Annotated in this window: 47 protein-coding genes, 1 tRNA gene and 1 pseudogene (2 of these 49 running past the window's edge); 22 read left to right on the top strand and 27 right to left on the bottom strand. The window is 38.1% G+C overall.

Going from position 1 to position 57671, the window contains the following annotated elements; translation table 11 throughout:
- Positions 1-3602 carry the 5' portion of a DEAD/DEAH box helicase gene (locus ACLI1A_RS12010; protein WP_411408903.1) on the bottom strand. 70 nt of this gene lie to the left of the window's left edge, so 3602 of the gene's 3672 nt are visible here — the first part of the coding sequence; its start codon is at positions 3600-3602; its stop codon lies beyond the left edge, outside the window.
- Positions 3603-3762: 160 nt separating this feature from the next.
- On the opposite strand from ACLI1A_RS12010, the gene ACLI1A_RS12005 reads away from it, so the two are divergent.
- Positions 3763-8193, top strand: a complete 4431-nt coding sequence (locus tag ACLI1A_RS12005) for an AAA domain-containing protein (RefSeq protein ID WP_411408902.1) — start codon at positions 3763-3765, stop codon at positions 8191-8193.
- Here ACLI1A_RS12005 and ACLI1A_RS12000 read toward each other — a convergent pair.
- Genes ACLI1A_RS12000 through ACLI1A_RS11985 form a run of 4 tightly spaced genes read right to left on the bottom strand, consistent with a single transcriptional unit; the run spans position 8190 to position 11071 of the window.
- A complete protein-coding gene (locus ACLI1A_RS12000) occupies positions 8190-8831 on the bottom strand; it encodes an SEC-C metal-binding domain-containing protein (protein WP_411408900.1) in 642 nt (213 codons plus the stop codon). The genes ACLI1A_RS12005 and ACLI1A_RS12000 overlap by 4 nt on opposite strands.
- Positions 8824-9765, bottom strand: a complete 942-nt coding sequence (locus ACLI1A_RS11995) for a cyclic GMP-AMP synthase DncV-like nucleotidyltransferase (RefSeq protein ID WP_411408899.1) — start codon at positions 9763-9765, stop codon at positions 8824-8826. The genes ACLI1A_RS12000 and ACLI1A_RS11995 overlap by 8 nt, the downstream gene beginning before the upstream one ends.
- 4 nt (positions 9766-9769) lie before the next feature.
- Entirely contained in the window at positions 9770-10792 is a 1023-nt protein-coding gene (locus ACLI1A_RS11990) for a CBASS cGAMP-activated phospholipase (RefSeq protein ID WP_411408897.1), read from the bottom strand.
- Positions 10793-10798: 6 nt separating this feature from the next.
- The gene (locus ACLI1A_RS11985) at positions 10799-11071 is read right to left on the bottom strand and encodes a hypothetical protein (protein WP_411408896.1); all 273 of its coding nucleotides are present in this window, start codon (positions 11069-11071) and stop codon (positions 10799-10801) included.
- Between the two features lie 302 nt (positions 11072-11373).
- On the opposite strand from ACLI1A_RS11985, the gene ACLI1A_RS11980 reads away from it, so the two are divergent.
- Positions 11374-12819 carry an RNA repair transcriptional activator RtcR family protein gene (locus ACLI1A_RS11980; RefSeq protein ID WP_411408894.1) on the top strand — a complete coding sequence of 482 codons (1446 nt, stop codon included), beginning with the start codon at positions 11374-11376 and terminating at the stop codon, positions 12817-12819.
- A gap of 46 nt (positions 12820-12865) precedes the next feature.
- Here ACLI1A_RS11980 and ACLI1A_RS11975 read toward each other — a convergent pair whose 3' ends face one another.
- From ACLI1A_RS11975 to ACLI1A_RS11950, 6 genes are all read right to left on the bottom strand, one after another.
- The gene (locus tag ACLI1A_RS11975) at positions 12866-16324 is read right to left on the bottom strand and encodes a DEAD/DEAH box helicase family protein (protein WP_411408893.1); all 3459 of its coding nucleotides are present in this window, start codon (positions 16322-16324) and stop codon (positions 12866-12868) included.
- Between the two features lie 43 nt (positions 16325-16367).
- Positions 16368-17009, bottom strand: a complete 642-nt coding sequence (locus ACLI1A_RS11970) for a hypothetical protein (protein ID WP_411408892.1) — start codon at positions 17007-17009, stop codon at positions 16368-16370.
- Between the two features lie 22 nt (positions 17010-17031).
- Positions 17032-17586 (bottom strand): hypothetical protein, encoded by a 555-nt coding sequence (locus ACLI1A_RS11965; protein ID WP_411408890.1) that lies wholly within the window; start codon positions 17584-17586, stop codon positions 17032-17034.
- A complete protein-coding gene (locus ACLI1A_RS11960) occupies positions 17576-18703 on the bottom strand; it encodes a restriction endonuclease subunit S (RefSeq protein WP_411408888.1) in 1128 nt (375 codons plus the stop codon). The genes ACLI1A_RS11965 and ACLI1A_RS11960 overlap by 11 nt, the downstream gene beginning before the upstream one ends.
- On the bottom strand, positions 18703-20253 hold the full coding sequence (locus ACLI1A_RS11955) for an N-6 DNA methylase (protein WP_411408912.1): 1551 nt from the start codon (positions 20251-20253) through the stop codon (positions 18703-18705). Before ACLI1A_RS11955 ends, ACLI1A_RS11960 begins: the two co-directional genes overlap by 1 nt.
- 307 nt (positions 20254-20560) lie before the next feature.
- The gene (locus tag ACLI1A_RS11950; protein ID WP_322626057.1) at positions 20561-20965 is read right to left on the bottom strand and encodes a helix-turn-helix transcriptional regulator; all 405 of its coding nucleotides are present in this window, start codon (positions 20963-20965) and stop codon (positions 20561-20563) included.
- A gap of 166 nt (positions 20966-21131) precedes the next feature.
- Here ACLI1A_RS11950 and ACLI1A_RS11945 point away from each other — a divergent pair, with 166 nt between their 5' ends.
- On the top strand, positions 21132-22853 hold the full coding sequence (locus tag ACLI1A_RS11945) for a hypothetical protein (RefSeq protein ID WP_411408886.1): 1722 nt from the start codon (positions 21132-21134) through the stop codon (positions 22851-22853).
- Complete coding sequence (locus ACLI1A_RS11940; protein WP_411408885.1) at positions 22846-23190, top strand: hypothetical protein; 345 nt, start codon at positions 22846-22848, stop codon at positions 23188-23190. Before ACLI1A_RS11945 ends, ACLI1A_RS11940 begins: the two co-directional genes overlap by 8 nt.
- A 641-nt stretch (positions 23191-23831) precedes the next feature.
- On the opposite strand, the gene ACLI1A_RS11935 is transcribed toward ACLI1A_RS11940, so the two are convergent.
- Complete coding sequence (locus ACLI1A_RS11935; RefSeq protein ID WP_411408884.1) at positions 23832-24875, bottom strand: DUF932 domain-containing protein; 1044 nt, start codon at positions 24873-24875, stop codon at positions 23832-23834.
- A 406-nt stretch (positions 24876-25281) separates the two neighbouring features.
- On the opposite strand from ACLI1A_RS11935, the gene mobA reads away from it, so the two are divergent.
- The 10 genes from mobA to ACLI1A_RS11885 all read left to right on the top strand — a co-directional run bounded on the left by mobA (position 25282) and on the right by ACLI1A_RS11885 (position 33803).
- Positions 25282-25713, top strand: coding sequence for a conjugal transfer protein MobA (gene mobA, locus ACLI1A_RS11930; RefSeq protein WP_411408883.1), 432 nt, complete (start codon positions 25282-25284; stop codon positions 25711-25713).
- Between the two features lie 3 nt (positions 25714-25716).
- The gene (gene mobB, locus ACLI1A_RS11925; RefSeq protein WP_411408882.1) at positions 25717-26997 is read left to right on the top strand and encodes a conjugal transfer protein MobB; all 1281 of its coding nucleotides are present in this window, start codon (positions 25717-25719) and stop codon (positions 26995-26997) included.
- A gap of 413 nt (positions 26998-27410) precedes the next feature.
- A complete protein-coding gene (locus tag ACLI1A_RS11920) occupies positions 27411-27968 on the top strand; it encodes a YeeE/YedE family protein (protein WP_411408881.1) in 558 nt (185 codons plus the stop codon).
- Between the two features lie 3 nt (positions 27969-27971).
- Positions 27972-29297, top strand: coding sequence for a hypothetical protein (locus ACLI1A_RS11915; RefSeq protein WP_411408880.1), 1326 nt, complete (start codon positions 27972-27974; stop codon positions 29295-29297).
- Positions 29298-29303: 6 nt separating this feature from the next.
- Complete coding sequence (locus ACLI1A_RS11910; protein ID WP_322626066.1) at positions 29304-29717, top strand: DUF6691 family protein; 414 nt, start codon at positions 29304-29306, stop codon at positions 29715-29717.
- A 34-nt stretch (positions 29718-29751) separates the two neighbouring features.
- A complete protein-coding gene (locus tag ACLI1A_RS11905) occupies positions 29752-30381 on the top strand; it encodes a Crp/Fnr family transcriptional regulator (RefSeq protein ID WP_322626067.1) in 630 nt (209 codons plus the stop codon).
- A gap of 78 nt (positions 30382-30459) precedes the next feature.
- On the top strand, positions 30460-31254 hold the full coding sequence (locus ACLI1A_RS11900; protein ID WP_322626068.1) for a sulfite exporter TauE/SafE family protein: 795 nt from the start codon (positions 30460-30462) through the stop codon (positions 31252-31254).
- A 90-nt stretch (positions 31255-31344) separates the two neighbouring features.
- Entirely contained in the window at positions 31345-32721 is a 1377-nt protein-coding gene (locus ACLI1A_RS11895) for a rhodanese-like domain-containing protein (RefSeq protein ID WP_411408879.1), read from the top strand.
- Between the two features lie 327 nt (positions 32722-33048).
- Entirely contained in the window at positions 33049-33471 is a 423-nt protein-coding gene (locus ACLI1A_RS11890) for a hypothetical protein (protein WP_411408878.1), read from the top strand.
- A 44-nt stretch (positions 33472-33515) separates the two neighbouring features.
- The gene (locus ACLI1A_RS11885) at positions 33516-33803 is read left to right on the top strand and encodes a helix-turn-helix domain-containing protein (RefSeq protein WP_411408876.1); all 288 of its coding nucleotides are present in this window, start codon (positions 33516-33518) and stop codon (positions 33801-33803) included.
- Between the two features lie 50 nt (positions 33804-33853).
- On the opposite strand, the gene ACLI1A_RS11880 is transcribed toward ACLI1A_RS11885, so the two are convergent.
- From ACLI1A_RS11880 to ACLI1A_RS11835, 10 genes and pseudogenes are all read right to left on the bottom strand, one after another.
- A complete protein-coding gene (locus ACLI1A_RS11880) occupies positions 33854-34141 on the bottom strand; it encodes a helix-turn-helix domain-containing protein (protein WP_411408875.1) in 288 nt (95 codons plus the stop codon).
- Between the two features lie 175 nt (positions 34142-34316).
- Positions 34317-35543 carry a tyrosine-type recombinase/integrase gene (locus ACLI1A_RS11875; protein ID WP_411408874.1) on the bottom strand — a complete coding sequence of 409 codons (1227 nt, stop codon included), beginning with the start codon at positions 35541-35543 and terminating at the stop codon, positions 34317-34319.
- 417 nt (positions 35544-35960) lie between these two features.
- Positions 35961-36048: transfer RNA gene (locus ACLI1A_RS11870), tRNA-Ser, on the bottom strand.
- Positions 36049-36198: 150 nt separating this feature from the next.
- Positions 36199-37344: a 3,4-dihydroxy-2-butanone-4-phosphate synthase gene (gene ribB / locus ACLI1A_RS11865; RefSeq protein WP_411408873.1), complete on the bottom strand. Its 1146-nt coding sequence runs from the start codon at positions 37342-37344 to the stop codon at positions 36199-36201.
- 625 nt (positions 37345-37969) lie between these two features.
- Positions 37970-39346, bottom strand: a pseudogene (locus ACLI1A_RS11860) (LptF/LptG family permease); the annotation flags it as partial.
- Positions 39347-39354: 8 nt separating this feature from the next.
- Complete coding sequence (locus tag ACLI1A_RS11855; protein WP_411408872.1) at positions 39355-40026, bottom strand: LolA family protein; 672 nt, start codon at positions 40024-40026, stop codon at positions 39355-39357.
- The gene (locus ACLI1A_RS11850; protein WP_411408871.1) at positions 40010-42589 is read right to left on the bottom strand and encodes a DNA translocase FtsK; all 2580 of its coding nucleotides are present in this window, start codon (positions 42587-42589) and stop codon (positions 40010-40012) included. The genes ACLI1A_RS11855 and ACLI1A_RS11850 overlap by 17 nt, the downstream gene beginning before the upstream one ends.
- A gap of 35 nt (positions 42590-42624) precedes the next feature.
- Positions 42625-42999 (bottom strand): diacylglycerol kinase, encoded by a 375-nt coding sequence (locus ACLI1A_RS11845; RefSeq protein WP_411408870.1) that lies wholly within the window; start codon positions 42997-42999, stop codon positions 42625-42627.
- Between the two features lie 3 nt (positions 43000-43002).
- Positions 43003-43500 (bottom strand): thiol peroxidase, encoded by a 498-nt coding sequence (gene tpx, locus ACLI1A_RS11840; protein WP_411408869.1) that lies wholly within the window; start codon positions 43498-43500, stop codon positions 43003-43005.
- A 113-nt stretch (positions 43501-43613) separates the two neighbouring features.
- Positions 43614-43937 carry a YbaB/EbfC family nucleoid-associated protein gene (locus ACLI1A_RS11835; protein ID WP_411408868.1) on the bottom strand — a complete coding sequence of 108 codons (324 nt, stop codon included), beginning with the start codon at positions 43935-43937 and terminating at the stop codon, positions 43614-43616.
- 145 nt (positions 43938-44082) lie between these two features.
- Here ACLI1A_RS11835 and ACLI1A_RS11830 point away from each other — a divergent pair, with 145 nt between their 5' ends.
- Both ACLI1A_RS11830 and ACLI1A_RS11825 read left to right on the top strand, forming a co-directional pair.
- The gene (locus ACLI1A_RS11830; RefSeq protein ID WP_411408867.1) at positions 44083-46140 is read left to right on the top strand and encodes a S9 family peptidase; all 2058 of its coding nucleotides are present in this window, start codon (positions 44083-44085) and stop codon (positions 46138-46140) included.
- Between the two features lie 79 nt (positions 46141-46219).
- Positions 46220-47260 carry a PLP-dependent cysteine synthase family protein gene (locus tag ACLI1A_RS11825; RefSeq protein ID WP_411408866.1) on the top strand — a complete coding sequence of 347 codons (1041 nt, stop codon included), beginning with the start codon at positions 46220-46222 and terminating at the stop codon, positions 47258-47260.
- A gap of 285 nt (positions 47261-47545) precedes the next feature.
- On the opposite strand, the gene eptA is transcribed toward ACLI1A_RS11825, so the two are convergent.
- The 5 genes from eptA to ACLI1A_RS11800 all read right to left on the bottom strand — a co-directional run bounded on the left by eptA (position 47546) and on the right by ACLI1A_RS11800 (position 52493).
- Entirely contained in the window at positions 47546-49066 is a 1521-nt protein-coding gene (eptA, locus tag ACLI1A_RS11820) for a phosphoethanolamine--lipid A transferase EptA (RefSeq protein WP_411408865.1), read from the bottom strand.
- Entirely contained in the window at positions 49053-49907 is an 855-nt protein-coding gene (locus tag ACLI1A_RS11815; RefSeq protein ID WP_411408864.1) for a phosphatase PAP2 family protein, read from the bottom strand. The genes eptA and ACLI1A_RS11815 overlap by 14 nt, the downstream gene beginning before the upstream one ends.
- Before the next feature lie 341 nt (positions 49908-50248).
- Complete coding sequence (locus ACLI1A_RS11810) at positions 50249-50485, bottom strand: hypothetical protein (RefSeq protein ID WP_411408863.1); 237 nt, start codon at positions 50483-50485, stop codon at positions 50249-50251.
- Positions 50486-50581: 96 nt separating this feature from the next.
- Positions 50582-52144: a contractile injection system tape measure protein gene (locus ACLI1A_RS11805; protein ID WP_411408862.1), complete on the bottom strand. Its 1563-nt coding sequence runs from the start codon at positions 52142-52144 to the stop codon at positions 50582-50584.
- 34 nt (positions 52145-52178) lie between these two features.
- Positions 52179-52493, bottom strand: coding sequence for a hypothetical protein (locus ACLI1A_RS11800; RefSeq protein ID WP_411408861.1), 315 nt, complete (start codon positions 52491-52493; stop codon positions 52179-52181).
- Positions 52494-52935: 442 nt separating this feature from the next.
- Between ACLI1A_RS11800 and ACLI1A_RS11795 the strand changes: the two genes are divergently transcribed.
- The 6 genes in view from ACLI1A_RS11795 to ACLI1A_RS11770 are tightly spaced (at most 31 nt apart) and all read left to right on the top strand, a layout consistent with a single transcriptional unit that may run on beyond the window.
- The gene (locus ACLI1A_RS11795) at positions 52936-53514 is read left to right on the top strand and encodes a DUF4255 domain-containing protein (RefSeq protein WP_411408860.1); all 579 of its coding nucleotides are present in this window, start codon (positions 52936-52938) and stop codon (positions 53512-53514) included.
- A 22-nt stretch (positions 53515-53536) separates the two neighbouring features.
- Positions 53537-55171, top strand: a complete 1635-nt coding sequence (locus ACLI1A_RS11790; RefSeq protein WP_411408859.1) for a phage tail sheath family protein — start codon at positions 53537-53539, stop codon at positions 55169-55171.
- Between the two features lie 31 nt (positions 55172-55202).
- Positions 55203-55634 (top strand): phage tail protein, encoded by a 432-nt coding sequence (locus ACLI1A_RS11785; RefSeq protein ID WP_411408858.1) that lies wholly within the window; start codon positions 55203-55205, stop codon positions 55632-55634.
- Between the two features lie 25 nt (positions 55635-55659).
- Positions 55660-56985 carry a phage tail sheath family protein gene (locus tag ACLI1A_RS11780; protein WP_411408857.1) on the top strand — a complete coding sequence of 442 codons (1326 nt, stop codon included), beginning with the start codon at positions 55660-55662 and terminating at the stop codon, positions 56983-56985.
- A 31-nt stretch (positions 56986-57016) separates the two neighbouring features.
- Positions 57017-57448, top strand: coding sequence for a phage tail protein (locus tag ACLI1A_RS11775; protein WP_411408856.1), 432 nt, complete (start codon positions 57017-57019; stop codon positions 57446-57448).
- A 2-nt stretch (positions 57449-57450) separates the two neighbouring features.
- Positions 57451-57671: the 5' end (the start) of a phage tail protein gene (locus ACLI1A_RS11770; protein ID WP_411408855.1), read on the top strand. The gene runs 244 nt beyond the window's last position; 221 of the gene's 465 nt are visible here — the first part of the coding sequence; its start codon is at positions 57451-57453; the stop codon falls past the right edge of the window.

The raw sequence follows: 57671 nt of genomic DNA, 5'->3' as shown, positions 1-57671 counted from the left end.
AGCAAAATCATTTTTTCTTTAAATGTAATATTTAGTTGATCTTTATTATTACACCACCATTTATAAAATTCTACGGGTTTGTCTTTGTAAGGAACAATTGCCTTTACTTGTATATCATAACCTTTAAAGTCAATTCGCATATTTAGTCCAAGACTATCACGAAAATGTTCAAAGTGGTTTGCTTTAAGTTTTGAAACCAAAATTTCAAATATTTTACCGTCAATTTTGAATTTGTGTTTTTGAAAGATTGTATGAAGACTAACAGGATCTTCAACTAACCACTCGGAAATTTTCATCGTTCTTATTCCTTGCTCGTTATCGATTGTCAATAAATTTGTGCTATTGTAAAATGATTCTGAATTTGGATGAAAAATGTGAATGTTGTTCTTTTCATCTAATTCTGTTGCTTCAGTTCTAATAGGTGTAGAATTATTGTCTAAAAATTCTATGATGTTCAAATTATTTGCTTCGCCACCTTTATGTTTATCCAATAAAATATCAACATCTGATCCAAGGAAAAAATCCTCTATAAAATCCCAACGCTCATCGTTTGAAAAACTACGTAAAAAGAAATGATCAAAAATCTGATTACTCAGATGATGTCTTTCTAAAGTTTTTGATAATAATGTATTATTGTAACTATTATTGTTTGAATCTCTTTCAATTCTCAAGGGATCATTTATACGAATGAAAACCATCGGATTTTCTCCGCCTTTTATTTCAAAAGTTCCAGATTCAAGCATTTCAAGAAAGTATCCAAGTCTCACATAGTTTATAGAATTGGATTCTTTATTTGTTACATATCGATTTACAATGTATTCATCAGTATTTCCAAACAAATTATTTAGTCTTTTTAAAAGTGCTGTAAAACTTGCTAAATATTGGTTGTTGAAAATTCTATACTTGTATCCATCTATTTCTCTGCGTTGTTGTAAAAAAGCATTTGCTTCTATTACACCTGGTTGAATTAGTCTACCTGAATATGACGAAAGTATGAATTTGCTGATTTTTTCCGCTTTCACTTCGTCATTTAAAAATTTATTTAATTCGGTTTCTAATTCTTTTTGATTGAAGAATGAACCTTCAAAATTTGCAAAGATGGTTTGAATGTTTGCAAATAAAGATTGTAATTTTTGATATAAATTGTTGAAAGTATCTAATCTTTCAAATGACATTTTTAGTTGTGGAATTACTTCAATTCCATCATTTCGGAATAAATAACCTGTATAAAAATCTCGTTTTACTATTGGAAAACTTTTATCATTAAAGTTTTGATACCACAATTTATCTAAATCAATTTCTATAATGTTATTTCCATTTTCTAAAGAACTTATATGTGTAAAAGTTTCAGCGTATTTAGCCCTATAAATAGATAAGTGTTGATCGGAAATCCTTGCAAAAACTCGAACAAATAACTTTTTAGGTCTTGCAATAATTACGTTGAATCGAGTTTTTGCCAAATAATCTTTTTCGATCATCATTAATGCTGTTAAGACTTTTTGGTCAAGATCAATTGCATTTTCAAAAATATGCCCAAAATCGTCTACCGACAAAAGCAGATTTCTGCTTTTATTGTTTTTTATGTATGCTTTGTGTATTTTTTTAAGAACTTCTTTTATTTGATATTGTCTTAACGCAGACATGCCGTGAAGTGCTTTTGTAAACCTCTGATCTTGAGTAGAATAATTTAAAGCTGCAAATCCTTTAATTTCTGGTTTTCGTGCAACTCTACCAATTTCTTGAACATAATCAGGTAATAAACCCGAGGGTGCGTGATGATAAACCAACTCGATGTCGGAAATATCTACACCCATACCAAATGCTTTGGTAGAGATCATTATTTTTTTCTGACCACTTTTAAATTGTCTAAATGAAAATTCCTTTTGTTCAGCAGACATTGCTCCGTAATAACCTGTTGCAATCTCAAGATTATCATTGTTGAGTTTGTCGATTATTTGACGAATATGTTTTGTGTAAGGCGTATAAACTAAAGTTTTTAAGTCAACTTCATTTATTTTTTTGATGAAATCAACTGTTTGGGCAAGTTTGTTACTTTCATAATTCGTTGAAAAACGATCGTGATTATTTACAGCAAATGTTATGTCACTTCTTTTAACTTGTCCAATAAAAACGTGTGGATTATGCATTACTAAACTATCAATACTATCAAAAACCATATCGTTAGCACCGCCATAAATAGCTGTTGCAGTAACTGCAACCATTGGAAAACTTAAATTGTGATATTTCCTTACTTTTCTAACGTGATTTCCTAAAAACCAATAATCAACTCGAAAATCTCTTCCCCAAGTTGTAATTAGGTGGGCTTCGTCAATCACGAGTAAACCAAGTTTTCTTGCGCCAATAAAATGTTTAATATCATAAGACATAAAAAGTTCAGGCGACATATACAAAATGTCGATTTCTCCGCTTTGGCAATTTTCTATAACTCTTTCACGATCTATTAAACTTAATTCGCTATTTAAGTAAGCAACTTTATCAAAATTACGATCTGTAATAATAGCATTAACTTGATCTTTCATTAATGCAATTAATGGGGAAATAACAACTGTAATGTCGCCACTTTGAGAAACGTAAAATGCAGGCAATTGAAAAAGAAGAGATTTACCTGCACCGGTAGGAGCAGTTAAAAACAAATCTCTTGTTTTTTCATTTCTTTTTGAATTTTCGTATTCCTTAATAATTGTTTCGACAATTAAGCCTTGTGAAATTTCTGATACTTGATTTCCAATATCAGGATTTCGATAAACTTTTAATCCTCGAAATTCTGCTTTTTCTCCCCAATATTTTAGAAGTAAATCTTTTGTTGACTGATTAACTTGATAATCTTCTTTGATTATTTCTTCTTTTAGAAGATTTAATGAGCCTCCAAAAAGATTTAATACATAGTTTACCTTTTCAACATTTTTTATTATTGAGCTATTGATTGGTTGTTTGGGATAGATCTTTACAATTGCATTCTTTTGGAAATTGTTCTCTAAAATGCAGGAATTTAAAAAGAAATCTAATGCAGTTTGATCCGAACTAATATCAATATTTTCAAAATCGGAATTGTCGGATTCTATAAGTTCAGTTGTTTCTTCAAAAAGATTTATAGTAGTAAAGTCATCGCTCAATGTTTTTACAGCATAAAAGAAGTAATCTTTAATTTGTATTTGTTCAGCTTGATATACTGGTATTTTTTCTGGTCGTGTTTCGATATTTTCATCACTGCTTTCCTCCAAATATTCATTTTTATTTATTGGAAAGAGTTGTCTTAAATTATCTTGAATTATTATTACTCTGTCTTTAAAGAATGAACTGTCAATATAGTTGATTAAGTAACTAAATTGCGGAAAGGATAGTAAATGGAATTGTTTTTCATAATTCAATTTTGTGAAAACGCTTGTAAACCAATTTTTATCAAACAGATCTTCATTTCCATTCAAGTGAAAAGTCTCCACATCTGTTATGTTGTCTAAAAAAGTAGTTTTATCAATTAATTCCGTTTGTCCAAGAAGTACAAATATTTGATTTCTCTTTCCTGTATTTTGTTCAGTCAAGATTTTAATTGTTTTGTTAGAGTAGAATTCTGAAAATTTCATGTTGGCTTTTTTAAATAACTTGTTTTAGAAATTTTATAATTTAAATCAATGTGCAATGTTACATTAGAGAAAAGTTATCATTATGATTACTTATTATATAATCTTTAATGTATATAAATTTATCTTAAATTAGTCAATACTCAATCAATCCTCTTTAATAATGATTAAAAAAATTGTCGGGATAGAGTTTTTAGATGAATTAGAAAGTATTCATAGTAATAAAACTTTTTCATTATCAATAAAATATCCCCAACTAAGAAGCTTATTGGAAAAAGTCTGCAAAAATCTTACATCAACAGTCCCTGTTCAATTTTCAGATTTTTTTTCACGGTTAAGTTATGTTTGTCAGGAATATAAAACCGACAGATCTATCCACGGGTTACGCGTAACCGCAAATAAAGTTTTACATGAAGGTCTTGTCCCTTTAGATGATGATTACAAGTATCATATTTCTCTTTTTGCTGAATTTCTTCGTGTTGTATATAGTATTCATATTCCGGATACTTTTTTGTTGAAAGAAAAGAATGCAAAGCAATTTAGCCCGATTAAAAATGCCCATTTAAGAGAAGCTAAAGTCAGTATTATTGAAAAGAGAATCAATCATTTGGTTTGCCATATTGATATTTTAAGTGTTAAAGAATCTTCTTTTGAGTTTGCTCCAGATAAGCTGGTTACGATCCAAATATTGGAACCCGGCGTGAACGAAGTATTTACCTCTTGTAAAGATCTTTGGGTGGGTGCTGTTTTATATCTTGTGGATATCTCTATTGATGCGAATGAAGTTTTTCATCCTAATATTATCGTTTTGGAACCGGATTATCTACTGGATGTTTCTTCTGTTTCAGAATGTATACAAGATTACGGAGAAACGGAATTATTGTTTTTTAAATCAAAGTTTGAGTCGGTGGCTAATACTAAGCATATACTATTGGGAAACTTTGCAAACCTCGTTGTTGACGAAGTATTTTCTAATCCTTCGGTTCCTGTAGAGTTTGCTAAAACTTTTTTCAAACATTTCAGAACTAGTCCATTTGAGTACACTACATGTAAAGATATTACTGAAGAACATCATTTTCGTACATATTATCAAGATAGCCAACAGCAGTTTCTTAAGATTAAGCAGACAATTGAGAATGAATTTTTGCAATTGAGTATTGATTTGGAAAATATTTCCTTGGAGCCTTCTTTTTTGTCTGAGAAGTTTGGATTACAAGGAAGGATGGATATGCTTGACTGGAAAAAAGGCGAAGGTATTTCTAAAATTATTGAGCTGAAGTCGGGTAGCGCTCCTTTTCCAGATGACGGTATTAGCATCAAGGGTAATCATCAGGCTCAGTTGTTTATGTACTATCTTCTTTATTCGCAAATAGAAAAGCTGAGCGTCGGAAAGATCAATTCTAAAGTGCAGGGGTTTATCTTGTATTCGAAACCCGATCGCGGAAATATGAGGAATATAGGTGCTTTTATGAACGAATTTCAAAAAGTGATCAATCTGAGAAATAAGATTATCACAATTGAGCATCTTCTCGCGAAAGATGATGAGCAATCTACTGCGAATCTCTTAGCACTGATTAATTCTCAAAATATTATTAACAGAGATATTCATCCTAACTTCAGAAATAAGATAGAGCCTCAAATAGATAATTTTCTTAGCCCAATAGTTTCGGCTTCAAATCTTGAAAAGAGTTATTTCATTTCGTTTTTAAACTATGTCTCATACGAGCATTTTCTCAGTAAAGTGGGAGGTGCTGAAAAGGATAGAGAAATTGGCTCAAATGGTCTAGCACGACTTTGGCTGGATAGTTTCGAGGAAAAGAAAGAAAAATTCGAGATTCTATATGATCTAGAAATTGCAATCAATAAAATTAATCAAGAAGAACAAATTATCATATTCAATAGAACGAATGCTGAAAACAGAAATGTGAATTTCAGAGTAGGTGACATTTGCTTGTTGTATCCACGAAACAGTGAATCGGATTTAGTTTCTAATAGTCAGATTTTCAAATGTACTATAAAAGATATTTCCACGAGCTCGGTTACGGTATATTTTCGGTATAAACAACGCAATGAAGTATTTTTTAATTCTTTCGGAAGCCATGCAAAGTGGGCATTGGAGAGTGATTTCATGGAAACTGCTTTTAATTTCATGTATCGCAATCTTTATAGTTTCCTGAAGGAAAGTTCTTCCTTCAAAAATTTAATTTTGACGTTGGAACACCCTGGTAAAGGGGAAGATTATGGGTATAAAAATTCTTTTGTGAATCATGAACAGCAAATGGTTATTAACCAAGCTTTATCGGCAGACCGCTATTTTTTATTGAATGGCCCACCAGGTACAGGAAAAACTTCCATCATTATTAAGAATCTAGTAAAAGAACTTATCAATCTTGGCAAAAGTATTCTTGTAATGGCATATACAAATCGCGCGGTTGATGAGCTTTGTGAGGCAATTAACAATGCTTGTACTAGCACCAGTGACCTCAATTTTATTCGCTTTGGATCAAGGTTATCTGCAAGTTCAGAGTATCATCGCAATCTATTGGATGTGGTAATGGAATCGAGAGAAAAAGACCTTTTGGCCTCAGGGAATAAATTTGATCGCGCTGAAGTATCTCGTATTATCCAAACCAACAATGTTTATGTATCAACTGTGGCATCCATAGGTAGTAAAGAACATATTTTTAGCCTAAAAGGCTTTGATTATATAATAGTTGACGAAGCGTCCCAGATTTTGGAACCTCAATTAATAGGTATTTTAGGAAAAGCCCCAAAGTTTATACTTATTGGTGATCATAAACAATTGCCTGCAATTTCGCTCCAGTCTGCTGAAAGATCTAAGACTAAAAATATATCACTTGAATCTATTGGCCTTTACAACAGAAAAAATTCACTGTTTGAGCGCCTCTATAAATTTTGTGAAAGTAATAAACTTATTGATTCATACGCTACCTTAACTTATCAGGGACGTATGCATAAAGATATTTCCTTATTTCCAAATTATGCGTTTTATAATGGCTTACTCCGTGAAGCTTGTGATGCGCCGGGCATAGATGTAACAGCCAAGACAACATTGCTACGTCAGGTAGAGGATTTAAAATTTTCAGAATCCGGCACCAATAGTGTCAGGAAGTTGCTGAGTCAAAAGAGGCTGGTCTTTTTTAACAATAAGAAGGCTAATGATCTTTATGGAAAAACCAATGTTTATGAAGCCGATTTTGTTGTTTATGTTGTTAAGGAAATCATGGCTTTATACAAAAGCAATAATAAGTCCTTTGATCCGCTTACAACATTGGGGATTATTGCTCCCTTTCGAAATCAGATAGCACTCATTAAGCATAAAATGGAGGAGGAAAATATCCCTGATTATGATAAAATAACGGTCGATTCTGTAGAAAGATTTCAGGGAAGTCAACGGGATATTGTTATTTACTCATTTTCCGTAAATAATCCATTCCAGTTGCGAGGAATGATTAATTTGAATGATGAGGGTGATGTAGATCGTAAATTAAATGTAGCTCTCACACGAGCTCGTGAGCAGATGATATTAGTAGGCAATGATACTATATTGTCGGATAATCTTATTTATCTGAGGTTGATAGAGTATTGTAAATCAAAAGGCGCTTACATCAATACATCTCTGTCTGATATAATATCAGGCTTACCTATTTATTTTCCAGATAAAACTACATCTAATATGGTAGCAGCTTTTTCCGTAATTAGTGACCCTTTTAAAACGATGTTTGAAAATAAAGTGGTGAATGTAATCAAAAATGACAGACGTACTAAATGGCCTAATGAGATATTAGGGTTAAATACTGATTTTACGCGTAACAATCTTATTCAATACGGTACGGCTGATTTTGATAAACAAATTGATTTTAATTATGCCCAAAATTTAGATTTTCTAGATGGTCAGAGTTTATTTGATTACTTTACGCCAAAAGACAATGTTTTATTGTATTGTTATTGGGATATGAGAAAACAATTTATTTCCCTACAACATGTTTTCTTAAATAATAAACCTTTTTTCGCTTCGAGATTTGCGAACACGGAAGGTAGAATAATGTTCATAGATTTTGGTTGCGGTCCTTTGACTGCTTCTCTGGCTTTTAATAATGTCTTTAAGGATGAAGTCAGTCGAAAGGTTCATTATCTAGGCGTTGATATTTCAGAGGCAATGCTGAACAAGGCTCGAGAATTTAGCGAATCAGGGGCATTTAAAGCTATTGATACCTTTGATTTGTGTGAGGGGTTGGAAAAAAATAATCCGGCTTATTATAGAGATGAATTTATATTTCCTCATACTGTTGTGCTGACCTGTGCTAATTCTTTGTCTAATCTGGATCTTGACAATGTAAATGGAGTGGCCGGTTTCCTAAATGATTTTATGAGTCAATATCCTCTGAATAATTATATTCTTGTATACCAGAATCCTGTGAACCGTGACCAGAATCTAAGGAAGTTGCTGGCGAAAACCCCTAAACTTAATAAAGTTTTTATTGCCAGAGAGGAGACGGTGTCTTATGATAGTCCGGATCAGGATTGGTATGCTACTAATGAACATTTTAGCTATGAGCTGATTACGAATTAGCATCTTAGGGATAAGATGATGGAACGCAATCGATCTTGTCCCATACTTTTTATCAACTGGTAGGCTTCTCTGTGGCAGTGTCTGTATTTTTTACCGCTTGCGCAAAAGCATTTTGAGGTGCGTGACGGGGTGTCGTTTTTATAGATATAAATTAGCAGCGAATACATTTTATCTATGTCTCTGGTTTGTAGCATGTCATATAAAGATTCTAAGATGCCTTGCAGACCGTGGGATCGTTCGTGAAGAAAGTAGCCTTCTCTTTCTCTAAAACTTTGGTTGTGTAAATAAGGCACGACCTGGTTTTGGATAAAAGAGGTAAGCGAAATTCCATGTGCACAGTGAATGTATTCTTCTATGGGTGTGCAGATACAGAAATGTCCATCATTATACAGATGCCAATCTATATTATGTGGCAATCTTCCTTGTGTTTCATATACAAGCGGGAAGCTATTAGGATAATCGGGAGAGCATTCTATGCGTATGGCGTAAGTGTCATATGCGGCTCTGTTTTCATCTAACAGGTTGATTGTGCCTTCCAGGAATGGAAGAGCATCTTCCCGACTATGTAAATGTAAGTCGGGAAAATTGCTTATGGTTTCTGCAGCTTCTTCTATAAATCGGATGTATGCGTTATTCATAACCAAAGGGATAGGATGTGGCAGCTCCTGCCGCTGCTGCCGCTGAACTACGTGAATTATTTTCTTCTTTGTCTTCTCCCAGAGGAAATCTATCTCCGAGATGTTTGCGCCACAGTTTGCTGCATTCTTTTTGATTCGTCTCCCGAATTGCTGAGTCTGCATCTGTTATGAATTTTTCGAGCGTTTCTAAAAACTTTTCTTTGTTTGAGTAGTCTTCCAGCAAATCATCATTTGGTACTGCAGGGACTATACATTCAAATTTATTGTTTAGGGCTTTTTTGATTTCTTTGAGAATGTCACGCATCGTGATATCATCCCGTTGATTCAGTACAATTTTTTCTTTTGCATTGGTGGCCAGTATTGTCAATGCCAAACCACTAGGCATTTTAAAACTTTGTTTGTCTGCCCATCCTTTGAGATACTTAATGGTTCGTACCAACCGACCCTCTTTGTCTTTTTTAGATACAAACCAGTCTACTACTGCTTTCGGGTCGCTGTTTTCAAAACCAACACCTTTGACTGCGATTTTGTATTCCTGTCCGTCTATTTTGTAGTAAACCGGATGATCTATTTCATAATCGTTGGCAAAAATGGAGCGTACACATTTTTTACGATTTTCTGGTGCTGTAGCAGTGTAGCCGTCTACGGCTTGTCTTACCCATTCCTTGAGGGTTGATGCGGATACATCGGGTTCCCGAAAGAAGTAGATACCGTCATCGAGGTCACATATATCTTCTGCTGTGCGAATGCCGTTTTTCATTTTATAAGACCCTTGTATATAGAAGTAGGGTACATAATCCGGATGGTTTTCTTTGAACCAAGCTATGATTTTTTTACGAAGCCCTTCTTTCGAATCCTTCATTCTCTCGTTCTTTTTTGAACCTATGGATATATCGCTATGATATTCCTGAAATAAATTGTGACAGTTTGCCATTTTATTATTGTTTTACAAAGTTTAAAATTTCTGTTAATCTGTTTTTTGCTAATTCTTCGCCGATAGACTTCATGCGGTCTATGTGTTTTTGTTTGGAAGAATTGAGTTCAATATTGTCACCTTTCATATCGTGCTGGATACGCAAATGGCTGAATGTATTGCCTATTTTGCCCAATGCTCGCTGTAGAAAGAGTAAGTATTGTTCTGTGATCTGTGCTTGTGTATCCAATACTAAGTCTACCAACTTAGGATTGGGGAATAGCCAGTCGAATACGTTTTTTGGACGCCATGTGCGTTTTATGATTTGTTTTCCCTGACCAGTACCCAACGATAGGAGTGCGATATCTCCAATGGGGATATTTAGCTTGTCGGTTGCTTCAAACACGCCTATCAATGCAGGATTGTTGGCGAATATTCCCCCATCGATCATGTTGATATTGGTTCCTTCCCCAAATTCATTCTTAAATGAAAAGGTATGGGGCGGAAAATATACCGGTGCAGAGGCGCTGGACATTGCTACATGGTATGCCGGAAGTTTATAGTCTCTCCTGTATTCCGGATGATGTTTGGTTTTGAGGACGTTTATAGCACCGTCGTTTCCGTTAAATGCGGGTATGCAGACTTTGTTTTTAAGGTCATTCATAAGCGGATCCTGACCACCATTAGCTTCTGCATAAACTTCTCTTAGCTTTTTTAGCAATTGCTTGTTGCTATAGATAGCATTAAAGAAAGCTCTGCTTTTTCGAGGCAGAAAACGAAAGACAAATTTTGGGAAGATAATTTTTGCATGATCTTCATAGAATTTTGCAAGTTCTTTTGCTGGTATGCCCAACGCAAGGCCTATTGCAAGGATCGCTCCTGTTGAGGTGCCGCAGATAAGATCAAAATGTTCATGCAGCGCCTTGTCGGGTTCTTCCTTTTGTAATTCTTCTTCCAACTCGGCCAAGACTTTGGCAGGGATAAGACCTCTTATCCCGCCTCCGTCAATAGAGAGTATTTTGAATTTTTTGTTCTCTTCTTTGTCCATGCCCTATTATTTAAATGGTTCTCCACACACAGCTGACCAGTCATCCCAGATTGTTGAAACACATCTTTCTAATGATATACCTAGCGCTCGCGTAATCGCTTGCGCATCATTTCTTGCTGTTTCCGCTGATTTGCTCGCGTGATAAAGCGTTGTATTGGGAAAGTAAATAGTTTTACAATTTTTTACCCCAGGAATTCTATCCTTATAACCCAATTCAAACATCTTTTCTTTGAATTCCCGATGTTTGGAGGGAATGTCGTAGGTAATTATTATTGCCATATTCAAATTTTTACTGTTTAAAAATTGAAACCATCTTCAGCGGATAGTTCCAGTTATCATTTGGATTTTTTTACTGTTTCCTTTATAGTTGTTTTGGGATGTTTGTACGCATAACTCTTCGTTACAAATTTTCCGGTTCCTGCATCTCTGTGCACTGATTTTTCTTTGTCATTTATATACCTCCTTTCTTGTTTAACTGATCCATGTAAAGCGAATACTATGCCATGCAAAATTTCATTGATTTTATCTTGCTTTTGTTATTTATTATATCAATATTTGGAATATAATTATCATAAAATGATATGAGAACATTAATTTCGTGGATTGCTACTATGCATGATTTTTCAAGAAATCTAGAAACAAAACAAATTATCGGGGTCAATGAAAACGGGCCTACCTTTAACTTTCATAAAGATTTCTTCAATCATGATAGACACGTTATCTTATCTTCTCAGAAAGGAGATGAGCCTGATGTATATGTTGAACAATTACGGACTGAGCTAAGTAAAAGACATCTTAACCGTCGTATTGAGACTCAGTATCTGGATATTACGGATGTTATCGATATACAGCAAATTAAAAGTAAGGTAGAAGGTTTGTTGATGAGGGCGTATAAGGATGATGAGATTAATATTTTCTTTTCTCCCGGTACTTCCGCTATGCAGATTTCTTGGTATCTGATTCATGAGTCTGGGATGTTTAATACGAGGATGTTTCAGGTGCGTCCCAAAGAGCATTCAAAAACCAGTAAGGCCGAGTTGCTGGATATGACGGTGATAAAATCTACCATTCCAGGTGGGAGTATAATTAAGGAAGAAAGTGTTGTAGATTATAAAGAGGATTATCTTATAACTGATTCGCTGAATCCTATTTATGGAAAAGCTGAGATGATAGCTAAAGCTGACCAGGTAACTACTTTAATTTTTGGTGAGAGTGGCTCTGGCAAGGAGCATTTGGCAAATTATATACATAGGAATTCTGCAAGGAGTGGAAAGCCATTTATTGCCTTAAATTGCTCTGCCTTCACGGATGAACTTCTTGAGTCGCGATTGTTTGGTCACATAAAAGGTTCTTTTACAGGTGCAGTAGCTGATCATAAAGGGTTATTGGAGGAAGCACATGGCGGTACTATTTTCCTAGATGAGATCGGGGATATTTCGCCTTATATGCAGCAATTGTTATTACGGGTTATTCAGGAAAAGAGAATTCTTAGGATAGGAGACACTAAGGAGAAGAAGATTGATGTAAGAATTATAGCAGCCACAAACAGGAATCTGCCACAGAGGTGTGCAAAAGGGCATTTTCGATGGGATTTATTCTATCGCCTTGCCGTAACTGAGCTTACGTTGCCTCCTTTGCGGGATAGAGGGGTAAAAGAGAAAAAGGAACTGATTGATTTTTTCATAGAGTCTAAACGGAAGTTGTTTAAAAGACCTAAAAAATTGCGTCTGGCAAAAGATGTTGAACAATTTATATTAAATTATCCTTTTCCTGGTAATGTTCGTGAAATTGAAAATTTAATTGAAAATTTGTACGTTTTTAATAGTGACGCAGTGTCGATGGAAACACTACCGACAAGATTGCTAAATCCTACTGATGATTTCAAGCTAGATTTAAAAACAGCCGAAAAGCTGCATATTATTAAAGTGTTGAAATTAGCTAAAAACAAGCAACAAGCTGCCAAGTTGTTGGGCTGCGTGATAAACACTTTGGAAAAAAAAATAAAAGATTATGAAATTAAATTATGATGAATATTGTGATTTAGAACTTACAGATTAAGCACAACCACTAGATTCAGACAACCCCAGCATTACTATTCACCTCATTAATGACCCTGATAATTTCAAAAACTTTATCGTCTTCTTGGAAGATACCAAAAATACCCCTGTCATCATTTTCGGTAAAAGGAAATTGGGTTAAAAGTGTTTTATCAAGAACTCCTTTCTTATTGAGGTAGTCGATGATCTTCTGTACAAATGTTATCTGATTGGCGTTAAGGTTTCCGGTTGATATAAAGTCAGCAAATAAACGGTTAGCCACTTCTATATCAAGACCAATAATATTCCTGATAAATTTACCAAGAGGCTGCTCACCATATTCTTTTACAAAACGGTCTTTACTTTCTAAAGCTTCATTAAACAAGAACTGTTCTAACAACTCAAGTTCTGCCGGTGTAATAGGAAGGTTTTTATACAATTTGTCTATAACCAGATTTTCAGTCCTATTTTTACGTATAAAAGCCTCTACGCGGTCTTTGTAGCTTTGTAGGTTAGGGTAATTACCTATAATATCAGGCTCGCTGACCATTGATAGATCCAGCTCATCGGTAAAAGGGGTATAAATAGGTGCCAACTTGTTTTCGTCTTTCAAAAACTGAATCAGTTCGCGTATTTCCTTCCTGATTTCTTCTAGTTGAATACCATCTACGGTAGTCCAAAACTGTTCCTGTTGTAGCTTTTGGATTACCACAATTTTTGCATTAACTGCCGGGATATTTCTTTTTGTAAAGAGAAGATTTGCTATTTCGTTGATTTCAGTAATATGCCTCACCTGTGATTTATGACCGGTTACTAATGCCAGTTGCAGCTTCAAAATTAGCAAATCAAAACGCTTTGCATATTCATCGGTATCATCTTTGTACGCTGCAAGATGCGACAGGTTACTTTGTATATCAAGCTGGTCAACTTTTGTAATATTGTTCCAGCGGTTACGGTCTTTATATTCTTTTATATAACGCCAGTGCTTGCGTACTTCAAACCTGTCTTCACTTAGGTTATTTATAGATTCATAAAGGTCATCGGTATAAAGCACCTGAAGTTCTTCCTGCTCAGGCGTAGGATTTTGAAGTTGCCGGATAACCAGTATGGATTCTAGTTTTGTGTTGAAAATGTTTTGGGAAAGTGACAACGTTACCTTCTGTGTTTCCCCATCAGGGAACTCATTGAAATACTCAAAATTACCACAAAAGTCAAAGACAAGAAAATGTTCCTTATCAACTCCAGGCTCAAAAATATCTGGGCAAAGGCGTGTACCCCGGCCTATCATCTGCCAGTATTTAGAATAGGTTTTTACAGCTTTAAAAAATACCAGATTTAGCACCCGTGGCGCATCTACACCGGTATCCATCATGTCTACCGATACTGCTATTTGTGGTTCCAGTTCGTTGCCAGTCTTAAACTCACAAAACTTCTCTAATAAATCTTGGGCTTTGTCTTCGTAGTTATCAATAACACGTAGGAAATTGCCACCATATTCAGGATAGTTTTTATTGAAACGCTCTTCTATAAATAAAGCATGACGGTGGTTTTTCGCAAAAATGATAGTCTTACCCAGTTTGTCACCTCCGGCTACTTTAAGACCATTGGTCATTAGATAATCCAGTACTTTATCAATAGTGTCGTTATTATAAAGCCAGCTGTTAATCTTATTTTTATCAATATTCAGCACTTCGTTATCAGGGCCTATATGTACCCCGAAAATTTCCTCAAAACGCTCCTTATCTTTTTCAGACAGCTCCTCATACTTTATACCTTCCCGTGGAAATTTCAAGGGCACACTGTACGCTTTTGGCGGCACCAGGTACTTTTCTTCCACAGCTTTATTAAGCTCATAAGCGAAGGTGGGATTATCATCCTCTATATCAAAAAGGGTGTAAGTATTTTTAAGCGAGCTGTCTTTTTTAGGCGTTGCAGTAAGACCGATTAAAATACTATCAAAATAACTGAAGATAGCCTTGTACTTATCGTAAACCGAACGGTGTGCTTCATCTAGGATAATAACATCAAAATGACCTACACCATAAAAACGTTCACTATCGTTAAGGCTGTCTATTTTATTCATTATGGTTGGGTAGGTAGAAAACACCACCCGTGTACCATTGTCTTCTTTTTCTTTGGTAAGGTCTATAGCCGAAAGGTGCGGCAAGTATTCCTTAAACGCGTTTTTAGCTTGTGTAACCAGCGCATTGCGGTCGGCGAGGAAAAGTATACGCTTTGCCCAGTTACATTTGGTAAGCATATCTACCATAGCAGCTGCGGTACGTGTTTTACCACTACCTGTAGCCATAACCAACAATGCTTTACGGTTCCTGCCCCTTAATGTTTTGTTGTGCGTAGTCGCCAGTGTTTCGGCTACGCGCTGGATGGCTAATAACTGATATGGTCTTCCTGCAATACCGGTATTTACACTAAACTCCCGTAAATCCTTACGCGATGTGCGACGCTCTATAAGCAGGTGCAGTTCTTCCTTGGTATAAAAGCCCTGCACTTCGCGTTCGGTATAAAAAGTATCGTCCCAAATATGGGTTTCAAAACCATTGCTGTAAAATATTACCGGGCGTTGCCCTGTCATCTTTTCGAGACAATCGGCATACAGGCTCGCCTGGTGCTTTCCTTTTTTATTGCTGTATATGGTACTCTTGGCTTCCACTACAGCAAGTGGGAGGCCATTGTTGCCCCATAGTACATAGTCGGCATAACCGCGCCCCGACGGGTTGGTACTTACGGGCATACCTGTCACTTCAAACTCTTTATCGCGGCCTTCTTTCAGTTTATCCCAACCGGCTTCGCGAAGTAATAAGTCTATTAATAACTTACGTGTTTCAACTTCTGAGGTTAACTCCGGTATGGCTTGTTCTACAGTAAATGTTTCCTGGCGTTCTTCTTTACGGCGGGCAATTTCTTCCAGGCGTGCTTCGAGTTCCAGGCGCATTGCCTCGTTTTGTTCCAGCAGACGTTGCTGTGTTTTTAGGGCTGCATTGGCTTCTTCACGCTCTTTTTCGAGGGTGTCGGCGAGGGTTTGCAGTTCCTGTAGCTTTTTGTCGGCGGTATCGCCATAAGGGATATACCGTTCGTCAAAAGGCGGTATCTCAGGGTTGGCAGCGCTGTAGTATTTGCTGATAAACGACAAAAACCTGAAGCTATTTTTTAGCGACTGCAAGGCTTCCAATGCCTTTACGGTTTTGCCGTGGGCAGCATTGTTGCCGTTAACCCGAATAATATCCAGCTCTATGAGCATAGAGGGTTTTATAATAGCCTTAAAATCTTCATGATGCAATAGTGCGCCAAGCTTGGTATCATACGGCAGTTGCAGGTCTTCATCATTTTTATAGAGCCAGAACAACGATTTCTCTAACGTACTGCGGCATAACAGCGCAGCATAACGCGGTGCGGTAAAGGTGTGCTTTTCCGCTTCGGTTATCTCGGTAAAGAGGTCTTTAAATTCGGCCTGTAAAAAAGTAAAGTTACTGTTCATGCACTGTGAGGGTTGGCAGCACTAAAGTAGGAAATTTTCATTATTATTTCAAAGCAAATGAAATACCTTCTTCAAGGCTTATTTTTAGCTCATCGCTTTCGCTTACCCATATATACGGATAGCGACCCGCATACGAGTTACTTATATCTATAATACCGTTGTAATAATTGGGAAGCTCCTTGCCGGAAGGATCGAGGAATAAAACCTTAGAGATGTTACCTGAAGAATCTTCTTCATAGCCAATGGCAAGCAACCAATGCGCAAGATTTTTACCCGTTACCCCAAACAGTACCGGCTTATTTTCAGATAGTTCCACTTGTAAAAACTTTATAAGATTTTTACCCCGCGCATCTGATACCGTAGTATTTAATGTACTTGTAAAACTACCTTGCAGTAGCTCTTCGAGTTGATACAAATGAGTGCCTCCCTGAAACAAATTATCGTGCTCCTGCATTTTCTTCAGCATTTTACCAAAACGTGTACTCCGCTTAATCCACCAAAGGTTAGTGGCTTCGTTATAGCTGATAACGTTTAAAATAAGTAGCGCCATAAAGAGGCAGTATGGACCACAGGCACCGTCTACCGAACCTTGTTTCAGGAAAACCTTTTCATGATTATTTAAACTTCCGGCAACAAGGGTGCCGTTTACTATATTAAGCTGAGGAATGATTTTTATGGTATTCATAGGTGGTTAGTTTTTTAAACAATCAATGCCTGCACAATATAGGATGTCCGTACTCTAACCGCCAAAGCATTTCGAGATCGGCGGCGTATTTTGTATAAAAGCCTTCTTCGCGTAGCTCTTTAATAATTTCATGGTTTTCGGGAGCATCAAAATCAAAGAAGCTTACGGCCCAATCTTCCGGTTTAAATCCACGATTCATTAAATTTAAAGAACCTGTTCTTACATTTTTTGCATTGAGTTCCTGAAGTATTCTGCCACGTAAGCCGTAACCGCTTGTTCGGATTTTATAGCCCCCAATGCCATTATAAACAATACGGAAATCATCTTTCCTGATATTACAAATAAAAGATAAATCCTTGCGGGCTTCAATTAGTTTGCGGATAGGAACCTCACCCTTATGCCCATCAGTATCAAGGCAATTACCCAGCTCAGAAAAATCCAGCTTAGTCCATAACCAATAGAGTCCCCTGCTTTTTACAGGTAGCAATTTAGTACCCCGTTCCCGAAATTCCGGCAATGGGTAAAACGACTGCTGTTGTTTTACTTCTATTTTTTGTAATATCTCTTTAAAGTTCATACTCCGCCACCAGTTCTCCTTTAAATGCTTTTTGCAGCAGGCTGTTAAATAGCTCCTCACTTTTTTGCAATGTCTGCTGTGCCAGCTCTTTTTGTTGTTCTATAAGCTGTACACGCTCTGCAAATTGGTTTTGAAGTGTGACTGGTGGTTGAAGAATCAAGATATCCTGAAGTTCTTGCGCATTTATATTAGCCATTCCAACAATATTTTTGCACATATTGGATAGAGTTAATTTAGCCCATTTTGAATTTAGGTGCGCCCAAAGGAAATATGGATTTGCTAATACTTGATTTACTCGTACTCTAATTAAATACCCAGCAATGATATAAGTGTCGTCGTTAGTAATAATACCTGTTTTACCAACTAACTCTTTACTATTTGTTCTATTAAATAATACATCTCCCTTTTTTACGGAATATTTTACAAAGTCTTTCTCAGAAACATTAATCGATTTAACATCAGAAAAATCCATATAGCCACTATAAGTAATATTGTTCATCCTTAAATAAGGCCATTTTCCAGATCCATCTGATTTTGCACTTGTCCCGTATTTAACTTCCTCACAGAGATTTCTCACGGTAGTTTTAGGAAATCCCTTCTCATTCCTTACCGGATCCCCAAACATATCTAAAAACAGACTCTGCGTAAGGGCATCATACTTTTCTATAAGCTGTTTGTTGTACTGGCGCAGTTCATCAGCTTTATCTAATACGGCTGCTATTTTTTGCTGGGTAGCGAGGTCTGGTAGGGGAATTTCAAAGCTAAGAATATCATCTAATTTTATATAATTGGTTGCTGACCCCACCTGTTTTCTACTGATCTGCCTTATCCAATACTTTTTTAAATAATAAAATAAATATTTTACATCAGCTTTAATTTCATGTAGGATATAAGTCCTTTGATAAGCCTCCAATTTCCCTTTGTGATATAAGACCTCACCAACATTCGCACCATTCCCAGGCAAGATAATAACCTCATCGTCAAAAGAAAAAGTGTTGGAGCGAAGCGGCTCAATAGCACAAGTGAAAAAATGATAGGTACCCTTATCTACAGCATGATTAGCGTCATGCTTACCCGTTTTTACGTTTAAAATGTCTTTTAATTTAACACTCTCCATTAGCCAAGCATCTTTTCAAGTTCTTCAATAGCTTGTTGCCTTTTCAGGTCAAGGACTTTAATATCGGCAATAAGGGTTTCGGGCTTTTCATACGCCACTTCTTCATATACTGTTTCTTTATAGCGGTTTATGCTCAGGTCGTAGCCGTTTGCTACTATATCGGCTTTTGGTACTATAAAGCTCTGCGTGGTGCGGTCAGCAAATTTCTCTTTTTCGCCTTTGCCCAGGTAGTGCCATTGCATTAATATATCAGCAATATCGCTCTTGCCTTTTACTTCGTCTACAATATTTTCGGGTTCGGTAAAGCTTTGCTCCAGCGCGTCTTCGGTTATCAGCAGGTTGCGCTTGTCGTCCAGGCTGTAGCCGTCGGCTTTCATATCGTAAAACCAAACATCATCGGTACCGCCGCTGTTGGTTTTAGTAAACAGCAATATGGCAGTACTTACCCCGGCATAGGGCTTAAACACCCCGCTGGGCATAGATATAACGCCTTGTAGCCTTTGGTTTTCTACCAGTTCTTTACGTATGCTTTTGTGTGCACCGCTGCTACCAAAAAGTACGCCATCGGGCACTATAACCGCTGCGCGCCCGCCCAGTTTCAGCATGCGTAGTATCAGCGCCAGGAACAGTAGTTCGGTTTTTTTGGTTTGGGTTACTTTAAGCAGGCTGCTTTCTACCTCGTCATAATCAAGAGCGCCTTTAAATGGCGGGTTGGCCAGTATAAGCGAGTATTTGCTACTAATATCGTTACTCTCGGCAAGCGCGCTTTTACCTATAAGGTTAGGATGCTCCATACCGTGCAGTTGCAGGTTCATGGCGCTGATGCGCATCATAGAGGGGTCTATCTCAATACCATTAAACATTTCTTTATTAAAATGTTCGCGGAACTCCGACTCGTTAAACCAGTCAGGATGCACCTCATGTATGTACTGCCCGGCACTTACCAGGAACCCTGCCGTACCGCAGGATGGGTCGCAAATGGTATCTTCTTTTTGTGGCTCCATAAGTTCTACCATCATCCTGATGATATGGCGGGGTGTACGGAACTGCCCGTTTGTACCGGCTTCGGCTATTTTGCTGAGCATATACTCGTAAAGGTCGCCTTTGGTGTCGCGTTTTTCAAGCGGTAGTTTGTCTATTTGCTGCACCACACGATCCAGGAGTTTTGCAGTAGGTATCATAAAGGTAGCGCCCTTCATGTATTCTGAAAATACTCCACCGGTAGCCCCCAAGCCTTTCATAAAATCGAATACCGTGACATCGCCCAGCTCGCGTTGCGGACGTGTAAATAAATCGAACATTACCTCAGGGTCTTTGTCTTTAAAGCTGCTCCAACGCAGTGGTTTCTGCTCAGGAGTATATACAGGTTTGCGGCTGGAACCGCCCAGCATATTTATTTCCTTCTCGAGAAGGATTTGCCTGTCGTCGAGCTGTTTTAAAAATATGAGGTAGGTAAATTGCTCTATTACAGTCAGCGGGTTAGATATGCCTCCTGTCCAGAAGTCATTCCATATTTTGTCTATCTGTGATTTTAATTCTCCGGTTATCATGGGTATTGTGGTATTTGCTGTTACCTTTTTTAGGTGTGGCAAGCTACTATTTTTTTGTGGAAATTTAAGTGGGAAATGCTGGCGATTTGATGTGTAATAGCTGAATATTTACAGATAATCTGAGAAATTTCAAACAGCTTTTTTTAAAAAAAGCCAACGTAGGCAATGATTTCTATTTTTTTACGGGACGATAAACAAAAATTCCCTCTGGTTAAAGAGGGAATTTTAAACCAACCAACCAATGATTTAAGATTAAATCATTATGGTGTAAATGTAAAAATATTCTTCTACAGCGAAGTGTTTTTTCTTATTTATTTAAAAGCTTCTCCAAGTAAGCTACTTTATCTTTTTCAGCCTGTAATAACCTTTCATACAGTTTTTCTTTTTCCTCGAAAAGCTCTACAACTTTATCAAGTGGATTAAATGTAAGATAATTACAAGAATTTAGTATGTGACCTTTGTTATCGTAGTAGGTATTAAAATAATTAATCACAGCTTCCTCAGAAAAATTTTTGATTGCTTCCACAGTCACGCCAAGCGCTTTCGCGACTTCGGCCAATTTTTCATCTTCAACTACTTCACTGTTTTCCAAAATAGATATAGCCTGCTGGTTCGTCCCCATTGCCTGGGCAAGTGCCTCCTGTTTCATATTACGCAGTTCGCGGATACGGCTGATTTTACGTCCTATATGGTTTGGTTTTGTCGTGTTCATAGTCAAAGGTATAAAATTGAAAATAAAGTACCGCCCTGTAAAATACATTGAAAACCATGTACCATACATACGAAATTGATTTGGTACAGTATAAGCAATGATTTACTTGCTGTGTATAAGCAAAAATAAGCTTTTTCACTGATGTTTCACAGTAAAATTATGTTTTATGGACTATCAAATAAGGATACCGGATCGTATTCCAATGCGGGAGCAGTTGGAAGAGGTGCTATACGGTCTGCTCACATTTATTGATGCAGGTAGTATATATGTGAGTTATAAAACCGGACAGTCTGCAATAGTAACAACCATACTAAAAAAGGACTGCAAGCAGCACGGTATGATGTTGGAACGGTTTTCTGAGAAGCTGGCAAGGGACAATCCCAATACGGTATTCAGGTTTTTAGATGAAAAGATTGCCCGACTAGGGTTTAAAAAAGGAAGCTCTTTCCTTTTAATGCACTGCTCGTTGTCTGAATTGGTTTACTATGAACACAAAAGTAAAGTGTTTCTTCCTCAATATTTTGATATTAAAAGGCTACTAACAAAATCAAATAAGCGATCTATTGATGAACTGGATACTGCGACAAGGCAGTTTGAAGTTTACAAAGCGCATATCGCAAATAACGATACTGAGAATGCTACGGTGTCACTTTATAGTGCCATTTATAGTGTCTACACATGCTTTGCTGCTTTCCTTACGGGCTACCTTGAAGAGTATTATGAATATCCGGAGTTTGATTATGTGTATGACATAACCAATCGTTATGCACCTGAACTAAAGGATATACTGGATGTTCAAACCAAGGATGGAGAAAAAATATTGATTCCACTTCAAGCAGCCTACAATAGTTCTATTAAAAAGCACGCTATTGAGCCTGTCGAAAAATCAGTTCTTGAACAAGCCGCAGCAAAGTACCAACATCTGTACGCAGAACTGGAAAACTATTATTACAGATATTTCGCTGGCACGAAGACAAAATTTATGGAACTCAATCAGCCTCTACATGGCGGTGCATCGATATTGAAAGAAAAGCTGTCCACAAATTATTTTGTAGACCATACGCTTGCTGAGATTTCAGAAACCATCAGAGGTTTTGTAAAAGTCCGGGCTATTTACTGCTTTGGATATTCAGTTATCAGTTCCCATAAAAAGCGAAAAGCATTCAGTAAGGATGTGCCTGGTTACCATTTTTACCTCCTAGTTTTAAATAGTGAGCACCGGCAAAATATTGTTCCGGAATTACAAGCCTTGATTAAAAAGAAATTCGCCGGAAAATATACCGTGACTATATTGCAACACAGGGCGCAATACCTGCGTAAGCAGGCCGTAAACCAAAAGCATTTTATCAATTCAGTGATACGAAACGGACTAGAAGCGTACAACAATCCCGACCATCCATTCTACGAAATACCTGTGGCAGCTGACAGAGATTTTGCCTTTAGTAAAAACTATTGGGATAACCGTATGCGTTTGGCTGAGGGATTTCTTGCACTGGTTCACACGGAACAGCCGGTTATTGTTAATGTGCTAATTCAACAGGCCGTGCAGCAGATGGCTGTGGGATTAATTGACCTTTTTATCAGCTATCACCCAAATATATATTCCACCAACTACCTTTTGAGATTATTGGATTGCATACCGGAGCTACCAAAACTATTCACCGATTCAGAAGATGATTATAGGCTTCAGCAGCTGTTATCCGCCAACATTGATATGCTTAAACATAAAAATATAGGACAGGAAACTATTGAGGACAGCAGCAAACTGTTTAAAAAAGCAAAGGATTTTTACGACAAGATACTAGTGATAGGTAGCAAAGAATTGGAAAGGTTAGAACAAACAGAACAGGGAAATAATGTCGATACTAAAAATTATACTAATGACTAAACTGAAAAAGATGGCTAAAATAAAAACACTCGATGAGTTTAAAGAATATGCCCAAAGGCATCTACAATCGCTAACACCCTGTGAAAAATCTGAAGGGTGGTATACCGTGGAGATTAGGGTTATGTCATACTTTGATGCAATCTGTATCGCAAGAAATCTTATAAAAGCCTGCCTAGTCGTAATTGATCCTGACGCTGCTGAGGTTTCCAACGCTGTCCCTAACAACAGGATTAATCCGTGCGACCTGCTGGAGCTGGCACTTCAAATTATGCCATTTTCTGAATTTGAAATGCTTGATGAAATCCATAAAATGGTCAGTTCAAAAAATGAAGAATAAAACCAAACTACAACCAAAAATCGACTTCGGAGATTTTTTAGCCCCCTGCGCAAGGGCAAGTTGTTTTAAGCTGCTGAAGGATTTCAAGCAGCTTAGAACACAACTTGCTACCATCACGCGATGGTAATTTTTATAAACTGGTTATTAACTGAAAAGGGCATCAAGCCCTTTTTCTTTTGCCCAGAACAAATCATTTTTTCTCAAGGAAAAGTCGAGTAATAAAATTCAATAAACTACTCAATTTTAGCCGTTGATGGCAGCCCGTAGGCTGCCCACCCGAAAATTCAGTATGTCATCTACTTGGTTTATCTGGCCGATATAAAGCAGGTAAATTTACAGGTTATACAACTAACCATTTGGCTTGTAGGTAGGTAATAAAAGTATAAGGTTTTAAAAGTATAAAAGCGGTAAAGGGGGTATATTACTTTCTTCCATTTTTACCAAAAAGATTTTTTGTAAAGAATATGTTTTACAAGTAAAATGTAAAACTGTGTGATAATAAGGTAAAACATGAATATATCCTACCAAGAACCAATATTGGTCGGCAGCCCTGATGGCTGCCCGCCCGAAAAAATTCCCTGCAAAGCAACCTTTTCTAATCTGTGGCAGCTTGCAGGGAATAAAAAAGTAGCGGTTAACTGTTAATTAAATTGCAGGGCAGCTGCTCCGCTTTTCGCAAAATCCCCGCACAGGTCAAAGGCTTTTTGCCCCCGTGCCTGTGCTGTACCTCCCAAACAGATACTTTTGAGTTTATCCTCATCCGTTTTAAAGCTGCGTACATTTTGGTAGTAGCCCGTAATACAATTATAAGCGCCGAACAAAGTTCCCTTTGTGGTTTCGGTTTGTTGGGTATCGTCTGCCATAGCGTACTCGAATGCCGCATCACAGGCATTTTTATACATCGTTGAAAGTTCCTCGGTAGCCCCTTTCTTTAAAAGGTTATAGGTTTCTTTGTTGGGACAAAGTGCCAACTGTATCAACTGTTTTACCTGTTTATCTTCAATGCGCACGTTAGCCCACTCGTTAAAGATGCCCTCTAACTGTAGGGATAGGTTATCAGCAACACCCATAACTTTGTGTGCCTGTTCCAAACGTTCTTTTGCGCCTGCGGTGTGGCGAATGCGTACTACATTGGTAGCTGTTTTCATTGCTGCATTTAATGTATTCGAACAAACAACCCTTACAGGTGTAAACGCTGCGGTAATGCTCCCGCTGCCATCGTGGGAGGTGGTCAGGAAAATATACTTTTCGGTTACATCCTCCCCGTTGCCCACACGGATATAGCCGGGTAGCTTTGCCGTAATAAAGATGCGTTCCCCATTGCCGAGTGCGCCTGCGGTCTCGTACAGTATGCCCTCGCCACCGCCTACAATGGCATCAAAAAAGGCAAACGCATCGGCATTTTGAACGATTTGATAGTCTTTGCCCACCACACCAAAAACGGCTTTGGTATCGGTGCGCATGGTGGCGTACTGGTCAGGTACTGGGTAACTGTCGAATTCGCCTGCACTCCTTGCAAAAATCGGGGCTTTGGCTACTTCATAGTCTAAGCCTGCAAAGGCTATGGCTTCGCGGCTTGTAGGGTAGCCTTCTACAATCTGCCCAAGCCCGTGCCAAGCGGGTTGCTTTACGCTCATAAAGGCGTGCTGCCCAGTCTCTGTGTTGAAATTTAAATTATGTGCCATAATTTTTGAGTTTAATAATGATACAATTGTTTTGTATCTCCTTCCAATCCTCAAATGTGGCAGTCCTGCTGCGCTTGCGCTCCGCATAACTTTTTCCCAAAAAGAAAACCGAAAAAAGAAAGCAATAACAAGGTGCAGGCAATGCGGAAAAAGCAAAAGGAAACGGAATAAGTCCCGAGGGGTGGGTTTGTGAGTGAGCGAGCAAAGCCATTATGCCGTAGTCTTTTGTCTTTTTTTGGATTGACAGCAATACCTTCGCTTGCTTTTATCGGTTTACTTGGGAAAAGTTTCTTTTCTAAACCTATAAATGCCAACCAACGCCATAAATCGCCGGAAGCGATTTACTGATTACATCAGTAGTTATCTTTATTTAAATACAGGAAGAAAAATAATAAAGGAATAACAGGTGGATGATAACAGTACACATAAAAAGCATAAAGGCGGCAGGCATCCCAAAGATGACCGTGCTACGTTTCGTTATTCCATTAGCCTGACGGCTGTGGAAAATGCTAAATTCCTGACCTTGTTCGAGCAATCAGGTATGAATGTCATGGCACATTTTATTACTGCTTGCATCTTCCAAAAAACCATCACTACGGTTAGAATTGACAAGGCCGCAATAGACTACCATGTGAAGCTAACAGGACTGTTCGCACAGTTCAGGGCTATTGGTGTCAACTATAACCAAGTTGTAAAAATGCTCTACAATAATTTTACCGAGAAAAAAGCCGCAGCGGCGTTATACAAACTGGAAAAACAAACCATTGAACTTGCTATGTTAGGTCAAAAGATTATTGAGCTTACTACTGAATTTGAGGCGAACCATCTGAATAAATAAGCTATGGTAGCGAAGATTGGCAGGGGCAAAAGCTTGTTTGGTGCCTTATCATACAATATGGATAAAGTAAAGCACAATACTGCAACAGTACTGGCAGGCCAGAAAATCATTGAATCCCCGGACGGTACGTTTAACACTGCTCAAATCTCAAATTCCTTCCAGGCATATCTCGCAGCCAATCGAAAAACAGAAAAGCCGGTGGTGCATATTTCACTTAATCCTGATCCTGATGACAGGATAAGCAACAACGACTATAAAGTGGTTGCCAAAGACTATATGGAAAAAATGGGTTATGGCAAACAGCCGTTCATAATATTTAAACACAACGATATTGAGCGCAGTCACATCCATATTGTAACGGTATGTGTGGACGAAGAAGGAAGGAAAATCTCTGATGCCTTTGAAAAGCGAAAATCTATGGCGGCCTGCAGGGAACTGGAACAGAAATACAACCTCAAAAGTGCAGTTAAAAAAAAGCAAAGCCTAACTGAACCTATTTTTAAACCGGTAAATTATAAAGCAGGCGATGTCAAAAGCCAGATGGCAGCCGTCATCCGTTACCTGCCCAGATACTACCAATATACCACGCTTGGCACGTATAACGCGCTGCTATCATTGTTCAACATTACTGCTGAAGAAGTCAAAGGCCAGTATAATGGAAAACCGCGACAGGGGCTGGTCTATTTTGCACTGAATGAAAAAGGTGAAAAAGTAAGCAATCCATTCAAAGCTCCGCTGTTCGGAAAAGGTGCAGGTTATAGCGAATTGCAATCCCACTTTGCAAAATCTAAAATGCATCTGCAAAACAGCCCAAGCAGGTCAGCACTCAAAGTTACCATTGAAAAGGCAATATTGGCAACCAAAAATGAAGATGAGTTTAAAGCACGTTTGAAAGAAGCAGGTATCAATACGGTTGTCCGTCGTACAGTCGATAACCGAATATATGGTATCACATTCATTGACCATCAATCCCGTTCGGCGTGGAACGGTTCGCAGCTTGCTAAAAACCTCAGTGCGGCTGTCTTTAATGAATGGTGGAACAATGGCAACAAACCAGAAATCCATTTGCAAAATCAGAGCGATGTAAAATCAACAAACAATAGTCTCATGACTGGACTTAACAGATCAGCTGAAAATGAAAAAATAAATTCAAATCTGTCCGATGCCGCCAATGCTCTCTCAGATATTTTTGGTGGTCTATTGCCGCAAACGCAGCGCGAAGATTATGAAGAAGAAGCATTTGCAAGGCAAATGAAAAAGAAATCAAAAGGATTAAGGAGATAGCTGAACTATCTCACGAAACAACCTGCTGTTTTACAGCGGAGCGACACAGGAGCATAGCTGTAAATTGGCAATACCGGGCTAAAAAACTAAAAGGCTTTCCCGACGAAGGAAGGGAGTGCCTTTTGGTTTAGTATCTCCAAATAAAAGGAATTAATGACGTTACGGTGTTCACAGAAAGTTAAACATACTTGACATTGACTCTTGTTAAAAATCATTTAATATCATAGACTTAACTAGTTGTAGTTTATTAAAAACCAAAGCACCATCCACTACTTTTACTACCTCCTACAATCCCAATTTACCATTATTTTTATCAATTTAAGTCCCAAAATACATTCTTTTTAGGGTTGTGTAACAAATGATACTGACCGGCTTTCCTGTGGATATTTATTTTGCGGTTCAAAAAATAAAGTATGAGCTGGATTTATCAATCGTGGCCCTGGTATGTATCCGGGCCGCTTATTGCAGCTACAATGGCTGCATTACTGTTTGCCGGAAAAAATTTCGGCATGTCGTCTAACTTACGCACTGTATGTGCTGCACTGGGAGCAGGAAAAAGTTGCGATTTCTTTAGTTTTAACTGGCGTGACCAACGATGGAATCTTTTTGTTATTGTAGGTGCAATTATAGGAGGCTTTATAGCCATGCAACTACTTTCAAACAACCCTGTTCCCAAAATTAACTCTGATGTCGTAACAGAATTACAACAGAAAGGTTTTGAGAGTGCCGGTACAACCTATCTCCCTACCGAATTGTTTTCAAAGGAAGCCCTTTCATCTTTTAAAACAATAGCCATACTGCTTATAGGAGGCTTTTTAGTAGGTTTTGGGGCAAGGTATGCCGGCGGATGCACTTCAGGACACGCCATATCAGGACTAAGCAATTTGCAATTGCCATCGCTTATTGCCGTAACCGGATTTTTTATTGGTGGGCTGATAATGATTTATTTAATTTTTCCAATGTTGTTTTAAGTAATGAAACTACTGGCTTTTGTACTAATTTCTTTTGTAACACTACAGGCCCAGGAAAGCCTGCCACACTACTTTGAGGAAGGTAAAATACAAGGGCACATTCGTAATTACTTTATGACAACCAACAATCACGGCTTAAGCAACCACTACGCTAATGCTACCGGAGGATTAATAGGGTATACTACTAAAGAATATAAAGGTTTTGAACTGGGAGTCTCAGGGGTACTTACCTTTAAAACCTTTGGAGACAACATGAACACCGTAGATACAGTTACCGGAAAATCATCTAAATGGGAAAGAGAACTTTTTGACTTAAATGACTTGGGTAATTACTATAACCTGTATCGTTTAGAATCTTTGTACCTTAAATACCGTTACAAGCATAGCTATATAAGTGTGGGCAGGCTTCCTCTGGAATTTCACCCTCTTATTAATAAAAGCGACGGACGCATGGTAGACTTTGCATTTCAGGGAATAAACTGTTTTATAACAATCGACTCCACCCTAAAGGTAAACACGGTGTTACTTAACAGAGTATCTCCACGAGCCATGCCGAAATGGTATTCTCCTAACGAGGTAATAGGACTCTTAAACAATGGTTATCTTCCTGATGGAACAAAGGCTGATTATTCAGAACTTACTAAAGCTAATATTGTAGCCTACGCAGGTGTAGAAAAAACTGCTGGCAAGCTGAAACTGAACTTTTGGGACACCCACATCGACAAGTTATTGAACACATTATGGGCAGAAGCGCTGTACAATAGTGACTTACTTTCGGCAGGTCTTCAATATTCTTATCAGATACCTTACGCCTATCAAAAAAATGTGCCTTATGCTAACCGCTATATACAACCGGGTGAAAACGGACAGATAGCAAGTACTATGATTAAATATAAAACTACACGCTTTGAGGCAGTAGTAGCTTTTACAAAGGCTTTTAATACGGGGCGTTATCTTTTCCCCAGAGAGCTAGGCCGCGATCAGTTTTATACCTCTTTGCCCCGCAGTCGTATAGAAGGTTTAGGCAATTCTAACATTGTAAAACTGGGACTGCAGTATACTTTTCCGATACAACAACTTACCACCGGTATAGATGCAACTGCCGTAAACGGGCCCGGTGTCCTGAATTACAGCCTTAACAAATATGGCCTTGACGATTATTACCAGATTAATAGCAAAATACATTACAGTTTCAAAGGTTTTTTTAAGGGACTAGATGTTACATTACTGTATATATGGAAACAAAATAAAAACCTGCATACCCCGGCTGATGTAATTAATATTAGCGACTACAGCCAAGTAAATTTAATAAGCAATTTTAATTTTTAAACTAAAATGAAAAACATACTCTTTTTACTAATAGGAACTTTCTTCGGCATCGTAATGTTTAAGTCGGAGGCCGCATCGTGGTTCCGCATTTACGAAATGTTTCAGTTTAAGTCGTTTCACATGTATGGCATAATAGGTTCAGCATTACTCACGGGTATAGTTATAGTTCAGATTATAAAACGAAGGGAACTAAAACATATAGAGGGCAACACTATAAAATTTACCCCTAAAGAAAAAAGCTTTTCCCGCTATATGTTTGGTGGAATTATTTTTGGGCTCGGCTGGGCGCTTGCAGGTGCTTGCCCGGGGCCTATGTTTACCCTTTTAGGGGCAGGCTTTTTCCCTATTGGCATAGTAATAACAGGAGCTGTTGCCGGTACCTGGGTATATGGGCTGATAAAAAACAAGCTGCCTCATTAATTTGTACTTTTATACCAACGTTTAAAATCAATGTATGGAACAACTGCTTAAAGAAGCATACGGTAATGTGTTTGAACCGGCACTATTAACAGATATTGCCAATGTAGCTACACTGGTTGATTTTAAGGAAGGTGATCACCTTATCGAAATAGGCCAATACATACGCCAAATGCCACTTTTAATAAACGGAGCTATAAAAATAATCAGGGAAGACCGCCAAGAGGGCGAGCTATTGCTGTATTTTCTTGAAAAAGGAGATACCTGCGCCATGACCCTTGCCTGTTGCCTTGGCGATACAAAAAGTGAAATCAGGGCTGTTGCCGAAACCCGCGGTACCGTAGCCATGATACCCATAGGGAAAATGGAAGAATGGCTTGGTAAACATAAAGGCTGGCGTAATTTTGTTTTTAGCAGTTATAACAAAAGACTGTCTGAAATGCTCTCGGCTATAGATAACCTGGCCTTTATGAAAATGGATGAACGCCTTTTAAGCTACCTGAAAGAGAAATCCAAAGTAAACCAATCAAAGGTAATAACCAATACGCACCAGGAAATTGCGTATGAACTTAATACTTCGCGAGTGGTAATTTCTCGCTTGCTAAAAGCCCTGGAAAATGAGGGAATAATTAAATTAAACCGCAATACTATTGAACTTTTAAAATAAACGAGCTTGTGTAACAATTGTTACTGCACAGGTCTTTTGCCCACTATACTTTAGCCTGATATTACTAAAGACGATTCTATGGATTTTTTAGCTATATCAGGCTATTTTCTTGCCTTGTTAGTGGGCATATCGCTTGGTCTTGTAGGCAGTGGTGGTTCTATACTTACGGTTCCTATACTGGTATATTTATTAGGGTTTGATGCAGTTACTGCCACAGGCTACTCTTTGTTTGTGGTGGGCAGTACCGCCCTTGTTGGCGGGCTCAGGAATACATTTCAAGGCAATGTAGATTTTAGTATCGCTATGCTTTTCGGTATTCCGTCCTTAATTACAGCATACCTGGTAAGGGCTTTTCTTATTCCTGTTATACCTCATGTCATTATTAAGACTGGAGGTGTTATTGTAACCAAAGATTTACTGTTAATGGTGCTGTTCGCCGTAATTATGTTACTGGCAGCCATAAAAATGATTCGTTCATCGGTACAGACTACCGAAGTTATAAATGTATCAAACCCCAAAATAATACTGAGTGGAGTAATAACAGGCTTGCTTGCAGGGGCTGTGGGTGCCGGTGGCGGTTTCCTTATAATACCTGCACTGGTTTTTCTTGCAGGGCTACCTATGAAAAAAGCGGTTGGCACATCGCTATTCATTATAGCCATACAATCATTAGCCGGTTTTGCCGGAGATAAATTTGAACAGGCTGTAAACTGGAAATTTCTAATTCCCTTTACTCTTGCAGCTATTGCCGGTATTTTTATAGGCATAGTGTTCTCACGGAAAATACAAGGCGAAAAACTAAAAACAGTCTTTGGGTATTTTATACTGCTTATGGGCATTTACATAGTTGCTAAAGAACTCTTTATAAAATAACGGTTGTGTAACTTTTGTTACTGCACAGTTTCACTGCACAAACTAATTTTACCATATAAATATCAACAATCTTAATTTAAAAATTACACTATGTATTTTCAACACGTATATGATAAATCACTGGCTCAGGCAAGCTATTTTATAGGTTGCCAGGCAAAAGGCGAAGCAATAGTTATAGATGCAAAAAGGGACATAGACACCTATCTTGAAATTGCAAAGCAAAACAACATGAAAATAACCCACATTGCCGAGACGCATATTCACGCCGACTTCCTGGCAGGATCGCGCGAATTGGCCGCTGCTACGGGAGCCAAGATGTATCTTTCTAATGAAGGTGGCGAAGGATGGCAGTACGAATTTGAACATGTAGGTTTAAAACACGGAGATGTGATTACTGTGGGCAACTTAATCCTAGAAATACTGCACACTCCCGGACATACCCCCGAAAGCATCAGCTTTTTGCTGACTGATAAGCCTGCTACAGATAAACCTGTCATGGTATTTACAGGCGACTTTGTTTTTGTGGGCGATATAGGAAGACCTGACCTTTTAGAAAAGGCCGCAGGGTTTATAGGAACCCAGGAAAAAGGAGCCAGACAAATGTATGAGTCCATACAGCGTTTTACCGAACTTCCCGAATATGTTCAGGTATGGCCGGGGCATGGTGCCGGTTCAGCTTGTGGTAAGGCATTAGGCGCCGTTCCAAGTTCTACTGTGGGATACGAACTAATTAGAAACTGGGCTTTTCAATATGCAGACAATGAGGCTGGTTTCATAGACTATTTGTTAGACGGGCAACCGGAACCGCCTAAGTATTTTGCCATGATGAAACACCTTAATAAAGTCGATCGCCCTTTGCTTGTTGAAGTTCCGAAACACAGTAAACTGAGTAAAGAAGCATTTTTACAGGCGTACCAGGACGGAATAAAAATAATAGACACGCGTAATAAAGTTGATTTTGCCGAAGCGCATTTACCGGGAGCTATAAACATTCAGGGGAACAACTCTTTTGCCACCTGGTGCGGATGGTTTTTAAATTATGAGGAGCAATTTATCCTTATTGCCGATGAAAGCCAGATGGATGATCTTACCCGCAAGCTAATGCGTATAGGACTTGATAATGTATATGGTTTTATAGATGATGTTACCGCACTGGGTATACCTACCGAAAGCAGTGAGATTATAGATATACAGGCTTTTAAAGAAAGTGTTGATAATCCTGACGTTCAGATTGTTGATGTACGTGGCGAAAATGAATTTAAAAGTGGCCACGTTAAAGGTGCCGACAATGTGTTTGTAGGCACTCTTGAAAAAAACCTTGCTAAGATTAATACGAATAAGGAAATTGTAATTCATTGCCAAAGCGGAGATCGCGCCACCATAGCACAATCAATATTTGCTAGAAATGGCATTAAGGTTAAGAACTATTCAGGAGGAATGAAAGAATGGAGTGAGACTGTAAAATAAATATTTTGACTTAATTGAAAGTGAAATCTTAGCAGCCTATTTTGCAATAGCCTTCCATATTAAAACAGTTAAAATTAAAGCCACAGTTATGTGGCTTTAATTTTTAAATTTCAATTCAACAAAGAAACCTCTCGTGGTAAACTCACAATCTTTTCTACTACTGTTAGCCTAAAATAACAATCGTGGTTTAAGTATTGTTACATTATATTAACACCGCGCCACCGGCAGACAAATCATACGTTCAGACATCAGTGACATTATAAGTATTTATCCTGTAATGTAAATTCAAAAGAAATTGATTAGCTGTGTGAACTAAAAATGGTTGTTATGGAACAGATTGTTATAGAAAAATTACCCCGTGAGGTCGGAAGGTTACGAAAAAAACTGGAGTATATTGAATCAGTACTAAGTAGTACGTTACCCAAATCATTTAAGAAAAGTCCCGTTAACCAAAAATGCCATGCCAGTTATAACAAGAGTGACCTGGCGCAACTGTTCTATATTTTGATGGATGAAAGCATTCTGTTTTTCGATGCAAATGATGAACGGACAAACCGTAGTAAAATGCAGGAATTTATTAAAACCCATTTCACATTTAGTGGTGATGCCGGGCTTCAAACGCCAATACTGGAAATAAGCAAACAATTTTCCGAAGCAAAGGGCTATACCTATCGTGACCGTCAATTACTGTTTTTAGATAAACTGCTTGAGGTGTTGCAACAACGGCGTGAGCGCATCGCCAGCCGCTAATCAATAAGATTTTGCAAAATTATACATGATTTAAAAAATATGCCATGAAAGAGACTAATGAACGACGATTTGGCTATGTTGCTGCTATAAAGAAACTACTTGAACCGCTGTACGCCAAACTGGATACCATCGATTTAAAAATCAAGGGACAACAAGCTAAAACCCAAAAGAAGTTTTACCGTAACGAAGACCTGAAAAAGATCTTTGGTTTATCGAATAACACCATAATTAAATACCGCCAAACTGGAATCCTACCTTTTACCAAACTTGGGGATATATACCTCTATGATGCTGGAAAAATAGACGAGATACTAAAAAGCAACCAGCCGTAACCAGTTCGTTTTCAAAATTGATGGAACCACTTTTTTGATTGGTTCCGTGTTTATCGTGTTTTGTTACTAAATAATTTTTCCACTTTTTCAAGGTCGGCATCAATCTGAAACACCGGGGTAAAATCCTCAAGGCGGTCAAAAAAATATGCCAGTTTTAAAAGGGATTCCAGCGAGATTTGTCCGGATGTTTCAAAGCGTTTCAAGCTACCATACGACACACCTGAGCGTTGCGATAATTCCAGTTGCGAAATACCGGTCTTTTTGCGTAATTGCTGTGTCTTTAGGGCAAGTCCTTTCATTACTGAAGCAGGTGTTTTTACGACGCTATACTTTGACATAAGTAGACAATATATTATACAAATATAGATATTTCAAGCTTTTTTAGATAATATATTATCCATAAAGTAATGTTGCGTCATATTATAATTCATATCGCATCAATGATTTAATACTGTAAAATATAGAAAGCAGGCGGAACAAAGTCGCACCTGCTTTTTAAACTCAACTTGAAGCTTAGGCAAAACGTTTTTTCAACTTTTCCATATCTTCCTTTACATTCACATCTAAAACTTTTGCATAGTGCTGTGTTTGCTTGATGTTGGTGTGTCCCATCATCGCAGACAGGTTTTCAATCCGTACACCGTTAGCCAGGGCTACGGTAGTGGCAAAAGTATGCCGGGCAACATACCAGGTCAGGTGTTTATTGATACCGCAGATGTCGGCAATCTCCTTGAGGTAAGCGTTCATCTTTTGATTTGAAAGCTTAGGTATGAGTCCATCCTGTTGCCCTTCGTATTTATCAATAATCTTCAGCGTAGGCGGAAGTACCGGCACATTGGCTTTAATGGCCGTTTTAGCCCTTTTGGTAAGAATCCACAGATCATCATTTCCATCTTGAAATAAGTTCTCTCGCGTGAGATTACAGGCATCTACGGGAGCATAGCCCGTATAGCAGCTGAAGAGAAATATGTCACGTACTTTTTGCAGGCGTTCGTTAAATATGATCTTCTCCTCAATCGACGTAAGTTCAGCCTGGGTTAGGAAAACAGCATCGGTTACTTTCAGTTTACCATCATATACCATGAACGGGTTTTTATCCAGTAAACCCATTTTAATGCAATAGTAGCAGGCTGTTTTGTATACACGGATGTATTTGACAACCGAATTGTTTTTTATGCCGACCTTTCCATTGAAGCTACTTTCGTATTTCAGGAATTCTTCAAGATGGTATACAAAGCTGCTGTCAATGGCTATAGCTTCAATATCGTCCAGATTGTATTGCTTTTTCATAAAGTTGGCCAATAAGTCTTTTGCGCGGTTGTATTTCTGAAAAGAGCCGGGGGCACGCTCGCCGGTTTCCACCTTACGTTTAAAGAAGTCGGCGTGTTTGCCCATTACTTCTAGTATGGTAATGGACTTAGGTTTTTCATTGATTTTTGTTTTACCCTTGATTTCATCACGCAAAAACTCAAGGGAAATATCAGCATCAATTTTTGACAGCTCATAGAATTTCTTTTCAAGGTTTAGCTGAAAGACTTCAAGGGCTTCCTTAATAACCTTTTCCTTGTCCATCTTAAGGACATTCCTGAGATTGTTGGTAAATAGCCAACGCTCTTTACTAATTGACTTACCAGTGGCCATGGTAATGGATTTGTCTCTTAGAGAAATTCGGGCAAAAATGGGCGCTAAGCCATCTTTATCGACTTTCTGTGACTTGATGTAGAAGATTACTTTTAACATAATTTCCGGTTTTTAAATTAATTTTAAATTGACTTAAAAACTTTTCAAGTTGCCAGTGTTTACAGGGAATTCCCGAGGAAACATTTCATTTTAGTGTACCTAATTTGCCCAAAAAAGTGAAAATTTTCATAGGTACACTAATAGGGTAACTAACTTATGAAATGATATGTGTGTTTTGATACCCGATTCTGAAGTTGTAAATGTCTTGGGCAGTGTGGCAATTAGCACATAAATACGCTAAACCAAACCGGGTACAGAAACCTAAAATCTCCTAAACACCCAGCAAATACTGGTGTTTCAAAGGATATGTCACCAAAAAGACACTCAGATTTCAATAAGGCACAAAACAAAAAAACCTTCAAATACTGATGTATTCAAAGGTTTTTAATTTTTAGAAGTTCTCTTTCAAACTCCAGGTGGCGGAGAAAGAGGGATTCGAACCCCCGGACCTGTTACAGTCAACGGTTTTCAAGACCGCCGCATTCGACCACTCTGCCATTTCTCCAGTAAGCACAGCGTTTGTGTGCTTTATTGTGGTTGCAAATATAGTAACGTTTTTGGGTTTTGCAAGCACTTTGCCGCTAAAACAGCAAGGTTATTTTTCAACTTTGCTTAACCGTTTCATTACCTGAAATTTAAATTCAGGATTTTTGGGTTAAAAAGTTACGTATTCGGTAATTTCAAGGCCATAACCTATCATCCCTACACGTTTTCCGTGTTCAGAATTGGTTAACAGGCGTATTTTGCTTACGTCAATATCGTGTAGTATTTGTGCTCCTATACCAAAATCTTTCACATCCATTTTAGGTTGTGGTGCTTTCATTACACCTTCTGCCTGTAATGTTTTTAGCTCAGTTATTCGTTTAAGCAGGTGCGATGGCTCGTTACCCTGGTTTATAAACAGTATAGCACCTTTGCCTTCCTCATTTATTTTCTTGAACATACTGTCCAGTTTAGAGTCGGCATCGTTTGTGAGTGTACCCAGTAGGTCGTTGTTTATCTGTGTACTGTTAATACGGGTTAGTATTGGCTCTCCGGTATTCCAGCTACCTTTTGTAAGGGCTATGTGTACTTGTTTATTAGTTGTTTGCTCATACGCGCGCAGCCTGAACGATCCAAAACGTGTTTCTATCTGAAAGTCTTCTTTCTTTTTTATCAGGCTGTCGTGTTGCATCCTGTACGCCACAAGGTCTTCAATAGAAATCAGCTTCAGGTCAAATTTTTTGGCTACTTCTACCAGTTGTGGCAGCCTTGCCATAGAACCATCTTCGTTAAGTATTTCTACCAGTATACCGGCAGGTTTAAGGCCGGCAAGGCGGGCAAGGTCTATAGAAGCCTCGGTATGGCCTGTACGCCTTAGTACGCCGCCTTCTTTGGCACGTAGCGGGAATATGTGTCCAGGACGTCCCAAATCGTATGGCTTGGTTGTTTCGTCTACAAGTGATTTAATCGTCTTAGCCCTGTCATGTACCGATATACCTGTGGTACATCCATGGCCTATAAGGTCTATAGATACGGTAAAAGCGGTTTGGTGTAGTACGGTATTATTGGTTACCATAGGGTGAAGATCCAGCTCATCGCAACGCGCTTCGGTAAGCGGTGCACATATAAGTCCGCGGCCGTGGGTAGCCATAAAGTTAATCATCTCAGGAGTTACCTTTTCGGCAGCGGCTATAAAGTCGCCTTCGTTTTCACGGTCTTCATCATCTACCACCACAACCACCTTACCCAGGCGGATGTCTTCAATGGCTTCTTCAATGGTATTAAGCCTGATTTTGTTCTGTGCTATCGTAGTTGTCATAGTTAGTGTTAGTTACTGTAGGGCTCTTGTAATGTTCTATGGCGCCCTTCAGGTTCTTTTTGTTGTAAAAATACAGGATGATATATAATACAGGGCCGAATACCCAAGCCAATACAGCTGGCAGGCTGTTTTTGCGGCTTGCTATCCTGAAAACCCCTCTTAGGTTCTTTTCTGATACAAATACTATTACGTACAGTAGTGCGATTACTACAAAACGGACAATCATTACAGCTGGTTTCAGTTTGGCTTTTATAAGCAAAGCTGCCGCTGCAAAAACCACTAATCCTATAACCGAGTATATTTTGTATCGTTCGGCAAGTATTTCTAATTCCAGGTAATTACGGTCATACAAATAGCCTTCTTCTTTTAGCATTTCTTGTGTTATGCCCCGATTATCCAGTATTTTTAGTGCCTTCTTACGATATAGCTCCGTATAATTGTATTGTTTTGATGTTAATACGATTTGTTTTAATTGAACATCGTTATAACTGTTCATTAGTTGCCATTCTTCATCTTCTACAGGAATAAAAGTGTCCAGGCGTACTACAGGTATGTACAGTTTCTTCTTGCTGAAAAGTTTAGCAAGTGGTACTGTAAGCCATTCCATGTTTATTACCAGGTTCATGTCGTTTGTGGCACGATAGGTAAAGAGTATGGCAAACGGCGTAAGCACAAAGCTCGACATCCACGAACCCATAAAAGGAGGTATGCCGTTTTCCTGAGCTACTTTTTTACCAAAGGTATTGATAAAGTGGAAGATAATAAAAATAAGTACTGCAAATACTATAGGAAGCCCGAGGCCTCCTTTGCGGATGATGGCTCCCAGTGGCGCACCTATAAAGAACATCATAATACAGGCATAAGCTATAACAAACTTATCGTAGAAGGCTATCCAGTGGCCGTTTATGTTCTTTATTTTTTCCTCCAGTCCATTCTTGCCCGATGTAATTACGTAGTCTGTACTACCTACGTTGTTTGCAGCCAGCTCCAGCACCCGGGTTTTGTCGTCTTTAGCTGTAAGAACACTTAGCAGGTCTTTTCGTGCAGTTTTTTTCTCTTGCTTGGTTTTGGTAGTATCCTTTTTTAACTGAAAAGTAGGTGTAAGTGCCCCTGCCGGACGTATAGCAAGGTTTTCAGCTACGCTTTTTGCCTCTCGTTTGTAATTTTTTTCAAGCGAGTCCAGCGTAAAGCTAAGCTCGTTTAGATTCAGCATATTATTGGTATGGGTAATCTGCTCATCATCCATACTTTCGCTGTTCAACGCAGTAAGGTCTATGTTCATAAGCTGGCGCGAAAAGCTGCTTTTGGCAAAAGGCATTTTTTCCCTGTCGGTAGATGAATTTCCCTGTATGTCTTCATAGTAATAACCATCATACAGTTCCAGCTGCAGCAGGTTACTCTTATCACTACTTTTTAAGAGCCCTCTCTTGGCACGAATAACAGTACCTGTACCCGAACCCAGTTTCTTTTTGTGAATGGTTACCCCGGTTAGCTTTTCGCCATTTTCGCCTGATTTTTTATCAACCTTAATGTTGAAAGACCCCACGGCATTAAACTGGCCTTCAACAATAGCCATAGCCGGTTTTTTCTGTATAATGTTTTTCCTCAGGCTGGTAAACTTATACTGTGCCTGCGGTATAACATTATTAGCAAAGAAAAATGCTACTATACTAAGCAGGAATATAAAAACGGTAAGCGATCTCATGGCCCTGCCCAGCGATATACCCGATGATTTCATGGCAGCAAACTCATAGTTTTCTGAGAAGCTACCAAAGGTCATTATCGAAGCAAGGAGTATAGAAAGTGGTAGTACCAGCGGTACCATGGTAGGGGAGTAGTACCCTAAAAACTTAACAATTACAAAAAACTCAAGGTCTTTACCAGCAAGCTGGTCTATAAACAGCCAGATACCCTGCAGTATGAATATAAAGAACAGGATGGTAAATGCAGACGCAAAAGTTTTTACAAATGAGGTAAGTATATAACGGTCAAGTATTTTCACCGGAATGTTTAATCTAATCGGTTAATGTAATAATTAGGGTATTTACTTTCGGTAAAGGTAAAGTGATTTTTTGACAAAGGCAGATTTGTCTTAAAAGAATTTATGGTAAACGTAGTTTTGGTGCCGTCTTTACCTATTTGTATCAGTGTATAAATGTGCTTAGTTTGCTGGTCTATACCTATTAATACATACTTTTCGTCAGTGTTAGCGGCGGTTGGTGTAAGCTTAATATACTGTATTTTACGCCCCTTTACCGGTTGTAAAATGTCCATACTGTACTTGTACCCGGTGCTAAAAAACGTTAGCATTTTGCTTGGGGTTAACCCGTCATTCTTTTGGTCGTCTGCCTTAGATATGGTTATTTCCTCATCTTCAGGTACTATATTGTATACTTTTTTTCCGTCAAAAATACGGGTTACACCCATAAAATTCAGAACATATTTTTCGCCCTGTAGTACCACGTTACCACGGCTTTCCTGGTTTTTATTTGTTTTGGGGCTATTTACCTGATAACGAAAATCAATGGTTATATTTTTGTAGCTTTTTATTTTCGCCGAAACCTCGTCAAGCAGGTTTTTTGCTTTCTGGGCATCCTGAGCGTGCAGGCTAACAGCAGATAATGTTATGAACAGTATAAGTATCCTGGCAAAACGTTGCATTATATTATTCGTTTTCTTCATTCTTAAAAAATTGATCCAGGGCTACCAGGTCAGGTATTATTACATTTCGGGCTTTACTGCCTTCAAACGGGCCTACAATACCGGCTGCTTCCAGCTGGTCTATAAGGCGTCCGGCGCGGTTATAGCCTAGTTTCAGTTTACGCTGCAGTAACGATGCCGAACCCTGCTGGGCGGTAACAATCACTTCGGCGGCTTCCCTGAACATGGAATCCCTTTCGCCAATGTCTATATCAAGATTAGTGCCACTTTCTTCACCTATAAACTCAGGAAGCAGGTACGCATCCGGGTATCCTTTTTGTCCGCCAATAAATTCGGTTATTTTTTCTACTTCCGGGGTATCTACAAAGGCACATTGCACACGGGTAAGATCATTACCCTGTGTGTAGAGCAGGTCGCCTCGACCTATTAGCTGGTCCGCACCCGGGCTGTCAAGAATGGTACGCGAGTCAATTTTAGAAGTAACCCTGAAGGCTATCCTCGCCGGGAAGTTGGCCTTAATAATACCTGTAATTACGTTAACCGATGGCCTTTGTGTAGCAATAATAAGGTGTATACCTATGGCACGTGCCAGCTGCGCCAAACGCGCTATAGGGGTTTCTACCTCTTTACCGGCTGTCATAATAAGGTCGGCAAACTCGTCTACTACCAGTACAATGTAGGGCAGGAAACGGTGCCCGTTTTCAGGGTTCAGCCTACGTTGTTTAAATTTCTCGTTGTATTCCTTAATGTTACGTACCATAGCATCCTTAAGCAGGCTGTAACGGTTGTCCATTTCTATACACAGCGAGTTCAGGGTGTTTATAACCTTGCTGTTATCAGTAATAATAGCATCGCCACCATCGGGTAGTTTTGCCAGGTAATGGCGCTCTATTTTATTAAACAGCGTAAGTTCTACCTTTTTAGGGTCTACCAGTACAAACTTAACCTCGGCAGGGTGTTTTTTATACAGTAGCGATGTAAGTACGGCATTAAGTCCTACCGATTTACCCTGTCCTGTAGCACCTGCCATAAGAAGGTGAGGCATTTTGGCAAGGTCGGTTACAAAGGTTTCGTTGCTAATCGTTTTGCCAAGAGCTATTGGTAGCTCCATTTCGGCGGTTTGGAACTTAGGAGAGGCTATTACACTCTTCATAGAAACCATTGTAGGCTTGGTGTTAGGTACCTCTATACCTATCGTGCCTTTGCCGGGTATAGGGGCAATGATACGAATACCCAGTGCTGCAAGCGATAGTGCAATATCGTCTTCCAGACTCTTGATTTTTGAAATACGGATACCGGCTTCGGGCACAATTTCGTATAGGGTAACCGTGGGTCCTACTGTAGCTTTTATCTGTGCAATGTCTATCTTGTAGTTGCGCAGTGTGTCTACAATACGGTTTTTGTTTTCTTCCAGTTCGTGCTGGTCTATAGTAATGCCTCCTGTAGAATATTCCTTAAGTAATTCAAGTGGAGGGAACTGGTAGTGTGAAAGCTCTAGTGTAGGGTCGAACTCGCCAAAATCACGCACCAGGCGGGCGGCAAGGTTTTCTTCTACTACAGCTTCGTCCTCTATTTTTTCTATTACGAAGTTTTCGTCTTCTGTTTCAATGATTTCGTGTACCTGTGGTGCCGGCTCTACAAAAGCAGTAGCTTTAGGTACATCAAGTTTTATTTCCGAAGCTTTTTCAATAGTAGGCTTCAGAGTGTCTTTATTAATCTCAAATTTTGAAACTGGCGGAGTTAAAGGAGGAACAGGATTTACAGGCGTTTCCGGAAGTATTTTCAGTTCCAGGTCGTCTACAATTTCCTCATACTCCTCATCATCCGCAGGCATATCTTCAAAATTGGGATGATATTCTTCATCTTCCTCTCCGTTTTCAGCCGAAAGCGCCTGCGCTTCGGCTACCGTAGCAGCCGGTACTACCGTGGTTTGTACACGTGGCTCTGCAACCGGGGCAGGAGCGGTGTCTTCTGATTCCTCTTCTTCTTCTTCAAGCCTGCGCTCAAAGAATCCTTTTATTGCATCAGGAGAAATTTTGATTCTTAAGAATAGGAATATTGCCAAAGCAAACATCAATATTAATAATGTGCCGCTTTTGCCTACATAGTCCTGTATAAACAGGTTCATTTCGTAGCCTATAACGCCTCCAAGTTCAGGAATGTATGCGTTAAAGAAACCAAACAGTATTGATACTATTATAGTAAGGTACAAATCCCAGAACAATGTTCTTTTTAACTTGCCTGCCGGTAAATCAAGTACAAGGTGCGACCCCAGCAGGAAAAAGAAACGGATAAGTATAAATGATGCTACCCCAAAACCCTGGTATAAAAATAGGTTAGCTATAAAAGCCCCGAATTTTCCCAGCCAGTTGTTTACAGGTACGTTTCTGTCTGTAAGTTGTGCTACAGCACTTTGATCGTCTTGCCAGTATAAAAAATACGACACAAACGACAGCAGCATTGCTACGGAGAACAAAAAGAAAAATACCCCAAAAATCACTTTATTTCTTCGGGATACGCGCCACGGCCTTTTTTCTGTTTCCGGTTTTTCAGTCTTTGCAGTGCTCTTCTTCGTTTTAGCCATACGTTATTTTTTCTACTTCTGTAAAAATATCAAAATCAAAACAATCCCGCTACTTTCGGGTAATAAATTATAATGCCGGCAATAGCTGCGGCAATAGCCACAAAAAACACAGCACCAGATGCCACGTCTTTTATAAAGCCTATTTTTTCGTTAAATTCAGGATGGATAAAGTCGCAAATCTTTTCAATAGCAGTATTTGCGCCCTCTACAGCAAGAACCATTCCTACCGCCAGGGTTTGTATCATCCACTCTTCGCGGCTTATGCCAAAGTAAAACCCGGCTATGGTAACAAGTACGCCTATAGCAAACTGCACCATAATACTGTGCTCGCTGGTTATAAGCGTATATGCTCCCTTAACAGAGTAAAAAACACTTTTTACCCTGCCTTTTACAAAACGGTTGTCTTTCATTTATTAAAGTGCTGCCAAAGCCGCGTCGTAGTTTGGCTCGTCTTTTATCTCAGCTACCTGCTCAGAGTACACTACGTTACCTTCTTCATTAATTACCACAACAGCACGAGAGTGCAGGCCTGTAAGAGGACCATCGGTAATAGTAAGGCCATAAGCATTACCAAAACTGCCATCCCTGAAATCTGAAGCTGTAGCTACGTTTGCAATTCCTTCGGCACCACAAAAACGTGTCTGTGCAAATGGAAGATCGCGCGATACACATACCACTTTAGTGTTTTCAAGCGAAGCCGCTTTTTCATTAAAAGCCCTTACCGATGCAGCGCAAGTGCCTGTGTCGATGCTTGGGAATATATTAAGGATCAGCTTGCTGCCTTTGTAGTCAGATAGTGAAGTGGTAGAAAGGTCGCCTTTTACCAATGTAAAATCAGCAGCTTTAGTACCATTTTCAGGAAGGTTACCGCTTGTGTGTACAGGGTTTCCACCCAATGTTATTGTAGCCATAATTGTGTTTTTTGTTATTATGCAAAAATAGTAAAATTAGCACACTCGAATGGGCATACGCCCTTTTTATAAGTATTGTGCAATATGTGATAAAACAAGTAGCTTTATGTAAACTACTTAAACATATCCATGCCCGGTATGTTTGGCATACCGTCTTTTGCCACAGCAGCCAGTTCGGCTTCGTTTACAGCAGTAGCTTTGGCTATAGCCTTATTAAGTACTAATACAAGGTAGTCTTCCAGTTGTTCTTTATCTTCAAGCAGCGCATCGTCTATGCTTATAGAACGAATAGCCCTGTTTGCCGTAAGGGTTACCTTCAGTAGGCCGTCAGTACTTTGTTCGTCTACCAGTGCGGTATCGAGCCTTTTTTTGGTTTCGTCCATTTTTTTCTGGGTTTCCTGTAGCTTACCCATCATTCCCATAATATCTCCAAACATTTTTTTCCGGTTTTAGTGTTTCAGTTGTATGCAAAAGTATTAAATTGGGTTGCCAAATCATAATCCTAAAAGAATGAAAAAACACTTATTTTTAATGGGTGTTATTGTTACTTTTGCAGGATATGCTTAAAACAGCACGATAAAAATGACAGAAATAATAACCGCGCCCGTGGCTGCCATAAAGCCCGAAAAGCTGGAGAAGCACGGCGATGTACGTATAGATAACTACTACTGGCTGAACCAAAGGGAAAACCCCGAAGTAATAGCCTACCTGGAGGCCGAAAACGAATATTATAAGCAAAATACCGCCCATACTAAGGCTTTTCAGGACGAGCTTTTCCTGGAAATGAAAAGCCGTATTAAAGAAGATGATTCGTCAGTGCCGTATAAATATAACGGCTACTGGTACATAACCCGATACGAGAAAGGCAAGGATTACCCTATCTATGCCCGTAAAAAGGAAACTCTGGAAGCACCTGAGGAAATTTTGTTCGACTGTAACGAAATGGCGCAGGGGCATAGCTATTTCCATCTTAGTGGACTTAGCATAAGCGAAGATAACAAGTGGGCTTCGTTTGGTATAGATACCGTATCGCGCAGGCAGTACACCATACAGGTAAAGAACCTGCAAACCGGCGAAATACTGCCATTTAAAATAGAAAACGCAACAGGTGGCTCTACATGGGCAGGAGATAACAATACGTTCTTTTATACACGTAAGGATCCTGTAACGCTGCGTTCGGAAAAAATATACAAACATGCGCTGGGAACTGATGTAAATGATGATGCATTGGTATATCATGAAAAGGACGATACTTACAACGCCTTTGTTTACAAGGAAAAATCAAGAAAGTACATAGTAATCGGTTCCAGCAGTACGCTTACTACCGAATTCCGTTTTATAGATGCCAAAAAGCCCGACGGCGAGTTTACATTATTCCAGAAGCGTACACGCGGACTGGAATACAGTATTAGCCACTATGGTGACCAATGGTATGTGTTAACCAACAAGGATAAGGCAACCAACTTTAAACTGATGGTTACGCCTGAAACTGCTACAGATAAAAAGAATTGGAAAGATCTGATTCCTCACAGGGCCGATGTACTGCTGGAGGATATTGATATTTTTAAAGATTACCTTGTGGTTAGCGAGCGTGAAAATGGCCTTAACACCATACGCATTATGCCATGGGAAGGAGAGGAGTACTATCTGCCTTTTGATATAGAAACCTATACTGCGGGTACAGCTGCCAACCCTGATTTTGATACAGACATACTGCGTTACAGCTATCAGAGTATGGCTACGCCTTCATCGGTTATCGACTTTAATATGAAGACGAAAGAAAAAACTGTCCTTAAGGAGCAGGAGGTTTTAGGCGGAAAATTTGATAAAGATAATTATACTGAAGAACGTATATGGGCTACTGCCAAAGACGGTACTAAAGTGCCTATCTCGGTAGTATACCGTAAAGGTATTGAGAAAGACGGCAGCAATCCGTTTCTTTTATACGCTTATGGTTCTTACGGTGCTTCAATGGATCCGTATTTCTCATCTATAAGGCTTAGCCTGCTGGATAGGGGCTTTATTTATGCCATAGCTCATATTCGAGGCGGAGAAGACCTGGGGCGTGATTGGTATGATAACGGTAAGCTGCTGAAAAAGATGAACACATTTACTGATTTTGTAGATTGTTCAGAATTTGTAATTGAGCAGGGATATACTTCATCCCAACATTTATATGCCGAAGGCGGCTCTGCCGGAGGGCTGCTTATGGGGGCTGTAATAAATATGGCTCCACAACTATATAATGGTGTTATAGCCCAGGTGCCTTTTGTAGACGTGGTTACCACCATGCTTGATGATACTATTCCGCTTACTACGGGTGAATATGACGAGTGGGGTAATCCGAACGAAAAAGAATACTACGACTATATGAAATCGTACTCTCCGTATGATAATATAACGGCCCAGGAATATCCTAATATGCTTGTTACTACAGGTCTGCATGATAGCCAGGTGCAATACTGGGAGCCTGCAAAATGGGTAGCTAAACTGCGTACACTTAAAACCGGAAACAAACAGTTGTTTCTTGATACTAACATGGATGCGGGTCATGGCGGTGCTTCCGGACGTTTTGAGGCGTTAAAGGAAGTTGCGAAAGAGTACAGTTTTTTATTAGATTTGGAAGGAATTAAAAAATAGTTTAAATTTTTTTGTTAGCTTTGCAAGGTTTTGAGGTTGCTAACTATTACACACAGGGCCTTGCTAACTTATTTTTTTTATGGAAGAAGAAATAAAAGCTTATAATAACGTATTGGAATTAATAGGCAACACTCCGCTTATTAAGATCAATAAGGTTACCGACGGATTAAAGGGGAATTTTTATGCAAAAGTTGAAGCTTTTAACCCGGGACACTCTACAAAAGACCGTATTGCATTATACATAATCGAAGAAGCCGAAAGGAAAGGAATCCTGAAACCGGGAGATACCATCATAGAAACTACTTCGGGTAACACAGGTTTTAGTGTGGCCATGGTAAGCATTATTAAAGGTTATGACTGTGTGCTTGCAGTAAGTTCTAAATCGTCTAAGGACAAAATAGACATGCTGCGTGCCATGGGTGCTAAAGTATATGTTTGCCCTGCAAACGTATCGGCAGACGATCCGCGTTCATACTACAGTGTAGCCAAAAGGCTTCATGAAGAAATGAAAGGATCTGTGTACATTAACCAGTATTTTAACGATCTTAATATGGATGCCCATTACAGGACTACCGGTCCTGAAATTTGGGAACAAACTAACGGTAAAATAACCCACCTTATAGCTTGCAGCGGAACAGGTGGTACCATAAGCGGTACTGCACGTTTCCTTAAGGAGCAAAACCCTAACATTCGTATACTGGGTGTAGATGCTTATGGTTCTGTACTTAAAAAATATCACGAAACTCGTGAGTTTGACAGCGAAGAGATTTATCCTTACCGCATAGAAGGCCTTGGTAAAAACCTTATACCTACTGCAACTGATTTTGATGTAATAGATCAGTTCATGAAGGTGTCGGATGAAGACAGCGCACATTCTGCACGCCATATAGCTAAGACTGAAGGTTTGTTTGTAGGTTACACCAGTGGTGCTACGCTTCAGGCTGCCAGACAGTATGACGAAGCAGGCGAGTTTGACGAAAACAGTAATGTAGTACTTATTTTCCCTGACCACGGTTCACGCTATATGAGCAAAGTATTTAGCGACGAATGGATGAACGAGCAGGGTTTCTTTGATAGTGTAAACATTGAAGAGGCACAGAAAATTGAATTTATCAAGTAAGAATTAATTTCTGCTTTTATATACGTTAGCCTCCGGTAATTTTTGCCGGAGGTTTTTTTATGTTTTTCCAATAATGAGATACACGGTAATTGCTGTTATTATCATTGTTTTTTATTTTTTGGTATGTAAGCTACGCCGCTTCATAATCATTAGAATTTGCGGCTATAAACTAGTCATAACTTCATAGCTGCATGCGGTACTATAAAAAGTAAGGCACACCGTGGGGTGCCTTACAGTATGTTGGTTGCTGTATATAGCGTTACTCATCCTAATGGTGCAGGTGCTTTAATTTTTAAAGATATTCATCTGCTCGTCATAGACAGGGCTTTTTATGTTTAAGAAATGCAGTACACTATGAAAAACATGGTGTTGGGTTAAATTATTTTCGGGTTTAAGTTGTTTTGAGCTGTCTGATATCCAAACTATAAAAGGAATTTCATATTGTTCTTTTGGTGCTATGCTAAGAGGTACTCCGTGCATATACAAATTCTTTTCACCTAAAGATTCCCCATGGTCTGATACAAACATCATGGCACTGTTATATTCTTTAAGTTCTTTTAAGTCTTCTATTACCTTAGACAAAATATAATCGGTATAAACAATAGTGTTGTCATAGGCATTTATCAGCTCATCATGAGAGCAGTTACCTAATTCTACACTATTACAAACCGGTTTAAAGGTTTCAAATTGCGCCGGATACTTTTTACTGTAAGTAGGTCCGTGGCTGGTGCTTGTATGCAGTATTATTAATATTTTATTTTTCTTGCTGGCCAGTATCTGTTCTTTAAGTCCGGCCAGTAATACTTCATCATAGTCGCAGTTTACCGCGCAGTTAGATTTTAAATCGTCTCTTTTCTGGTAGTCTTTTATGTGTACAGGCGGCTCTCCCCAGTTTGTGGTTCGCCATATAACTTCTACATTATTTCGGTATAAGTAGTTTGGCAAAATTTCATATAGGTCGCCTGTGTCTTTATGGTCTAAGATGCTTTTTACACCGGCTGTGGTGTATGTGGCGCTGGATGTGGCGTCAAAATGAAATACATTAGGAATTTTAGAAAGTAATGGGTTTGTGTTTTTACTATATCCGTAAAGCGAGAAGTTCTGTTTTCGTGCAGATTCACCTATTACCAGTACCATAACCGATTTTTTATTGTCAGCTATAGTAGCATTGGGTAGTATAATTTCTTTCTTATTTTTCTTGTATTTGTGTATATAAAACAAAGGTGTATTTACAGAATACGACCAGGGCATGGCAAGTCCGCCCAGGCGTTTTGAGTTTTTATCAATCCATAGCCAGTTTGTTGCGTTTGCAAAGGCTAAAACTATTATAAATAAAAGGGTAAGCGATGAGGTTTTTAAAAACTTCTTTGCGGGCACATTTTCTATCTTAACTTTTATGATATAGATGCTGGGAAGTACGCCCAGCAGTAGTACATACAGTACCAGTTTTATTGAAAAGAAGCTGCTTGATTCGTCATAATTAGTGTTTAGTATATTACCTATCATGGTTTCGTCTATTATGACCCCATAGGTATTTACAAAGTATACTGCTAAGGCATTAATTATAAAAAACATGACTAACAGTACCTTGCCTACAGCCCGGGATAAAAAGAAGATTAGATATAGCATAAAAGCATTAACAACCAGCATAAGGATTACAAGACTGATTATTAATATTACACCATTCAGGCTTTTATAGTCAACATTACTAAATACAAATTTGAAAAAAGGGTAGTGAAACAGTATAAAAATAGTGGCACTAATAAGTAATACAAATCGAGTAATTGTAATATTATTTTTTAACATATATGTAGGTTATTTTGTAGGTAGAAGCCAGTAAGGCCGAAAGCGATACGTAGTATATGGTTAAGTTTTCTTTAAAGATTTTAGTGATTAAAAATACACAACAAGTTAGAAATATTAAAACTAATACAGGACAATGTTTTCTGTCTCCAATCCAGCACCATAGTTTATATTTTTTACTCAGAAAAATAGCCGATGCTCCCGATATATATCCTATAGTGCACCCAAATACAACATCAAGAGGATAATGTGCCCCAACACCTACCCGGGATAGGGCAATAAGAATACCTATACATATAGCTCCTATATAGTATAATGCTTTGTTTAAAGGTTTTTTTGGTGCAAATGCAAACAGTAATGGCGTAAGTATTGCAAAAATTGTAATTGAGTGGCCTGAAGGAAGACTATGTGAGCATAATTTTTTACCAATAATAGTAAAACTGCTGTTATTAAAAACTGCTGCAGGCCTTGGTACGGCAATGATTTTCTTTAATGTACATGAAAAAACAGACGAAATCAACAGGGAGAATAATAGAGCTTCCCAAATTTTTGGCACGTAAATAATTAAAATGCTCAATAGAGATAAGAAAATCAGTGCATCGCCCAATTGAGTGAGGTTGTATTCCAGGTTCGGAAATTGCGATAGTTTGGCATTAATTGAAATGAACCAGGATTTTTGAAGTTCTATGTAGTTATGCACGCTTAAGGCATCTTTATAGTATAGATATACTATTATTACTAACAGAAACGATAAAGGAGGAATAAAACAAGTGAATCGTATTCCGCAATAATTAGTATTTGTTTTTTTACTTATTTCTTTTAAAACTCCCGATAGGTAATTCATTTGGTTGTTAAGCATCAATGGTGAAATTTTAAGAATTTAAGACGAAAATGAGAATCAATTTTGAAGTTTTTCTGAAGTTTTAATTTGTATTGTGTTGTTTATCTTTATAGTTACTGTTATTTGTTGGTGCATTGTTTGTTTTTAAGCGATTTGTTTAAAGTTAAGTTCTTTAGGTAAGTTTTTGATTTTGTTAAAAATATATAAATTAAAATTAAAATGTAAAAAATAAGGTTAAAATTTTAATTTAATTTCATTTTAAGTGCGTATTTATTTTTAATTATATAATTAAATTATTCTTATTCTAAAAAGGTTATTATTGAAATGTTATCTAATTAACTCTGTTAATAGTTTGATAATAAATGAATTAATGGCTCTGCCGGAATGGTTAGAGGATAGCCTGCCAAATCACGTTTCGTGTTTTTGCCTTTAAAAGATTTTTTTGTGGGTGTAAAAAAAAAAACACCTTTTGCAATTCGCAAAAGGCGTTTTTTTTTTTGTGGGTGTAAAAAAAAAAACACCTTTTGCAATTCGCAAAAGGCGTTAGAGGGATTGAACCTAAGTCCTGAAACCTTGGTCATCGCTATGTTTTATATCATCAGTATATGAGACTGCACCGATTTTGCCCCAAAAGAATATTGATAAGTGTATTGATTTAATTAAATATTACTGCAAATTTACCAATTTATGTATATAAACTTTTTTTGCCAAGGTAGCTTAATGAGGCCTAATCCCCAAGACATTTTATCCATTAAAATATCCTGTGTTTTTCGTTCTAGGGTTAACACCTGAGTATCTTTTAGTGTTAATTTGCCCTGGCGTTGCAAAAATTCATATTGTAATAACCCTACTGATGATTTTTTCATCGCATCCCAGTTATAAAGTACGGCTTCAATAACTTTATCGGCTTCAGCTTTTTGTTTCTTGGAAAGCCTTACATGCCTATTAATGCTTTTATGTAGAGGGATGTTACACAGAAATTTTTCAAATAACATATTACTTTCGGGTTGATTTGTTTTACCTGTGGCAATGTAATGAAGCAAATGTATACATACTTCTGGTTTAGTAAGCTTTTTTGTTTTAGGATCCATCAGATTGCATCGCTTAAATAGGTTGCTAATGAAAGGGTGTATGATTACAAGTCCGGCATTTTGTACATGATAACCGTTTTCATATGCTTCAGTTTTTTCTTTACTATTGTTTAAACTTGTTTTTTTAAGTGGAATGTTGATGAAATTTTCTTTTTCTTTTAGAAGATTGTCATCAATTATATTCTCCTTTTCTTTTTCGTTTCTTTTTTTTAGAGTAGTGCCTTCTTCTTCTCCTGTAACAGATAGTCCTGTTTCTTCTAGTTTTTTATTAATTTTATTACTTTTATTATTTTTAGACGCTACATTAATTACTCTGTCATTTTTATCTATTGAAGGAAAAATAGTCAATATAATTTCCCAAATTTCATTTTCTGTCCCGGTTATATTTGCTCCTGTTGACAACGAGAACATTTTCATAATTTTCTCTTTAATATAATTTTCAAGGCTTTTATCGGTATTTGAAAAAGAAATAGTAGATATATCTAAAATCAGTGACCATACTGATTTCCTATCTGCATTAAACTGTTTCCACAGTTTTTTTAGAAGGTTAATTTCAAGCGATATAGGTACGTTTTTTTGAATTATTTTTTGGCAAATCTGCTTTATTTGATTGTCAGTTAGTTGATTAATTATTCGCTCCTCCACTTCAATATTTTGCATAAGATGGACAAGTTTGTGTGCAAAACCATTTGAAGAAACAATTTTATTAAACATCTTGGGCTCTAAAATAGCTATTGGTTTTTCAGTTGAATCCCACCATGGAATTGAGCCTGATTTTAAAAAATGAAGAAATGTTTGAAGCAATTGTTCTTCTTTTTTTAAAAGACTTATTTCTTTATGTAAACTACTTTCATTATCAAATTTAGTGTTAACTATTTCAGTAATTTCATTATTAAACGATGTTGTAATGCTGTTTTCAAGGTTGGTGTTTAGTGAGGTATGGCTTTCGTCAATATTAACGTTTAAACGCGTAATTTGTATTACGTGGGAAGGTAACTTAGCCTGAAAATCATTTAAACAGCTTTCAATTTTTGGGAAGATATCCATAGTTAAAAAGCTGCTAATGTTGTCTTTAATTTCAAATGCTTTTTCTTTGTTATTAACAGATACCTCTACAACAACTTTATGTATGATATGATTTTGTTCCACAATAAAAAAATATTCTATTAATCACTTCTATTAATTATTCAAACTCACCACCCCAAAATCCAGCTGGGCAACTACTTTGTTTAGACTTTTGTTTGGCGGTAAGCCTGCATCCGCATCCTCTTATAAAACCTTTTTTTGGCATGTTTGACACCTCCAGTGTTAGTGGATTTATCCATAAAAGGGTATTACAGCTATTACCATTTTTAAGGGGGCATGCGTCACATATTTTTTCCCTCTTTAAAAAAATCTGCTCTTCATCTTTTTGTACAAGTCCCATTTTTGAACGTAGTTCATTAAAATGGCCGTTTGCAATTTCATTACGCTTCTCTAAAAGGTCTTTTAATTTCATTTTATTTATTATTAAAAATTAGAAGTCCAAAATTATTAGATGCCGTCTCTGTGGTATAATTATTAACTGTAAGTATTCTGTCTTTGCAGCAAAAAGAAATTAGTTTTCCACATTTAGTCTCCAGTTATATAGTTTGCTAATTAATCTTGTAAAAAATGTCGGTATTTTTTTACAACACTATTATTTGTGTTGCTAAAATGTTACTAAAATGTTTTTAAAAAAATATGCATTATTTACATAGAAAAAAAAGCTGTTCTGATAAATATTAATAACACCGGATGTTTATTAATGTCCCATTTTACTAATGTTTTACCGATAATCTGCATATAAATCTGTTGAAAAGCAAGTTTACTGCAAAGACTGTTTTAGGAGCCCAAAATATTCTTTTTTTGATTAGAGCTCATTGTATGTTTGCACCGAACTAATTAATAACAGAGAAATCATGATTTATAAAGTACTAAAAGTTTTAAAAGATAATCTTGATACCGAACTAAATTCTGCTGATTCGGAATCAGGTACGGTAGATCCGGTTGAAGTTGTAATAGACAATATAGCCAGGGAAGAAAATGATGCATCGGCTATAACCAATAAAGTAGTTATTACATTATTAAATGCACAGGAAGAGCCAGCCCTGAAAAATACCCCGAGATACGAACTTGTAAGCACTGCCCCCAAGCAATATATTAAAGTAAATCCTCCTGCTTATTTAAATTTATACGTAATGGTAAGTGCAAACAGGGATAACTACGAAATAGCACTGAAAGATATTTCTAAAGTTATTGAAATTGTTCAAACTCAAAAAAACTTTACCAGCCCTACCAGCGATTTTACATTTAAAGCGCAGCTGCATCCGCTTCCATTTGAGCAGCTAAGCTATGTGTGGGGATTATTAGGAGGGAAAGTAATACCATCTGCATTTTACAAATTAAGTATCGTTAAAATACAAAAAGAAGGAGAAACAGATGCTGTAACAATTGAGACCATAGATGTAGTTACTCAAAAAATAGAACAAGAAAATTAATATTAACATAAATTTTTAGAACATGTCAGAAATTAAAACACCGGGTGTGTATGTAGAGGAGGTTTCAAAGTTTCCGCCTTCAGTGGCTCAGGTTGAAACAGCTGTGCCTACCTTTATAGGATATACCCAGACATCACCTGCAGCTCTTGTACCGAAAAGGATAACATCTCTTGTAGAGTATGAAACGTATTTTGGTGGTGCTAATAAAGAGAAAATAGTACTGCATGATACTGTAGACGGGTTAACACTTGAAAAACCGGATGCAACGTTTTTAATGTATTATTCATTGCAAATGTATTTTGCTAATGGTGGTGGTCCATGTTATATCGTTTCAGTAGGCAATTACCCTACCACACCTATTAACACTACTTGGAAGACCTCAGCTTTAAGCGCCTGGGAAAGCGTTGAAGAGTCTACACTTGTTGTTTTCCCTGATGCTGTAAATCTTGAAGAAGTGGATTTTTATGCACTTTATCAGGATGCTATAAGCAAAGCAGAAACGCTAAAAAACAGGTTTGTTATACTGGATACTTATAAAGGAAATTTAAACGTAGATGCAGTAACACAAACTACCACAATAGAGGATATTAGGGATAATGTGCCAAGTTCAATTCAGGCGGCTGCATATTTCCCTCACCTTAAAACTGCATTGAATTATACCTTCAACGAAGATGCAAATATTGAACATACTGGGTTACAGACAACAGCATCACAGCCATTTTTTGTTGATGAAAAGAATCAACTAACTGTATTACAATCTCAAATTTCAAGTGCAACGGGTGCAGCAGTAGTAGCAGATCTTTTAGAACAGGTTATTGCTATAGTTGATGAGATTAACCTAACCGCAGACGGTCATGTATCTACAACTGATGTAGTTGCTGATTTTAATCAGGCAAGTGCTGTAAATGGTACCATAAATGCCTCAGTAAATACTCATATTACGGCTTTAATATCGGCTGTTAATAGTGCTAAAGATGAGAAAGGTGCTGCGGACGGCGTATCACTAAATTCTATTAAAACAACAAATTCTAACCTATACAACCAAATAAAGAAACTAATAGGAGCTCTTAATGTTGTTTTGCCTCCTTCGTCTTCTATAGCAGGTGTATATGCAAAAACAGACGGTACTAAAGGTGTATGGAAAGCGCCAGCTAATGTGGGGCTTAACTATGTAGTAGCACCAACCGAAAAAATTTCTGATGAGGAGCAAGAAGATCTTAACATAGATACTACAGCAGGTAAATCAGTAAATGCTATACGTACATTTTCTGGTAAAGGTACCCTGGTGTGGGGTGCAAGGACCTTTGATTCAAACGACAATGAATGGAGGTATATATCTGTACGCCGACTTTTTGATATGATTGAAAAATCTGTTCAAAACGCAACTGAAAGGTTTGTATTTGAAGTAAATGACGCCAGCACATGGGTAAAGGTTAAGGCTATGATAGAAAACTACCTTAACCAGCTGTGGATGAGCGGAGCACTTGCAGGCAGCAAACCTGAGCAGGCTTACCAGGTAAGAGTTGGGATACCGGATGGTACTATGGTTGATACAGATGTAAATGAAGGCAGGATGAACATAGAGGTGGCCATTGCGGCAGTACGCCCTGCAGAGTTTATTGTACTGCGTTTTTCACATAAACTACAAGAAGCATAATAAAAATAGTTAACAATTAAATATAACTTTTATGAATGAATATCCATTATCAAAATTTTATTTTGAAGTAGACTGGGGCGGAACCAAGGTGGGCTTCCAGGAAGTATCGGGCCTTAATATAGAGATGGACCCTATAGAGTACAGGCATGGTGCCAGTCCTGACTTTAGTAAAATTAAAATGCCGGGCATGTTTAAGTTTCCAAACATTACATTTAAACGCGGCTCTTTTAAAGGCGACAATGAGTACTATGAGTGGCTAAAAACCATCAACCTAAATACAGTAGAGCGCCGTACCATTACAATTTCCCTGCTGGATGAAACCGGAAGCCCGGCCATTACATGGAAACTTAAAAATGCATTCCCTGTAAAACTACAATCTACAGACCTTAAGGCAGAAGGAAATGAAGTGGCTATTGAAACCCTTGAAGTAGCCCACGAAGGATTGACTATTGAAAACAATTAATAAATAACTTTAAATTAAATATCAAATGAATTACAAAACACCAGGAGTTTATGTAGAGGAAATCTCAAAATTTCCACCATCAGTTGCTCAAGTTGAAACAGCTATACCTGCGTTTATAGGTTATACTGAAAAAGGTACACTAAATGAACCTACAAGGATTACTTCACTTATGGAGTATGAAACCCTTTTTGGTGCAGCTTATGAAGAGATTAGCGGTATTTCTATTGCAGTATCAGACAATACAGTTACGGCAACTGTAACTCAAAGTTCAATAAGCGATTATAAAATGTACTACGCCCTACAAATGTATTTTGCTAATGGCGGTGGTCCTTGTTATATTGTTTCTGTAGGCGATTATGAGGATTCTATAGATAAAATCAAACTAAAAGCCGGACTGGATCTTCTTAGGAAAGAAGACGAACCTACTCTAATTGTATTCCCTGAAGCAGAAGCTTTAGGCGTTACTAATGCATATGTTCTTTATAACGATGCCCTTGATCAGGCTGAAGACCTGGGAGACCGCTTTGTTATTATGGATGTTGTTGGAGATCTTGCGGCCGATGTAACTGCTTTCAGGACTGGCGTAAGTGCTACAGGACTAAAATATGGAGCTGCTTATTATCCACATCTTGAAACATCGCTAAGTTACAGTTATAAGGATGCAAATGTATCAGTTACCGGTTATTCGGGAGTGACAACACTTTCAGCGTTGAAAGATGCTAATTCTGCACTTTATAACCAGGCAGTTAAAGCAATTGCAGCAAAATCTGTTGTTCTTGCACCTTCATCTGCCATTGCGGGTGTTTATGCAAAAGTAGATGCAGCTACAGGTGTATGGAAAGCACCGGCTAACGTAGCTCTTAATTATGTAGTGGCACCTACTGTAAAAATTTCTCACAGCGATCAGGAAAGCCTTAATATAGATACTACAGCAGGTAAATCAATCAACGCCATACGTAGTTTTGTAGGTAAAGGTACCCTGGTATGGGGCGCAAGGACTCTTGACGGAAACAGTAACGAGTGGAGGTATGTATCTGTACGCCGACTGTTTAACATGGTTGAAGAGTCTGTTAGTAAGGCTACAGAACGTTTTGTATTTGAATCAAACGATGCCAGGACCTGGGTAAGGGTTAAGGCCATGATAGAAAACTACCTTAACCAGCTGTGGATAAGTGGTGCTCTTGCCGGCAGTACCCCAGAACAAGCATATTATGTAAGTGTAGGACTTAACCAAACCATGTCTGCTCAAGACATACTTGAAGGCAAAATGATTGTTGAAATAGGTATGGCAGCAGTACGTCCTGCAGAATTCATTGTACTACGTTTTTCACACAAACTACAAGAAGCATAATAAAATACTTAACAATTAAAATATAACATTTATGAATGAATATCCATTATCAAAATTTTATTTTGAAGTAGACTGGGGTGGAACTAAGGTAGGCTTCCAGGAAGTATCGGGTCTGAATATAGAGATGGACCCTATAGAGTACAGGCATGGTGCCAGTCCTGATTTTAGTAAAACTAAAATGCCGGGTATGTTTAAGTTTCCTAACATTACTTTTAAACGCGGCTCTTTTAAACGCGACAATGAATACTATGAGTGGCTAAAAACCATCAACCTAAATACAGTAGAGCGCCGTACCATTACAATTTCCCTACTGGATGAAACAGGTAGTCCGGCCATTACATGGAAGCTTAAAAATGCATTCCCGGTAAAACTGCAGTCTACAGATCTTAAGGCAGAAGGAAATGAAGTGGCTATTGAAACTCTTGAAGTAGCTCACGAAGGATTAACTATTGAAAATAATTAATCATGGCTGTTTTATATCCTCCAACGAGTTTTTCATTTATAGTTAATGGAATATCAACAACAGAGGGTATTGACTCAAGATTTCAATCTGTATCTGGTTTATCTACAGAAATTGGGACTGAAGAGTATGCAGAAGGTGGAGAGAATAGGTTTGTACACCAGCTTCCCCTGCGTCCTAAATATCCAAATTTAGTTCTTAAAAGAGGGCTTATAGTAAATTCAGG

The organism is Flavobacterium sp. RHBU_3 (assembly GCF_046613565.1).
GTDB lineage: Bacteria > Bacteroidota > Bacteroidia > Flavobacteriales > Flavobacteriaceae > Flavobacterium.
This window is presented reverse-complemented; position numbering and strand designations above follow the sequence as displayed.

What these genes read in the sequence shown, in the direction of transcription:
- ACLI1A_RS11790 (WP_411408859.1), top strand. Translation starts at nt 53,537, where the DNA reads ATGTCAGAAATTAAAACACCGGGTGTGTATGTAGAGGAGGTTTCAAAG.
- eptA (WP_411408865.1), bottom strand. Translation starts at nt 49,066, where the DNA reads ATGTTAAAAAATAATATTACAATTACTCGATTTGTATTACTTATTAGT.
- ACLI1A_RS11960 (WP_411408888.1), bottom strand. Translation starts at nt 18,703, where the DNA reads ATGGAGAGTGTTAAATTAAAAGACATTTTAAACGTAAAAACGGGTAAG.
- ACLI1A_RS11965 (WP_411408890.1), bottom strand. Translation starts at nt 17,586, where the DNA reads ATGAACTTTAAAGAGATATTACAAAAAATAGAAGTAAAACAACAGCAG.
- ACLI1A_RS11985 (WP_411408896.1), bottom strand. Translation starts at nt 11,071, where the DNA reads ATGGCAATAATAATTACCTACGACATTCCCTCCAAACATCGGGAATTC.
- mobB (WP_411408882.1), top strand. Translation starts at nt 25,717, where the DNA reads ATGGTAGCGAAGATTGGCAGGGGCAAAAGCTTGTTTGGTGCCTTATCA.
- ACLI1A_RS11890 (WP_411408878.1), top strand. Translation starts at nt 33,049, where the DNA reads ATGGAACAGATTGTTATAGAAAAATTACCCCGTGAGGTCGGAAGGTTA.
- ACLI1A_RS11995 (WP_411408899.1), bottom strand. Translation starts at nt 9,765, where the DNA reads ATGGCAAACTGTCACAATTTATTTCAGGAATATCATAGCGATATATCC.
- ACLI1A_RS11990 (WP_411408897.1), bottom strand. Translation starts at nt 10,792, where the DNA reads ATGGACAAAGAAGAGAACAAAAAATTCAAAATACTCTCTATTGACGGA.
- ACLI1A_RS11875 (WP_411408874.1), bottom strand. Translation starts at nt 35,543, where the DNA reads ATGTTAAAAGTAATCTTCTACATCAAGTCACAGAAAGTCGATAAAGAT.
- ACLI1A_RS11955 (WP_411408912.1), bottom strand. Translation starts at nt 20,253, where the DNA reads ATGATAACCGGAGAATTAAAATCACAGATAGACAAAATATGGAATGAC.
- ACLI1A_RS11885 (WP_411408876.1), top strand. Translation starts at nt 33,516, where the DNA reads ATGAAAGAGACTAATGAACGACGATTTGGCTATGTTGCTGCTATAAAG.
- ACLI1A_RS11815 (WP_411408864.1), bottom strand. Translation starts at nt 49,907, where the DNA reads ATGAATTACCTATCGGGAGTTTTAAAAGAAATAAGTAAAAAAACAAAT.
- ACLI1A_RS11980 (WP_411408894.1), top strand. Translation starts at nt 11,374, where the DNA reads ATGAGAACATTAATTTCGTGGATTGCTACTATGCATGATTTTTCAAGA.
- ACLI1A_RS11950 (WP_322626057.1), bottom strand. Translation starts at nt 20,965, where the DNA reads ATGAACACGACAAAACCAAACCATATAGGACGTAAAATCAGCCGTATC.
- ACLI1A_RS11795 (WP_411408860.1), top strand. Translation starts at nt 52,936, where the DNA reads ATGATTTATAAAGTACTAAAAGTTTTAAAAGATAATCTTGATACCGAA.
- ACLI1A_RS12005 (WP_411408902.1), top strand. Translation starts at nt 3,763, where the DNA reads ATGATTAAAAAAATTGTCGGGATAGAGTTTTTAGATGAATTAGAAAGT.
- ACLI1A_RS11800 (WP_411408861.1), bottom strand. Translation starts at nt 52,493, where the DNA reads ATGAAATTAAAAGACCTTTTAGAGAAGCGTAATGAAATTGCAAACGGC.
- ACLI1A_RS11775 (WP_411408856.1), top strand. Translation starts at nt 57,017, where the DNA reads ATGAATGAATATCCATTATCAAAATTTTATTTTGAAGTAGACTGGGGT.
- ACLI1A_RS11920 (WP_411408881.1), top strand. Translation starts at nt 27,411, where the DNA reads ATGAGCTGGATTTATCAATCGTGGCCCTGGTATGTATCCGGGCCGCTT.
- ACLI1A_RS11825 (WP_411408866.1), top strand. Translation starts at nt 46,220, where the DNA reads ATGGAAGAAGAAATAAAAGCTTATAATAACGTATTGGAATTAATAGGC.
- ACLI1A_RS12000 (WP_411408900.1), bottom strand. Translation starts at nt 8,831, where the DNA reads ATGAATAACGCATACATCCGATTTATAGAAGAAGCTGCAGAAACCATA.
- ACLI1A_RS11830 (WP_411408867.1), top strand. Translation starts at nt 44,083, where the DNA reads ATGACAGAAATAATAACCGCGCCCGTGGCTGCCATAAAGCCCGAAAAG.
- ACLI1A_RS11910 (WP_322626066.1), top strand. Translation starts at nt 29,304, where the DNA reads ATGAAAAACATACTCTTTTTACTAATAGGAACTTTCTTCGGCATCGTA.
- ACLI1A_RS11970 (WP_411408892.1), bottom strand. Translation starts at nt 17,009, where the DNA reads ATGAATACCATAAAAATCATTCCTCAGCTTAATATAGTAAACGGCACC.
- tpx (WP_411408869.1), bottom strand. Translation starts at nt 43,500, where the DNA reads ATGGCTACAATAACATTGGGTGGAAACCCTGTACACACAAGCGGTAAC.
- ACLI1A_RS11855 (WP_411408872.1), bottom strand. Translation starts at nt 40,026, where the DNA reads ATGAAGAAAACGAATAATATAATGCAACGTTTTGCCAGGATACTTATA.
- ACLI1A_RS11785 (WP_411408858.1), top strand. Translation starts at nt 55,203, where the DNA reads ATGAATGAATATCCATTATCAAAATTTTATTTTGAAGTAGACTGGGGC.
- ACLI1A_RS11905 (WP_322626067.1), top strand. Translation starts at nt 29,752, where the DNA reads ATGGAACAACTGCTTAAAGAAGCATACGGTAATGTGTTTGAACCGGCA.
- ACLI1A_RS11895 (WP_411408879.1), top strand. Translation starts at nt 31,345, where the DNA reads ATGTATTTTCAACACGTATATGATAAATCACTGGCTCAGGCAAGCTAT.
- ACLI1A_RS11880 (WP_411408875.1), bottom strand. Translation starts at nt 34,141, where the DNA reads ATGTCAAAGTATAGCGTCGTAAAAACACCTGCTTCAGTAATGAAAGGA.
- ACLI1A_RS11940 (WP_411408885.1), top strand. Translation starts at nt 22,846, where the DNA reads ATGACTAAACTGAAAAAGATGGCTAAAATAAAAACACTCGATGAGTTT.
- ACLI1A_RS11915 (WP_411408880.1), top strand. Translation starts at nt 27,972, where the DNA reads ATGAAACTACTGGCTTTTGTACTAATTTCTTTTGTAACACTACAGGCC.
- ACLI1A_RS11975 (WP_411408893.1), bottom strand. Translation starts at nt 16,324, where the DNA reads ATGAACAGTAACTTTACTTTTTTACAGGCCGAATTTAAAGACCTCTTT.
- ACLI1A_RS11935 (WP_411408884.1), bottom strand. Translation starts at nt 24,875, where the DNA reads ATGGCACATAATTTAAATTTCAACACAGAGACTGGGCAGCACGCCTTT.
- ACLI1A_RS11835 (WP_411408868.1), bottom strand. Translation starts at nt 43,937, where the DNA reads ATGTTTGGAGATATTATGGGAATGATGGGTAAGCTACAGGAAACCCAG.
- ACLI1A_RS11850 (WP_411408871.1), bottom strand. Translation starts at nt 42,589, where the DNA reads ATGGCTAAAACGAAGAAGAGCACTGCAAAGACTGAAAAACCGGAAACA.
- ribB (WP_411408873.1), bottom strand. Translation starts at nt 37,344, where the DNA reads ATGACAACTACGATAGCACAGAACAAAATCAGGCTTAATACCATTGAA.
- ACLI1A_RS11780 (WP_411408857.1), top strand. Translation starts at nt 55,660, where the DNA reads ATGAATTACAAAACACCAGGAGTTTATGTAGAGGAAATCTCAAAATTT.
- ACLI1A_RS11900 (WP_322626068.1), top strand. Translation starts at nt 30,460, where the DNA reads ATGGATTTTTTAGCTATATCAGGCTATTTTCTTGCCTTGTTAGTGGGC.
- ACLI1A_RS11845 (WP_411408870.1), bottom strand. Translation starts at nt 42,999, where the DNA reads ATGAAAGACAACCGTTTTGTAAAAGGCAGGGTAAAAAGTGTTTTTTAC.
- ACLI1A_RS11810 (WP_411408863.1), bottom strand. Translation starts at nt 50,485, where the DNA reads ATGACCAAGGTTTCAGGACTTAGGTTCAATCCCTCTAACGCCTTTTGC.
- ACLI1A_RS11945 (WP_411408886.1), top strand. Translation starts at nt 21,132, where the DNA reads ATGGACTATCAAATAAGGATACCGGATCGTATTCCAATGCGGGAGCAG.